This is a genomic window from Halobacillus sp. A5 (genome assembly GCF_024189315.1).
Lineage (GTDB): Bacteria > Bacillota > Bacilli > Bacillales > Halobacillaceae > Halobacillus_A.
In genome coordinates this window covers 979,875-1,037,545 of record NZ_JAIZEO010000001.1, presented here as the reverse complement: position 1 = coordinate 1,037,545, position 57,671 = coordinate 979,875, and the positions used below count along the sequence as shown (strand labels likewise).

The window sequence follows — 57,671 nt, the reverse complement described above, 5'->3', positions numbered from 1 at the left end:
TGTTATGTCTTGCTTCGGGGGGAGGGCAGCAAGGGCCGGTGCTTGCGGCGGCAGGAGCTGAAGTGACAGTAGTCGATATTTCAGAAAAACAGCTGGAGCAGGATGACTATGTAGCTGAACGGGATGGTTTGACTCTGGAGACTATTCGAGGAGACATGATGAACCTTTACTTTTTTGAAGATGAGTTCTTTGATATTATTGTCCATCCTGTCTCGAATTTATTTGTAGAAGACATTCAGTTCGTCTGGGAGGAAGCGGCTCGTGTATTGAAACCTAATGGTACGTTTATTTCCGGCTTTACAAATCCGCTTTTGTTTATCTTTGATGAAGAAGAGGAGCTGAAGGGAAATTTAGTGGTTACAAATGCGGTACCGTCCTCCACGTTAACAAATTTAACAGATGAAGAGATCCAAGCATACTTAAATACAGGGGAGACCGTTGAATTTGCCCATACTCTGGAGGCGCAGATCCAAGGTCAAATTAAAGCAGGGTTTGCCATTACTGGGTTTTATGAAGATAATTTCGGTGGAAATAGACCGATTGATAGGTATATTAACAGCTTCTGTGTTACTAAAGCTGTGAAACTAAGTGATTCATTAGGAGGCGTAAGGAATTATAGTTAAGGATAAAAAACTCCTTGCTTTCTCCTTGTTGCTGCTGAGCATTACCATAATTATTGATTTCCCTTTTCCTCATCAACGCTTTCCATCCTCAGACGGAATATCATTGTCAGCTCTCATTAAAGCGGTCTTATTTCTCGCAGGAATGATTACACTGGTAAAAGCAATGGAGAAATATAAAGCCCGAACCGTCATTTTAACGATCAGTTTACTTAGCATCATTCCTGGTATAGTGGGGGAAGCCTACCAAAACACTGCAGCAAGCGGTATTTATGCGGTTTCGTATGATAAAGAGCAGAGCAGGTGTGATTATGAAAAGATTGATGCTCATACACTGGAAGGCAGGTGTCAGTTAACTTTTAAAAATCACAGCCGTGAGAACGTGCGTTTTGGATTAGAATTTTCCGAACGAAATAAGATGCATAGTCTTTTAAACAAAACGGAGAATCATGACATTGCTCTGCCTGCAAAACAACGAATGAGTATAGAAATAATTAATCAGGTGGATGTGACAAGTGAAAGTGAACATATTGATAGAGGAACAGGTACGGAGGTTGACATTAATATTATCGATAACGGTCATCTAAGAAAACTGTAATATCATAAAAAACGAATCATTATCGCTTCACTTACGTAAATAAACAAGACATAGTACTTGAGAGGGGGAAGAACGTGAATAAAAATACAATTAATATGAAAAAGAAAACGAAGGGAAAGATGAAGAAGCTGGGTTCTATCGCTGGCAAGGTCTTAAGCGGTCTAATTCTACTCCTTCTGATCTGCTGGATTTCCGTTTACTGGATTACCGATTACATATGGATGGACACGCTGGGATTCAGCAATGTATATACAACAATTTTTGGGAGTAAAGTACTGCTTGGCATCATAGGATTTATATTGTTTTTCATTTCGGCTTATTTTACGTTGACATGGATCATAAGAACATACATGAATTACTTTGAGTCTTCTCAGCTCCCTGTCTTTATTCGTAACAAGAAGTGGAGCCGGATCGGTGCCGCAAGTACAGCTGTTATTCTGGGTGCTGCAGGAAGTGGGATTGTTCAAGGAGCGGGATGGGAATTATGGCTTAAATTCCTAAACCACGCTTCTTTTGGAGAAAAAGACCCTCATTTCTCAATGGATCTTTCCTTCTACATGTTCGAGCTCCCTTTTCTTCAGTTTGCAGTATTCACATTGCTAGGGCTCGCTTTCTTTTTGCTTCTTATTGAGATGGGATTTTACTCTTCATTTCGTATGTACCGCCAAAGCCGTTCAGCTCAGGTACACATGGGGGCGACACTGGGTGTAATAGGATTATTGCTGGCAGCCTGGCATGTGCTTGAACCCTACGAAACAATATTAACAAATCAGGTGAACATTTTTCAGGAGAGCGTTGTTCATGGTTTAAGCTATACAGATGAAGTCGTTAACATTCCTGCCTCCTACATAATGGCTGGAGCATCGATAATCGGTGCGGTATGGATGATTATTGCTCTAACCCGAAGAAACATAAAATCGATGCTTCTGCCTGTTATCATTTACGTCGGATTAGCGCTTCTTTCACAAGGGGCAGCAGTCATTGTACAAAATTACGTAGTATCGCCCAATGAATTCTCAAAAGAAAGTCCTTACCTGGAGCATAACCTTAATTTTACGAGAGCGGCATATGAACTGGATCGGATTGATGAAAGAGAGCATCCGGGCAGCGAATCACTTGATGAAGATATGGTTAATCGAAATGCTCTAACTATCAATAATGTAAGGATTAACGATGCACGTCCAATCCTTGATATTTATAACCAACTGCAGACATTCCGGACGTACTATGAATTTAATGATATTGATGTAGACCGATACGAAATAGACGGTGAATATCGGCAGGTATTTCTAGGTGCAAGAGAGCTTAATACATCTGATCTACCTTCCCAGTCCAAAAATTGGGAGAACCAGAACTTAAGGTATACTCATGGGTATGGAGTCGCAATGAGTGATGTAAATGAAATCACCTCGCAGGGCCAGCCTGAATATTTACTTCAAAACCTGCCGCCTGAAGGAGATATAAATATTGAAAGGCCACAAATTTATTTCGGAGAAGAGCAGGCACGAAACGTAATGGTGAACAGTAATGTTGATGAATTTGACTACCCGGCAGGCGACGAGAATATGTCCACTAGATATGAGGCAGATACAGGTATTCCTTTAACGGGATTGAACCGATTACTATTTTCAATAAATGAAGGCTCCCTGCGTATGCTCGTGTCCGACCAGCTTACAAGTGAAAGCCAGCTGCTTGATACACGCAATATCATGGATCGTGTCGAAAGGATTGCTCCATTTTTTGAATATGATGAGGACCCTTATATTTTTATTCGGGAAGATGGCAGTCTAGCCTGGATGATTGATGCTTATTTATCAGCAGAGCGGTACCCTTATTCTGAACCTCATCAAGACGATCAAAGTTATATTCGCAATTCTGTAAAAGTAGAAATCGATGCGTATACAGGCGAGGTTCACTTCTATGCAGTAGATGAGGATGAACCGTTATTACAAACCTATGACCGAATGTTCCCTGATTTGTTCACAAAGGAAGTGCCCGATGACGTCAGCTCCCATTTTCGTTATCCAATCGATTTGTTTAAAATCCAGGCAGAAATGTATGGGACCTATCATATGACGAACCTGGAAGTATTCTACAATAGAGAAGATCGCTGGGAGTTTCCTACTGAAAAATATTTCAATGAAGACATTGAGATGGAACCTTATTATGTAACCATGCAGCTTCCGGAATATGAGGAAGAGGAGTTTGTTCTGATGATGCCTTATACTCCAAGAAACCGACAGAATATGGTCGCGTGGATGGCCGTACGTAACGATGGTGAGAACTATGGGGAAACATTTGTTTATCAATTTCCTAAACAAAGAAATGTTTATGGCCCTCAGCAGATCGAGAATCGTATAAATCAAGACAGCACAATTTCACAGCAGCTTAACTTGTGGTCACAGGGAGGATCAGAAGTAATCCGTGGAAATCTTCTGGCCATTCCAATCGAAGATACTGTAATGTATGCCGAGCCTATATACATTGAGTCGTCAAACGAAACATCACTTCCTGAAGTGAAGCAGGTGATAGTTGCCTACGGGGATGAAATTGTGATGGAGCCTACGTTTGATCAAGCGGTTGAACGAATGCTTGGTATAATAGATCCAGAGGTTGAAGTAGATGAAGATGAAATGGAAGAATCGCCTCAGCCAGAGGGTGAAGATGCGCTCATCGAATCCGAAGAACTATTACAAGAAATTTCTTCATTATTTGATGAATACCAGAGTGCTCTTTCCAGCGGAAATTGGGAAGAGGCTGGAGCCATAATGGCTGATATTGAAGAAAGGTTAGCTGAAGACGAATAACGGGCAGTCGCAGCTTTTATGCTCAGCTGATGACTGCAGGAATAATAGAATCATTATGAGGGATCGGGTATGAAATCAAACAGGTTTTGTACTCGATTTTTTCTGGAGAGCTGCAACATGGGTTTTATATGAAGTGTAAGGGTGTTTTATTAAATGCAGGAAAAAGCACATTATTAACTAAAGAAAAATCTACAGCCTGGCGATCCCATATATGAGAAACAAGGAGGTATTTTATGAAATATTCACCCAGAGAGACTTTTGATAAATTAGCAAAGACTTATTTAAATGACATAGATCACGTGAGTCCTTATAATGCTTATTACGAACGACCCGCCATGATGAACGCACTCCCTGCCGATATGAATGGCAGGAACATACTTGATGCTGGCTGCTCTGCAGGATGGTACTCAGAGGAGTTCATAAAGCGGGGTGCTGACAAAGTGAAGGGATTTGACCTGAGTCCTTTAATGGTGGAAGCAGCAAATAGCAGAGAATTAGGGGAAAGAGCTGATTTTATTTGCCATGACCTTCAGGAGCCTCTGCCTGTTAGTGATCATTCTATAGATGTCGTAGTAAGCTCGCTTACCTTGCATTACTTAAAAGAGTGGGACTTTGTCTTTGAAGAATTCAACCGAGTCCTGAAACAAGGAGGGGTTTTCCTGTATTCCACCCACCACCCTTTCATGGATTACACACTTAACCAATGTGAAAGCTATTTCCAGTCAGAACTCTTAACTGACACCTGGGTAAAACCTAAAGTAACCATTGATGTAAGTTTTTATAGTAGGTCTATGCAGAATATTATTAATGTAACAAACAAACATTTTACTTTGGAGGAGGTCATAGAACCTCAGCCTGTTCCTAAAATGAAAGAAGAGTTTCCCTCCTCTTATCAAAAGCTTATGACTCAGCCTCATTTTCTTATAGTTAAGGCCGTAAAATGTTAATATCCAATGTGGAAAGACTTGGGACAAAGAGCTGAATTCAAGTGGATTCCCCAATAATGATGAAAAACGTTGCTATAAAGTAATCGAGAATTGTACTGGGGTACGCTGAGATTAGAACGGGCTGCACAGCACTTACCCGTAACTCACCTATAACCTTATTTCCACTGAGATTGAAGAGGGCGGCGAACAGTTTCTTATGCTGTCTTTGGTGCTGAGCAGAAACAACAGGTGGATGATTTAACACGAACTATGGATGGATGGAAACGCGAGTGCCTATAGGAATCATACTCGCTAATTCCTCTACATCCTGGTTATACATGCGGACGCACCCTTTAGAAACAGCCTTGCCTATCGAACTCGGATCATTAGTACCGTGGATGCCGTAATGCTGCTTTGACAAGCTCATCCACATCGTACCAAATGGACCGCCTGGATTTGGTGCCTTGTTAATAATTACGAAAACCCCTACAGGAGTACCATGAAGAATGCGGCCCACAGCAATCGGGTACTGCTTTGCTACGGCTCCCTGCCGTAATAATTTGAGCTGCCGATTGTTTACTGAGATGTCGATTTGATAGGGAAGAGTGTCAGGATCGGGAAGACCGGGGATGGTCATTTTCTGTCCAGGATAGATGAGGTCAGGATCCAGTGTAGGATTAGCTTGAATAAGGGCAGCTAGAGGCGTACGGTAATCTCTTGAAATCTGGGAGAGAGTCTCTCCGGTTTTTATTGTGTGAATCACTTACATACACCTCCTAAGAATTGACCCATGTTATTGTATGTTTGTGTGTGGGGTTGTGACCTAATTGGAAGGTGTGAAAGTCTCCTGTAGAAATTCAAGTGGTTCGTCATTTGCTCTGTTACGAATCAGTATGTGTATAAGTATTTTTCATATCGAACAAACTAGCAGCAAAACCTCTTAAGGGGGAAAGGTATGAAAATTAAATATTATTGCAGGCAGTGTAATCGTCAGGTTGGCGAGCTTGATGCGAAACAAACAGATGTCTCTCAGCTGGGTTCGGATGTGTTAAATGATGCAGACCAGGAACAAACCGTACAAATGGAGGGGGAAAATGGTTTAGCGATTCGAACAGTGTGTGATGATTGTCGGGAATCAGAGCATAAGTCCTCTGTACGCTATGATCCCAATATTTTTAGTTAAATCTGCGCCCTTACGCTCTGTACGTAAGGGTGTTATTCATTACTTCAATAAAATCTTTAAGAAAGAATTCCGGATCAAATTCGATAATAATCGTGTGCTCGGGATATTCCTTTTTTACATTAGGTACAGGGCGGAAGTCGGCGTGGGTTAAGCCTTTTGAATGCCCGGTTTCAACTACAAATATTTGACGCTTAATGTCATGGTAGCGTCCTGGATTCAATAAATAAGAAAATAGTGTTACATCGTGCAGTGGTGCTCCATTAATGTTAGGGATCATTTTTTCGTACTGCGTGCTGTAGTGGGACATGATGGGGTGTATAATTTTGGCGAAAGGGGAGGCGGAATTCTTTGAAAGGTGTGAAACGATATCGTTTGTGATAATGGCCCGGTTACTTACATTGAGCGGAATAAAGGTTAAATTGGTTCCGTGCGTGGTCACAATTTTTGCTGCAAGGGGATCACCATAAATATTGGCTTCAGCCAAGTGGGTTACATTGCCAGGGACATGAAACGCTCCGCCCATAACGAGTATTTCTTTGACCAGGTTGATATTGCTTTCTTGATGAAGGTACATAAGCGCCAGTGTGGTAAGTCTGGAAAGGTTAACGATTGTAAGTTCAGCACCATGTCTGGCTATTAATTCGTAAGCTTTTGAAAAAGGATAAACGGTAATATGACCAGGTGTATCCGGTGAAAGAGAGCCCAGCCCATCTTTGCCGTGAATATCGTAGAAATATTCAGGAGGGTCGCCGGTCAATGGCTTACTGGCGCCGAGAATGATCGGAATCTCGTCCTGACCCGCCAGCTTTAGCAGGTACCAAGTGTTTCGTACCGAGTGCTGCTGACTTACATTGCCATACCCATTGATTACTCCGACCACTTCAATCTCAGGGTGATGAAGAGCATACATTAGGGCAAAAGCATCATCGACGCCCGGGTCTGCAATAATTAACACCTTATTCAATGAAAAGCCTCCCAAATAAGCACCTCATTTTTTGTGAAACCATTTATTTTTTGCGAAAGCCGCCATCTCGAGCTCTTCAATAGTGGCACAATAATTTTTCTCAATCGTATCATCGAGAGGTACAGCTGGTTTCTTTATAAAATGGAGCATCTTATGGTTGTGACACCAATCCCCTGGTTCGGCCACACTATGCTTCCAATCGTTCCAGGATGATCGCAGCGATGGACTGTAAATTCTCTGCTTGCTGGTTTGAAGAGAACAAGGACTGCTTTGCAATTCATGAACTTGATCAGGAGCAGACTCTTTAATATCATTAAATAAGTCTGGCCAATAATCTTTCCTTGAGCCACTATGAGGCTGGTGGAGAGCCCAATCAATGGTCTGCTTAAGACGAGTTTGGACAGAAAACAACAGATCATATAGACTTTTTCCAAAATTAATTCGGTCTTCCACTGAGGAAAAGTGGTGTACTGTGCCGCCGACAAGCTTCATTTTCTTTTGGACGGTGGTTCGGTACGGGAATAAGATGTGATTAAAGCTTAAGAATTCCTGCAGCTTAAACAATGAAGTATTTAAGACAGAATGTTTATAGACAGGATTTTGAATGACACGATCCTCGATATAGTGTTGTTCATTAATAATCAAAGCTGTCGTCAATTCCTTATTTTGCTGCTCAGTCCACATATTTTCCCAGAACGGCTTCATAAATTTAGAAATTTTAAGCGGTGAGAGCAGGTGAAAGAGGGGGCTGTTCTGCTTTTTACTTTCCGCATACAGGAGGAGCTGTGGGTAGGCATCCTGAAAAATGAGCCAGTTGCCTCGTTCTAAGAAAGAGAAGAAGTCCACTTGCTCTTGATTTGTTAAAAGCTTTGGCAAATATTCTCCTTTTAAATCGGTCATATTCCAGCCTGCGTTACGGGAAACAAGATGAGCCAGTAAAGCCCAATGGATTTCAGGATGATCTTTATAAAAATCAAAATAAGCCTGGGTTCGAGTAATATTATTTAAATTTTTTGCCTCCGTTGTAATACGGATTTGTTCCACTATTTTTGTTTCTGCCTGCGTAAGATCCTGCTGATTGGTATGAACTGATGAGCCGGCAAGACTTCGTTTTAATTGTTTGAAGTGCTGTCTCGTTCGGTTAAACACGACGATCGCCCCCTTCCTCTATCGCCCCTATAAGTATATGGGTGAAATTCCCTTTTCATGATTTTTGGAAAAACAATGGAAGGCTTAGTTTTTGCACATCAACCTGTTGTTATGCAGTCTGTAAAGGGGCTTAACACGGATGGGAGGGGACGGAACTCTCAATTTGATTAAACGATTTGGGATCATCCAGGTGAAGGCTGGGAAATTCACTTTGCAATTTGATGTAAAAAGGACTGCTTCACGACGGAGACAGTCCTTTAACAAAATTACTGAAATACTTTAGTTGTCCAGCTTTCACAGTTCCACACATCTGTGACGATATCTTGATAAAAGTCAGGTTCGTGGGATATAAGAAGCACGCTTCCCCTGTATTCTTTTAGTGCACGCTTTAGTTCAGCTTTAGCATCTTTGTCTAAGTGATTTGTTGGTTCGTCGAGAACGAGCAAGTTGGTTTCTTTATTGATTAACTTGCAAAGGCGGACTTTTGCTTTTTCTCCTCCACTCAACACTTGGACTTTACTTTCAATATGTTTTTTCGTCAAACCACATTTTGCTAAGGAGCCCCGGACTTCCTGCTGAGTAAAATGGCGGAATTCCTCCCATATTTCTTCGATACATGTCTGGTTTGATTCTTCTTTCAGTTCTTGTTCAAAATAGCCGATGTGTAGATGTTCGCCTAATTCAACAGTGCCGGAGACAGGGACAATTTCTCCAAGAATACTTTTAAGCAGAGTGGTTTTACCAATGCCATTCGCACCAGATAAAGCTATCTTTTGACCTCGCTCCATCGATAAATGAAGCGGTTTTGATAATGGTTCATCGTAACCAATGACGAGATCTTGTGTTTCAAACAAGTATTTGCCGGGGGTTCTTGCCGTTTTAAACTGAAAAGAGGGCTTCGGCTTTTCAGAATCGAGTTCAATAATATCCATTTTATCCAGTTTCTTCTGTCTGGACATAGCCATCCGGCTCGTTGCAGCATTAGCTTTATTTCGGGCGACAAAGTCTTTCAAATTGGCGATTTCCTTCTGCTGTTTTTTAAAAGCTGCTTGTTTCTGCTGCTTTTTCATGTCATAAACACGCAGGAACTCTTCATAGTCACCGGGGTAACGGGTTAATTCCTGATTTTCGACATGGTATATCAAATTAACGACGCTGTTAAGAAACGGAATATCATGCGAGACCAGAATAAAAGCATGGTCATATGCAATCAAATAATTTCTCAGCCATTCTATATGTTCAACGTCTAAATAGTTTGTCGGCTCATCAAGCAGGAGAATATCCGGCTTCTCTAACAACAGTTTAGCTAATAGAACTTTAGTACGCTGTCCGCCGCTTAAGTCGTGAACGTCACGATCCAGTCCAATTTCATCGAGACCCAAACCATTTGCTACTTCTTCAACTTTTGCATCGATGGTATAGAAGTCATTGTTTGTTAACGCCTCCTGAAGTCTTCCTGTTTCTTCAAGGAGTTCTTCCAGCTCATCAGAATTTACTTCACCCATCCTGGCGAAAAGCTCGTTCATCTCTTGTTCCATATCAAATAAATATTGAAAGGCCGTCCGCAGCACGTCGCGCATGGTCATGCCCTGTTTTAAGCCGGCATGCTGATCTAAATAGCCTATTCTCAAACGCTTAGCCCACGAAACAGTACCAGCATCCGGCTCCAGCTGCCCTGTAATAATATTCATAAACGTGGACTTACCTTCACCATTCGCTCCGATTAGACCAATGTGCTCACCTTGAAGAAGGCGGAAAGAAACGTCATCAAAAATCGCACGATCACCGAAACCGTGGCTTAATTTATTTACTGTGAGTAAACTCATCGTATATACACCTTTTCCTTCGTTAAATTATACTTCTCCTATTATAAAGCTGAAAGACAGAACAATAAACCTTAAGTTTGGAAAAAAGCATATGGTACAATATAAGTAAATTTATTATAGTCGCCAATTTTTTAAATATAAATCCGTATCAATCCCTTACGACTGTGAAAAATAACAGTAAGGGAGGTGTGTGATTCCTATGGCTAAAGATGTCTTATGTGAAGTGAATAACTGCAAATACTGGAGTAATGGTAATAAATGTACTGCAGACGCAATCTATGTGGTTAGTCATGCTGGAGATCGAGCTACAAAACAAGAGGAAACAGATTGTAAAACGTTCGATCCAGAAATGTAAATTTTTGAAGGGCAGTCATCTTTTGACTGCCCTTTCACCAAAAAGAGGGTTTATGAGTTTATTAAAGTTTTCATGGGGGAGACTCTGGAAGTGACTTGAGGAAAGTGGTGTTTTCTTGTGATTAAAGCGGTACTTTTTGATTTGGATGGCACTCTGCTGAATAGGGACCAATCATTAGAACGATTCGCCCGTCGCCAATATAGCAGATTTCATACGCTCAGGGCTAAATTGACTGAATCTCATTACGTTGAACGGTTTATGAAGCTTGATGAAAAAGGATACGTCCCAAAGGAACTAGTTTACGCAAGCCTGGCTGAAGAGTTCAATATTACAGAAACCCTGACTGAAGAGCTTATCCATGATTATTTTGATGTTTTTCATCAATCCTGTATAGCTTTTCCGAAATTAACATGTATGTTAAACACGTTAAAGAATCAGGGGTACCAGTTAGGAATTATTACCAATGGAAGAGATCCTTTTCAAATGCAAAATATTAGAGCTCTTGAGATTGAGCATTATTTTGATGTAATTCTTATATCAGAGAAAGAAGGACTGAAAAAACCGGACCCCCGCATTTTTCATCGAGCGTTAAATAGGATTAACGTTATGGCGGAGGAAAGTGTTTTTGTAGGAGACCATCCTGAGAAAGATATTCAAGCTGCGCTCTCAGTGGGTATGCACAGCGTTCTAAAAAAAGACGATTACTGGTCTGCAGATAGTATTGAACACGTAATCAGTGAACTCGACGAGATTCCTGATATCATAAAGAAACTTTGTTCATAGGAAGAAAGAGAGGGGTACAGGTTTATGATTACATATATTCCTCCGAGACTTAAAGCTTCCACGAGAGAAATAGCGATCCAGAAAGGGAAATATATCGTTGGCTATATGACACCGTACTACTATGATGTGGAGGGGCCGTTATACAGGGAGGTGAATTTAGAAGTTCAGAGCGAGGAAACAAACTACGCTTATACCATTCACCAGAATAATGATTCTTTAAATAAGGGCCGGAAGTGGAGCATATTTAAAGAAGGAAAACAAATTGGTACGATTGATTCGCCCGAAAATTCCATGAAAAAGCACCGCATCGATGCGGCAATTTTTAATCATGACCCAATAAAAATTGAAGCTACATGGAAGAAAACAGGTCGTATAAATAGAAGTGGGGCAACTAAGGTTAAAGGAATGTTCAACCACAAAGTTCAAATTGAGGCTTCCGAAGAATTAATAAAAGTCGATACAGCTCTACTGGCAAGTCTAGTACATATTTTCTGGTGTTCTTTAAATCAAGCGGTCTTGAAAGAACAAGACCGCGGTTAAGAAATGTGAGCTTTTTGTTTTTTGATCGAGCTTTGAAGCATGGCTTGATCCATTTTCTCTACATAAGACATAAAGAAGTGAATGATGACTCCGCTGAATAATGTTATGATCACCGTTCCTACTCCAATAGGTCCATTAAAGATGAAGGCGGCAGCTGCTAGTACTAAGCTCACCAGGGCTCGTGATAACGACACATTTAGACCTGTCAGCTTTCTCACTACAAGCATCGTCCGGTCAAATGGGTTAGGTGCAAAGTCGGCCTGGAGGTTGATAGCAATACCCAGTCCCGCAAATAACAGTCCGGCTAGCAAGCAGACAAGCTGCATCCCAGCTGATTCAGGGGCGATCCATCCTTCTGTAGAAAAAACCCATACGTCAATAAAAAAGCCGGTTACGAGGGCCGTAATTATAGCGAAATACTCCGGCTTTTTCTTCTCCGCTAACGCATTAAATACGATTAAAGAAGAAGCTACAACGACTTCCCAGCTGCCAATGGTCAGGCCGAATGTCCGAAAGAGCCCGACTAGCAGTGCGTCAAAGGGCGAGGTCCCGAGCTTGGAATGAATAGTGAGTGCGATACCTAACGTCATAATAACTATTCCTGTCATGTAAAATATGATCCGTTGTTTTGAACGAAGCGTCATATAATCGCCCTCCTTTATATTTCTATTCAGCTCATTCTATCATAAAGGGATTACGAATTTTTTCCAATCCTAAACGGTTAAAAACATGGTTTGACTATCTTTTTTTAATTGGCTGAATAATGCTAATAATGGAACTAAGGATATTGGAGTATTTATCCCTTGTCATTACATTTCCTTTCTTGTACAGTAGGTCTAGATTTTTAAATGAATAATGCTTTTTTCTTATCAAGAGAAGTGGAGGAATCTGGTCCGTTGAAGCTTCAGCAACCTCTGGACAATCCAGTAAGGTGCTAATTCCGGCAAGTTTTTACTTGAAAGATGAGAGGGTCGTTAACAAAGCCTTCTCCTTAGTGAGAGGCTTTTTTTCATTTGGATAACTGTAAGACAAGGAGGATATAGAATGAGTGAAGAAATAAAAGCTAATCCACTTGCGCTGATCCCGTTTGGCGTATTTATCATATTATTTATTGGATCAGGAGTGATAACCGGAGATTTCTATCAAATGCCGGTATTAGTGGCAGTGTTTGCTGCGATTTTGACTGCACTATTTATGAATCGCAGTACAGATTTTAACACAAAGGTTAATCAGCTGACTGAAGGGGGAGGTCACCCCAATATCATCTTAATGGTAGTCATCTTCTTACTGGCTGGTGCCTTTGCTTCTATAGCTGAAGGCGTAGGTGCTGTAGACTCAACGGTTAACCTCGGATTAAGCATTCTGCCTGAAAATCTGCTGCTCATCGGTCTGTTCATTATCTGCTGTTTTATTTCGATTTCAATGGGTACTTCCACAGGAACGATTGCCGCGCTTGCGCCTATCGGACTTGGAGTTGCAGAGCAAACAGATATCGGACTGGCTTTAACCATGGGAGCTATTGTCAGCGGCTCTATGTTTGGTGACAACTTATCGATTATATCTGACACCACGATTGCTTCGGTACGGACACAAGGTACTAAGATGAAGGACAAGTTTAAAGCGAATTTCTTTATAGTTCTTCCGGCAGCGATTGTAACGGCTGTGATTTTTGGAGTCTTAACAGCAGACGCCTCTTCAGCAATTGATGAGGATACTGCCTATCAGTTTATAAAAGTTCTGCCGTATATAGGCGTTCTAGTATTCGCGGTCGCTGGCGTAAATGTTATCTTCGTACTTCTTGGTGGAATTATTTTTGCAGGAATTGTTGGTTTAATACTAGGAGACATTAATATATCTGACTTCGTTTCTTTAGTCGGAGAGGGTTTTGCCAATATGCAGGAGCTTGCGATGCTGGCTGTCCTGCTGGGAGGATTAGTTGAGTTAATTCGAAGAAACGGCGGCATTGCTTTTCTTCTTCAAATCATCAGTAAACGCATTTCATCTTATAAGGGTGGAGAATTCGGCATCGCCGGGCTGGTAAGCTTAGTCAACTTCTCCACTGCAAACAATACGATCTCAATTATTACAGCGGGACCATTAGCAAAACAAATGGCGGACCGTTTTGGCATTGATTCTCGACGGTCTGCAAGTCTGCTTGATATCTTTGCGAGTGCTGTGCAGGGAGTTATACCTTATGGGGCTCAGCTGCTTGCAGTGGCAGGAGTTGCAGGAATATCACCTGTCGAAATTGTACCGTATTGTTTTTATCCGATGCTGATCGCTGCAGCGGGTATAATAGCTATCGGTTTAGGACTTCCTAAGTTTACAATTAAAAATAGTTAACAAAAAACAGCCGCTGCATGCGGCTGTTCAGGCTGTCGAGAAAGTCTCGACAGCCTGATTTTTTTGATTTCTTTTATTTTTCACCGCGTTCATTTGTTAGCCTATAGATAAGAATCTGTTTAGGCGGTGATCTTTTGTTTCAGTCCAGAAAAGAACGACAAAATGAAATGGAAATCGTAACGATTGAAGAGCTTGTCCCGGAAAATCACTTACTCCGTAAGATTGACCAATACATAGATTTCTCCTTTATCCCCGAAAAAGTTCGAGAGCAGGCGTTACTGACGGCTGCCTGCCAGAACATGAAAAAGATTGCCCTTCACCTAACCAAGGTGAGTTAGGTGAAGGAGAGTCTTTTTTGGTGAAGGGCGGTCAAATACCAGGAGACTCCTGCGGAAAAACGGGCGATCCGAGACCCCGCAGTGGGGTTTTCACGAGGAGGCTCGGGCGTTCGTCCGCGGAAAGCGAATGGTATTTGTCCGCACGGACGCACAAAAAAAGCTTGTAGTAAAACACAGGGTTTCTCTACAAGCTGAACATCCGCTGCATGCGGCCGTTTTTTACTTTACTTCGGAAAGCTGTTCTGCGGCTTTTACATATTCTAAGCCATTTTCGAAGTCTTGTATTAGGTCCTCCGGATTTTCAAGCCCCACGGACAGTCGGAGCAGTCCCCCGGTGATGCCTCTCTTTAAACGTTCAGGTTCAGGCATTGCAGCGTGTGACATTTTTGCGGGGTAGGAAAGGATGGATTCGACAGCACCGAGACTAACCGCAAATACAGGCAGCTCAATATGCTGACTAAAGGTACGTACAGCTGCTTCATCCTTTAATTTAAACGATAAGACTGCACCGGCTCCACTTGATTGATAAGCATGAGTGGAAGAACCTGGGTGACAGTTAAACCCTGGATAGTAAACCTCTTCTATGAGCGGGTGGGCGGACAAGTACTCGGCAATTTTGTGCGCAGATTCTGAAGACTGCTTTAAGCGGCAATCCAGCGTTTTTAAGCCTCTTAAAACGAGCCAGCAGTCATGGGCTCCAAGAATAGAACCGAATGAATTTTGTAAAAAGCCTAATTGTTCTCCTATCTCAGGATCATTTGTGGCCGCCAGTCCGGCTACAACGTCACTATGCCCGGCAATAAATTTAGTAGCACTGTGAAGAACAAGGTCGGCACCCAGGTCAAGGGGCTGCTGAAGAGCAGGAGTCATGAACGTATTGTCTACAAACGTAAGACAGTTGTTCGCTTTTGCCAGCTTGCTCACGGCTTGAATATCGGTAATGTTTAATAAAGGGTTGGACGGAGTCTCAATATATAAGACTTTCGTGTTTGGTTTAATAGCTGTCGCTACTTCATGCAGATCGGTCATATTAACGAAAGTATGTTCAATCCCGAAACGTCCAAGCACATCGTTAATCATTCGGAAGGTGCCGCCATAAACATCTTCAGATATAACGATGTGATCCCCCTTCGACAGAAGCATAAATGCAGTAGAAATAGCTGCCATTCCTGAAGCAAAAGCAAATCCGTGCGTACCTTTCTCAAGACTTGCAATAGTTTCCTCTAATGCGTCCCGGGTTGGGTTTCCCGAACGACTGTAGTCGTAAATCCCGGGATTATCAAAATCAGCCTGGTGAAATGTAGAAGCCTGCTGAATCGGGACACTGACAGCACCTGTATTACGATCAAATTTGTGGTCGTTGTGGAGTAGACGTGTTTGAAAAGTATGCTTATTAGTCATGATATATTTCCTCCTTCGTTAAATTTGCCAGAGCTTGATCCAGATCATTTTTCAAATCCTCGACATGCTCTATTCCTACTGAAAAGCGCAGAAGCTTATTGCAGACTCCGTAGCGGTTTCTAGTTTCTTCAGGGATATCAGCATGTGTTTGAGTCGTTGGATACGTAATAAAGCTTTCCACTCCGCCGAGGCTTTCTGCAAAAGTGATGACCTCAAGGCTTCTTAGGAACGGGTCTACACAATATTCGGACTGCAGTCTAAATGAAAGCATTCCGCCGCGTCCGGGGTAGAAGACGTCCGTGATTCCCTCATGATTGTTCAAGTATTCAACTAAGGATAGCGCGTTACTTTCGTGTTTCTCCATTCGTAAGGATAAAGTTTTCATCCCTCTCATAAGCAGCCAAGAATCGAAAGGGGAGAGAACGGCGCCGGCTGTATTTTGAAAATAGCCTAACTTTTCACAGAGTTCTTCATTTTTTGCTACAAGAAGTCCAGCCAATACATCATTGTGACCGCCTAAATACTTTGTAGCACTGTGGATAACAATATCAGCTCCCTCTGTTAACGGCTGCTGCAGTAAAGGAGTATAAAGAGTGTTGTCGACCAGGAGCAGAGCCCCGTGCTTTTTAGCAATTTCCGAAATCGCCGGTATATCAGCGGTATGCATCAACGGATTAGTCGGCGATTCAATATACAATGCCTTCGTATCCTCCGTTATGTAGTTTTCGATTTGAGACAGCTTTCTGCTGTCACAATAAATAAATTTAATCCCGTAATGATTGGAAAGGTAGTCGAAGAAACGGTAGCTGCCTCCATAAACATCTTCAGATACGACGATTTCATCTCCGGTTTTAAATATTGATAATGCGCCTTGAATAGCGGCCATGCCAGAACTAAAAGCGAAAGCAGCTTTCCCTTTTTCAAGATCGGCGACAGATTGTTCAAGCAGAGTACGTGTAGGGTTACCTGTTCTTGTATAATCAAACCCTGTAGATTCTCCTAATCCCGGGTGTTCATACGCAGTAGAAAAGTGGACGGGGGCATTTACTGCGCCAGAAGCATCCCCGTTATTTTTTCCTGTATGAACTAGTTTTGTTTCCGTTTTTCTACAACACATGGTCATTCCCCTTTGTAAAATAAAATAAAAAAAGCCTTCTTATAAGAAGAAGACTTTGTTGTTTAAATTCTCCTTCTTATCTTTCAAGTTGAAAACAACTTGCTGGAGTTAGCACCTTACTGGTCGTACCAGTGGTTGCTGAGGCTTCGACGGGCCAGTCCCTCTGCCTCTCTAGATAAGAGCGTTATGATAATTATTTAATTCCTTCATCCTAGAGTACACTACTGATAAAAGTTTGACAAGGGGATAGAATGAATTTTGAGAATCTTTTAAAACAAACAGGATTCTCTGTCTTCTTAATAGAAAGAAGGTATGTAAGAGACGGTGAAGGGAGAAGTATTAATGAAAGCAGAATTATTTATTGATAGTCGATCACTTTTAGGTGAAGGACCGTGTTATGACGATGCTGATAAAAAGTTCTACTGGGTTGATATTCTCAAGAAAAAAATAGGAATATTCAATTTTAAAACCAACAATATTACATATATTCATCTGCATGCCTATCCAGGCGCTGTAGCTGTCAGAGATAGTGGAGGGTTAATAGCTGCCCTGCAGGATGGTTTATATTTTATCGATCCAGATAATGAGAAGGCGGAATTGATCGTAGATCCTGAAACGGATCAGCCAGCCAATCGATTTAATGATGGGAAATGTGATCCTCAAGGCCGTTTCTGGGCGGGTACGATGGACATGGAGGAAAGTAAAACAACAGGATCACTATACTGCCTGGATACAGATTTAAATTACGATTGTAAAATTAAAAATATCGGTATATCCAATGGGCTTGTCTGGACTGAGGAGTGGATGTATTTCATTGATACGCCGACAATGAAAGTTCTTCGTTACCATTTCGATCCAGAAACTTCTGCAATCTCTAATCCTGAGGTCGCCGTCGAATTTCCAGAGGGAGCCGGTTATCCTGACGGAATGACAATAGATCAGGAAGGGATGCTGTGGATTGCGCATTTTGCAGGGTTTGGTGTATCAAGGTGGAACCCGTTTACTAATGAACAACTTGACTTCGTAGAGGTACCTGCACCTAATGCTACTTCTTGCACATTTGGAGGTGAGGACTCTGCAGACTTATTCATTACTACTGCAAGAAAAGGGATGAGTGAAGAAGAATTAGATAAATACCCTTTAGCTGGCGGAGTTTTCAAAGTGAAAACAAGTGTGAGAGGAACGAATAATTATAAATTTAAAGGGTGAATATAAAACCACTTAAAAATGTTACACATATAATAGGAAGAAACTCGGTATATGAATCATTTAAAATGGCAAGCCTGCATCTTTTTGATGCAGGCTTTTTTCTAGTTTCTACTATATTAATACACCCTATATCCACTGATTTTAAAGAAGTGTGAATCTACGACAGTATGAAACGATCAATTAGATTCACTTCGTTTTAATTTTAGTTGCTGCAAACTTCTTACAAAAGAATTTCAGTTTAAGCGAGTTTATCGTTGCAGAGTGCTCAAAAATTTACTATGCAAATTATTGCATGGTTATTTGTCGAATGGGCTTCTCAACAGGTTAATTTCTTCGCTGTACCTTCATCCGGTAATCTGTCGAACGTATCGTCTGCCTTAATATTTTTATATGGTTTGAATTTATCAATCTTCCAGTTCATTTATGCTTTATTCCATTTCGGACGATATGGATGAAACCCGAATCCGATTGTATTTTCTTTATTATATCGACATTTTGTAAAAATAGGCTCAAAATAGGCATTTTTATCGGTTATTCATGGAGGGGAACCCTTCATTTTTCAGATAAAAAAGAAAAAAATAAATAGTACATTAATCCGTTTAACTCATGCGTAGCTTGAATGAAAACGCTTTCTAAATTAATTCAATAATCGAAGTAGTCAGAAAACTTACAGAAAACCTGTTGACCTTTTCCTGAATTGGCGTTAAAGTAGTCCTCAATCAACTATATCGCTACCGAAACCAGTGGCCGCGCAAGTTGATTCATGTGGAAGATTGACCTTTTGACCTGATCGTGCAGGAGTGCATGCCTGCACGGGGTCACCCTTAAACTAATATGTATGTTAAACAAAATTTAAAAAGAAAGGAGTGCTTTAAATGAGCAGCCAGTGGATTTACTTAAGCGGAGAATACGTTGATAAAAGTGAGGCCGTAGTAAGCGTCTATGACCATGGTTTCTTATATGGCGACGGGGTGTTCGAAGGCATTCGTGTCTACGAAGGCAACATCTTTAAACTAGACGAACACTTAAAACGCCTCTATGATTCAGCCAAATCAATCATGCTTCACATTCCATACGAAAAGGAGGAGTTGGAGCAGATTATTGCTGAAACCGTCCGCAAAAACCAGCTGGAAACGGCTTATATCCGCGTCGTTGTGTCAAGAGGCTCGGGCAACTTAGGTTTAGACCCGTCCAGCTGTGCAAATCCGCGCGTGGTTGTCATTGCTGAAGCACTTGCTTTATTTCCTAAAGAATTATATGAACGCGGCGTTCGTCTCGCTTCTGTATCGAGCAGAAGGAATCGACCAGACGTACTGCCACCACAAGTGAAATCTTTAAACTACCTCAATAATATCTTAGTGAAACTTGAAGCAAATCAGGCAGGCGTAGACGAAGCACTCATGCTGAATGATCAAGGCTATGTGACAGAAGGCTCAGCAGACAACATTTTTATTGTGAAAAACGGAACGATTTATACTCCTCCTGTTTATTTAGGAGCTTTAGAAGGAATTACACGTAACGCTATCATTGATCTTGCTGAAGAGCATGGTTATAAAGTAAAACAGGAACCATTTACAAGACATGATGTATATGTAGCTGATGAAGTATTCTTAACAGGCACAGCAGCTGAAGTAATTGCTGTTGTGGAAGTCGATCAGCGTAAAGTGGGCGAAGGAAGCCCCGGTGCAGTAACAAACCATTTATTATCGGAATTCAGAAAAATTACAACTACTGACGGCTATCAGGTTTATCCATCTAAAGATAAAGCACAGGTAAGCTGAAATCAGTGACACAATTGAATCTGTTAACTCGAAGACAGGAATAAAGGAATAAGTTCAGGCATTTACAGAGAGCCGGGGTTGCTGGAAGCCCGGAAATGCTCCTTATTCCGACATCATCCTTGAGTGTCCCGACTGAAAGACTAGTCTAGTAGGTGGGATCAGGTGTACCCAAGAACACACCTGTTATCAAAATGGAGCTTATGTTTGATGAAGCTCCCTGAGGCGTACAGTTATAGTGCGTAAATGAGGGTGGTACCGTGGAATAACCAAGACCTTTTCACCCCTCCGTTCTTTCTACAAGTGTCTATTTGTAGAGGAATTGAGGATGAAAAGGTCTTTTTATATGTAATTTAGGAGGGATGAAATAATGAAGGCTGAAGCAGCTCAGAAAGTTAAGACAGCGCCGCGTACAGGAGCCGATTTGTTGGTAGATTCATTGATCGAACAGGGTGTTGACACTTTATTCGGTTATCCAGGAGGGGCGGTACTCCCAATCTATGATGCGATCTACCGTGCTGAAGGCTCTTTTGACCATGTATTGCCCCGCCATGAGCAAGGGGCTATCCATGCAGCGGAAGGTTATGCAAGAGTTTCTGGACGGCCGGGAGTAGTAATAGGAACTTCCGGACCGGGGGCGACGAACTTAATCACAGGCATTGCAGATGCAATGATGGATTCACTCCCGGTTGTAATATTTACCGGGCAGGTAGCTAAAGGAGTCATTGGTACTGATGCTTTTCAGGAGTCTGATGTGATGGGAATTACTACCCCGATCACTAAGCATAATTATCAAGTTCAGCAAATTGAGGAGCTGCCGAGGGTTGTAAAGGAAGCTTTTCATATAGCGACTACTGGACGTCCCGGGCCTGTAGTGGTCGATATCCCTAAAGATATTTCTTCTAAGGTTCATGAAAAGGATGTAGAGTCCACCTTTCACCTGCCGGGATATCAGCCGACAGTACACCCGAATCCGCTGCAAATTAATAAACTTCACGATGCATTATTGCAGGCGAAGAAGCCGGTAATTCTGGCTGGAGCAGGAATAATTCATTCAAAAGGCTCTGAAGATCTGCAAAACTTCGCAAAGAATTACAGCATTCCAGTGGTAACCACGCTGCTCGGGCTTGGAAGCTTCCCGGGAAGCGATGAACTTTCTCTGGGAATGGGCGGTATGCACGGGACGTATTCAGCCAACAGGGCCCTGTACGAATGTGATCTGCTTATCAATATAGGAGCAAGGTTCGATGACCGGTTGACTGGAAATTTAGAGCACTTCGCTCCAAATGCTAAAGTAGCACACGTTGATATCGATCCTGCTGAAATTGGCAAGAACGTACCAACTACGATTCCTATTGTATCCGATGCGAAAGCAGCACTTGAAGCTTTAAACAAACGGGATGCTGCAAAGCTTGACCATCAAGAATGGTTGGACAAAACGAACAAAAATAAAGTTGAGTACCCGCTTTGGCACGATGATTATGAAGATCAAATTTCACCTCAATGGCTCATGAAAAAGGTGCATGCTTACACGCAGGGAAAATCAATAGTAACAACAGACGTAGGCCAGCACCAGATGTGGGCAGCCCAATATTACAGCTTCCATCAGCCGAACAAATGGGTAACATCCGGAGGCCTTGGGACAATGGGATTTGGCTTCCCTGCAGCAATCGGAGCTCAACTGGCATCACCTGAAGCCAGCGTTATATCCATTGTGGGCGACGGCGGCTTTCAAATGACCATGCAGGAACTTTCCCTGCTGCAGGAAAGAAAGATTCCTGTAAAAGTAGTGATTGTTAATAACCAGGCACTTGGAATGGTGAGACAGTGGCAGGAGAAATTCTATGAAGAGCGTTATTCTCATTCACTTGCTCAGTCACAGCCCGATTTTGTTAAGCTTGCCGAGAGTTATGAAATACCAGGCTACAAAATTGAAACGAAGGAAGACTTGGAAAGAGTACTTCCGGACGTACTCAACAATGACCAGCCGGCTGTCATTGACTGCCGCGTCATGCAGATGGAAAATGTGTATCCAATGATCGCTCCAGGTAAAGGACTTCATGAAATGATTGGGGTGACACGATGAAACGTATAGTTACTGCGATCGTTCACAACAGAAGCGGTGTATTAAACAGGGTAACCGGACTGCTGTCCAAGAGACAATTTAACATCGAAAGCATTTCAGTGGGCCGAACCGAAACCGAGGGCGTTTCTAAAATGACGTTCGTTGTGGAAGTTGAAGATGAGCGTAAATTAGAGCAGTTGACAAAACAGCTTAATAAACAAATTGATGTTCTAAAAGTATCTGATATAACAGATAAAGCGATTGTGGCAAGGGAGCTGGCAATGGTGAAAGTGATCAGCAACCCGCAGATCCGCAGTGAAATTCAAGGAATAATAGAGCCGTTTAGAGCTACAGTCATTGACGTAAGCCGCGAAAGCATGACGGTTCAAGTAACAGGAAATTCGGATAAAGTAGATGCTTTGATCGATCTGCTTAGACCATATGGCATTAAAGAGCTTGCAAGAACAGGATTGACGGCCTTTACAAGAGGTCATCAGCCGCAGGTAGCCGAAATTAAATCTTATTCACTACTAAAATAACTTACAAACGAAAGGGAGATTAACATGGCACAAGTTTACTATCACAACGACATTCAAGACGAGGTACTACAAAGCAAAAAGGTAGCAGTAATCGGATACGGATCTCAAGGTCATGCTCATGCACAAAACCTTAAGGAGAGCGGACACAATGTGGTCGTTGGACTTAGACAAGGCAAATCATGGGATAAAGCAGAGCAGGACGGTTTGGAAGTGAAAGAAGTAGCGGATGCTGTAGCAGAAGCGGATGTAGTTATGGTACTGCTTCCAGATGAATATCAGCCAAAAATCTATGAAGAACAAATCAAACCTAATTTAAAAGAAGGAGCAGCACTGGCATTTGCTCACGGATTTAACGTTCACTTTGACCAAGTGGTTCCTCCAAGTAATGTAGATGTCTTTCTAGTAGCTCCAAAAGGACCGGGACACCTTGTACGCCGTACTTTTGAAGAAGGAGCAGGTGTACCGGCACTATTCGGTGTTGAGCAAAACGTATCCGGCGAAGCCCGCGAAATCGCTCTTGCTTATGCAAAAGGCATCGGCGGAGGCCGCGCAGGTGTTTTGGAAACTTCTTTCCAGGAGGAAACTGAAACAGATCTATTCGGTGAGCAGGCTGTCCTTTGCGGTGGATTGTCCAGTCTGGTAAAAGCAGGTTTCGAAACTCTTACAGAAGCGGGCTATCAGCCGGAAGTTGCTTACTTCGAATGTATGCACGAGCTTAAACTGATCGTAGACCTTATGTATGAAGGCGGACTTGAAGGCATGCGTTACTCCATCTCCGATACTGCTCAGTGGGGCGACTTCGTATCCGGACCGCGTGTAATTAACGAAGATACAAAAGCCCGTATGAAGGATGTACTTTCCGATATTCAAACAGGTAAGTTTGCAAAAGGCTGGATCCTTGAGAACCAGGTGAACCGTGCAGAGTTTAACGCTATTAATAATTTAGAAAACAATCATCAAATCGAGAAGGTGGGTAGAGAGTTACGTGAGTTAATGCCTTTTGTTAAGAAATCTCAATCAAAAGAAAAGGAAGTGGTCAATAATGGCTCGCGTTAATGTCTTTGACACTACACTACGAGACGGAGAACAGTCAGCTGGTGTTAACTTAAATCGTCTTGAAAAGATTGAGATTGCAAAGCAATTAGAACGATTTGGTGTAGATATTATGGAAGCGGGTTTCCCCGCTTCCTCACAAGAAGACTTTGATGCAGTAAAAGAAATTGCAGATACTGTTCGTAACTGTTCGGTAACCGGCTTAGCCCGTTCCTTTAAAAGTGATATTGATGCAGCGTGGGACGCTTTAAAAGGCGGAGCACAGCCAAGGCTGCACGTTTTCTTAGCTACTTCACCAATTCACATGACTCACAAACTAAAGAAAACTCCTGAGGAAGTTGTAGAAATTGCTGTCGAATCTGTCGCCTATGCGAAAGAAAAAGGCTTTCCTAAAGTTCAGTGGTCAGCAGAAGATGCCACTCGCTCAGATTACGACTTTCTCGTTCACATTATTGAAAAGGTTATTGATGCGGGGGCAGATGTAATTAATCTTCCGGATACAGTTGGATATACGACGCCCGATGAATACGCTAAGCTTTTTAAATATGTGAGAGAGAACGTTCCAAATATTGAAGGAGTCATTCTATCCGCTCACTGCCACGATGACCTTGGGATGGCCGTCAGCAATTCGCTTTCTGCTATCGAAGCGGGAGCCGGTCAAATTGAAGGAACCATTAATGGAATCGGGGAACGTGCAGGAAATGCTGCCCTTGAGGAAGTATCAGTAGCGCTTGAAATTCGTAAAGATCGTTATGATTATCAGACAGGCCTGGTTCTAAAAGAAATTAAACGTACGAGTGACTTAGTTAGTAAGCTTACAGGTATGCAGGTGCCAGGCAACAAAGCAGTTGTCGGACGTAACGCTTTTGCACATGAATCTGGTATTCACCAGGATGGCGTGCTGAAAGAAGCAACTACGTACGAAATTATCACACCAAAAATGGTCGGTATAGATTCTAATAATCTTGTGCTCGGCAAACATTCCGGACGCCATGCCTTTAAACAGAAGGCTGAATCATTCGGTTTTGAATTATCAGAATCTAAGTTGAAAGAAGCGTTCCGCGCTTTTAAAGAGTTAACTGGTAAAAAGAAAGAAGTTACAGATGAAGATTTGTTTGCTATTTTAGCTGATAAGCAGACAGAGAACGAAGATGTACCAAAATATGATTTGAAGGCTTTTCAAGTTCAATATGGCAGCATCAATCGTCCGACTGCAACGATCCTGCTTACTCGTCCTGATGGAGAAGAAGTTGAGAAGGCCGGTACTGGAGAAGGAAGCGTAGAAGCCATCTACAATACACTCGATGAATTGTTAGATGAAGAAGTTCACCTTCAGGATTATCAATTAAGCTCTATTGGTAAAGGAAGAGACGCACTGGCTGAGGTTTATGTTCAATTAACGGTTAATGGTTACAAAGCATCCGGACGAGGCTCTGCTCAGGACGTGCTTGAAGCTTCAGCTCATGCATTCTTGAACGCTGTAAACCGCACATTGCACGCTAAACCATCTCACGTAGCAGAACAAGTCCAACTATAGGAGGGGAAAGGTATGGAAAAACATATCGTAATACTGCCTGGCGATGGCATTGGTCCAGAAGTAACAAAGGCAGCAAAAGGCGTGCTGGAAACCACAGCTGCTCAATTTAGTCACAGCTTTACTTTTGAAACTCAAGACATTGGTGGCTCTGCCATTGATAACCATGGCACCCCTCTACCGGAGAATACTGTAGCAGCCTGTAAAAAGGCAGACGGCATTTTACTAGGAGCTGTAGGAGGACCAAAATGGGATAATCTGCCCGGTCACATGCGTCCGGAAAAAGGATTGCTCGGCATTCGTAAACAGCTGGGGCTGTTTGCTAACCTTCGTCCAGTAAAAGGTTTTGACGCTTTACTGCATGCTTCTCCATTAAAGGCAGAGGTCGTAGCCGGAAGTGACCTATTAATTGTCCGGGAACTTACGGGCGGTCTGTATTTTGGTGAACCAAGAGAACGCCGTAACAACGGGCAGGACGTGGTGGATACCCTTGCTTACTCAAGACACGAAATGGAAAGAATTATAGATCAGGCGTTTCAAAGCGCTCAAGTACGCCGCAGTAAACTGACTTCAGTAGATAAAGCAAATGTACTTGAGTCAAGCCGGATGTGGCGTGAAGTAGTGGAGGAGAAGAAGGAGAATTATCCTGATGTAGAAGTAGAGCATATGCTTGTTGATGCAGCAGCTATGAAGCTCGTGACAAACCCTGGATATTTTGACGTTATTGTTACTGAAAATATGTTCGGAGATATTTTAAGTGATGAAGCATCTGTTCTTACTGGTTCACTAGGCATGCTGCCATCAGCCAGTATCCGCCAGGACGGTTTAGGCCTGTATGAGCCTGTTCATGGCTCCGCGCCTGATATCGCTGGTGAAGATAAAGCAAACCCGCTGGCTGCCATACTGTCAGCAGCAATGATGCTGCGCTATTCCTTTAACATGAATGTAGAAGCAGATGAAATTGAAGCAGCAGTTCATGCGGTTCTCAACGAAAAATACCACACAGCAGACTTGAAGGTTGAAGGTGGTACACAAGTAAGCGGAAGCGAACTTGCGAAGAAGGTATCAGAGCAGATGACTTCAAATGATACGACTGAAAATATTATGAGGTGTTACGCATAAACGAAGAAAGGAGAGACCATTATGGGGCGACCTAAAACGATCGTTGAAAAAATTTGGGATCAGCACGTCATTCATCAAGAAGAGGGAAAGCCTGAGTTAATTTATATCGATTTGCACCTGGTGCACGAAGTAACTTCCCCTCAAGCGTTTGAAGGACTGCGAATGAAAAATCGCAAAGTGCGTCGTCCTGATCGTACGTACGCAACAATGGATCACAATGTGCCGACATTGCACCGACACATCATTAAAGATCAAATCTCTAAAAAACAGATGGATACACTTAAGGAAAACTGCGATGAATTCGGCATTCGTTTAGCTGACATCAATCACCCAGACCAGGGGATCGTCCACATCATTGGACCTCAGCTTGGGCTTACTCAACCAGGAAAAACAATTGTCTGCGGCGACAGCCACACGTCCACTCACGGAGCATTCGGTGCGCTGGCCTTTGGAATTGGTACGAGTGAGGTCGAGCACGTACTTGCTACTCAGTCATTATGGCAGGCAACACCGAAAACTCTCAAGGTAAATGTGGATGGAGAGCTTGGAACTGGCGTCACTGCCAAAGACTTAATTTTGGCGATCATCGCTAAGTTTGGTGTTCGTTTTGGAACAGGCTATGTCGTGGAATATACTGGTGAGGCGATCCGCAAGCTTTCCATGGAAGAGCGTATGACTATATGTAATATGTCCATTGAAGCAGGAGCACGGGCCGGCCTGATCAGCCCGGACGAAACTACGGTGGAATATTTAAGAGGTAAACGTCACGTTCCTAAAGGTGAAGAATTTGAAGCTGTGGCTCAGGAATGGCTTTCTCTTGCCACTGATCCGGGTGCTGAATATGATGCTGCTGTTGAGATTAATGCTTCAGAAATAGAGCCACAAGTGACATGGGGTACAAATCCATCTCAATGTGTTCCAGTAGGTGCAGCTACTCCGGATCCATCAGTCCTTGAAGATGCGCAGGAGCAGGACAGCATCCAAAGGGCGCTTGATTATATGGGACTGGAGCCTAATCAAGATATTCAATCGATTCCAATTGAACATGTTTTTATCGGGTCTTGTACTAACTCAAGAATCAGTGACCTGCGCAAAGCGGCTGAGATAGTTAAAGGCGGTAAGGTTCACGAAGGAGTAAGAGCCATGGTAGTACCAGGTTCATTCTCCGTGAAACAGCAGGCAGAAGCTGAAGGTCTGGATACGATTTTCCTTACAGCAGGGTTCGAATGGAGAGAAGCAGGCTGCAGTATGTGTCTGGCCATGAACGATGACATTGTCCCACCAGGTGAACGTTGTGCTTCTACTTCCAACCGAAACTTTGAAGGCAGGCAGGGTAATGGAGCACGAACACATCTGGTGAGTCCTGAAATGGCGGCAGCAGCAGCGCTTGAAGGGTCCTTTGTAGATGTAAGAAAATTTGGCGCGACAGTAGGAGGGTAATCGATGGAACCTATTAAACAGCATACTGGGTTGATTTACCCGCTTGATCGATCAAATGTAGATACCGATCAAATTATACCAAAGCAATTTCTAAAACGAATTGAACGTCAGGGATTTGGCCAGTTTCTATTTTATAACTGGCGTTTTAACGATGATGGTTCAAAGCGGGATGATTTCTCCTTGAACAATCCGATGTATAAGGATGCAACTGTTCTGGTAGGTGGTGAGAATTTCGGGTGCGGATCTTCCAGGGAACACGCACCCTGGGCGATTCAGGATTTCGGATTTAAAGTTGTCATCGCAACCAGCTTTGCAGATATTTTTTATAATAACTGCTTTAAAAATGGTATTCTTCCGATTATGCTGCCTCGACATGAAGTAAATCATCTTCTGGAACGGGCAAAGGATGAAAAAGTAACTCTCAGTGTTGATCTCGTCAATCAACAAATAAAAAGTGATCATGGTTTAGTATCAGCATTTGATATTCAACCTTATCATAAAGATATGTTGTTAAATGGCTGGGACGAAATATCTGTTACGTTGAATTATGCTGACGCCATTGATCAGTATGAAACAGAGAAAGCCAAATAATTAAAACAAGGAGTGAAGACGTTGGGAATTTCTTAACGCTAGCTAAAGTCTTTGAAGCCAAAGAACAATTAAACGATGTGGTTCATCAAACACCGTTTAAAACCTCTGAAACATTTAATCAGTACACGGGTCAGCAGGTGTATCTGAAGATGGAGAATCAGCAGAAGACAGGTGCATTTAAAGTTAGAGGAGCTTCTTTTAAAGTCTCCCAGCTGACGAATGAAGAAGCCGAATGCGGAGTCATTGCTGCCTCGGCAGGAAACCATGCTCAAGGTGTAGCACTTGCTGCAGCAAAGCGGGGCATTCCTGCTCAAATCTTTATGCCGGAGGGGACCCCTCAAGCTAAAGTACATGCAACAGAAGCTTATGGAGCGAAAACGATCCTGACCGGAGAATCTTTTCAAGAAGCGTATGCCGCTGCGATGGAAGAGCAAAAACGCTGCGGCGCCACATTTATTCATCCATTTGATGATGTAGATGTCATGGCCGGGCAGGCTACTGTAGCGGTAGAAATGCTGCAGGAACAGCCCGATCTTGATACGTTGGTCGTCCCGATTGGCGGCGGAGGTCTCATTGCTGGTATTGCTTATGCAGCCAAGCAGTTAAAACCGGACATTAAAGTCGTAGGTGTACAATCAGAGAAAGCACCTTCCACTTATAACTCGTTTTATAAATGTGGTCCGAAGAAACTGACTTCTGTGTCAACGATTGCTGATGGAATTGCAGTTAAGCAGCATGGGACGAAGACTTTCCATTATATCCGGAAATACGTCGATGAAATTGTGACTGTGGAAGAGCAGCAAATTGCAAATTCGATCTTAAAGCTGCTCGAACGTGAGAAGACTCTCGTGGAAGGGGCAGGGGCTACTGCGCTTGCAGCTGTTTTAGCCCAGAAGCCAGCTTTAGCCGGGAAGAAATGCGGTGTTGTCGTTAGTGGAGGAAACATGGATGTTTCCAGACTGCCACACGTTCAACAGCTAGCATTAACAAAAAGAATGGTAATGGTATAAGAAATGAGGAATGGAACGTCAATCTGAAACGGTTGACGTTCTTTTTTTCAGTCCACCAGGTATTTATAAGCAGTGTACTGTGAATAAATTTGCTTTGAAAATGCGGCATCGCCCCTCACGTCTATGTGAAAGGGAACACATATTTTCTCAAGACATTTTGCTGCTTGTCAATCACAATGCTTACAACTTGGCTGCGGGTTATGAAGCAGCTTAATGGACATAAAGAAACTCCTCTTATCCATCAGCTAACTGGGGATAAGAGGAGTGCCGCCATTATTTCATTTTTTTATAGTCTACATTTTCTACGTCTAATCCGTTACCAAGTGAACCATATAAGTGACCTTGATTCGGATCAACCAGTTCCCGGTTGTCGAAATATACTCTAGGTGTTTTCCATAATGCAAGCAAAGCCTGACTCATAGGCATTTCATGATAACGTTCCGGCCAAAGTTCTTTAATTTTCTGTTTCACCAGGGGGTAGTGCTTGGAGCTCATTCCGGGAAAAAGGTGGTGCTCGGTATGGTGTGAAAAATTAAAGTGAATATAATCCACCCACTTAGGTACGGTGACAGTTAAACTATTTGCCAGTGGATCATTCACCGGAACCAGCGGGTTTAAACGGTGATTCGTCGATATATATCCCATGACAATTAAGTTCGCAATCAATAATGGAATAAAGAAGGCAAAAAGCCACTTCTCCCATCCAATGAGAAGTAAAAGTCCAATCCAGCTTGCCCATGGAAGAATCATCTGAAGCCAAACTTCAGGCTGCTTCTTCGGTTTGAAATCCTTTATATAGGCAAAAAACATTTTTAAGGAGTGGGCCGTGAACTGTACAGCAAGCGATGCAAACGCAAAAAAAGAGCGTATAAACATAGGCAGCCTGTAAACCCACCGGAAAAACCTGGACTTGGCTAATCGTTCAAGAGTCGGCCATGAATCAGGGTCATTCTCTTCATGCTGGGTGTGAATATGGTGGTTAAGGTTATGCCACTTCCGCCATAGTTTAGGGCCTGTACTAAGAGGCCAGAAAGCAACAGCGCCTAGCAGATCACGAATCCAAGCCTTCTTTACAACAGTACCGTGAAGAATTTCGTGCCCTAAGAAACCCATACCGGCAAAGCTCGCTCCGAGAACTATGGAAATTGGTAAATAAAATAAAGGGTGCCAGTCCAGCAGGCTGATTAACAGTAAACCAACTACTACTATAGTTAAGTAAGCAAGTCCGCCCCATAACCGTTTAGGAACGGGTTTAAAAACACCTTTGGGCATATATTTAGCCACACGCTTAGCGTACCAACCGTATGAATGTAAGTCTTCCATAATGATCTCCTTCCATTATATCCTAGAGCTTGCAAATGTCTTTCTATGTTCATGGTAGCAACCCCACATTAGTGAAGTCAATGGAGATTTATTACCAGGTATTAATATTAAGTAGTATACCATCTAATTGAGAAAAGTTTTCATTGACATTTGGTCGGTTGATAAGTATCATAAAAGTTACGAGTGAGAACCTTTATCATTTGAGTGGTTTGTTTCTTTATATAGTGTACATAATAAAACGAAATTATAAAGAATCCACAAATTAAAAGAAAGGGAGAGAATAGATGAAGAAGTTTTTCTTATTAGTACTTATTTTATTTACGGCGTTATTAGCAGCCTGCAGTGGTGAAAATGAAGAAGAATCCGGAGAGGGAGATTCTTCCGGTGAAGAATCGCGTTCTGTCACAGTTGAGGATGCAACCGGCGAAAAGACAATTGAGGGAACCCCGGAAAATGTAGTTGTCCTTGAATGGTCTTACGCTGAAGAGTTACAAGCACTAGGCATGGAGCCTTCAGGAGTTGCAGACCTGGATTCATATGGGGATTGGGTTGACGTAGGTCAGCCGTTTAGTGAAGAGGTTGAGGATGTAGGAACCCGTCAAGAACCAAGTCTGGAAGCTATTTCCCGACTGGAGCCAGATTTAATAATCGGTGTGGATTTCCGGCATGAAGAAATTGCTGAAGATCTAGAAGAAATTGCACCCACTTTAATGTTTGCACCTTATTCTGAGGAGAGTGCAGAGAACCAGTTTGACAGTATGCTTGATGAGTTTGATACAATTGCAGAAGCAGTAGATCGTGAAGAGGAAGCGGACGAGGCTGTAAACGACATGGAGCAGACTTTTGAAGATCAGAGAGCCCGTTTAGAAGAAGCTGGTCAAGAAGATATGAACTATGTAATGACTCAGGCTTTTACTGCTCAAAATACACCGACCCTCCGTTTATTTACCGATAATTCAATGGTAGCAAACGTCATGGATGAACTAGGTATGAATAATGATTATGAGTCTGAAGAACTGGAATTATATGGTTACACTGAAACAACTGTCGAATCTCTTCAAAACTATCAAGATTCTAACTTTTTCTATATAGTACAGGATGAAGATAATATCTTTAACGAAGAATTAGATGGAAATCCTGTCTGGGAAGATTTGGATTTTGTTCAGGAGGATCGTTTGTATCAAATGCCTGGAAGTACGTGGACATTTGGAGGACCTCTATCTGCAGAAGTTTTAGCTGAACAAGTTGTTGATTCGATTGTTGAAAAGGAAGATGAGGACGAGTAAAAGGTCGTGAAACGTGATGAATGCAGCTTTTAAAAAATTTCTAATAGGAGCTCTCACCTTTGGAGGTGGGAGCGTCTTATTATGTTTGTTGATTTTTATACATATTAATCAAGGGAATGTTTCGCTTCCCCTGTCAACAGTTGTCCAATCGATTATTAATCCGATGGATACGATAGAGCATCACACGGTACGCGTCATGCGTCTTCCCCGTGCTGTTATGGGGATTCTTGCCGGGGGAGGGCTGGCGGTCTCAGGGGTGATCCTGCAGACGGTTACAAGAAATCCGCTTTCTTCAGCAAGTACGCTTGGGATTCATTCAGGAACATACTTTGCCGTGATTGTAACCACTATATTCTTTCCTTTTGCGATGGCAGCCAATGGTGTTATTACTGCTTTTGCTGGAGGTTTACTAACATTTTTATTTGTATATGTTCTTTCCGGGGCTGGTGACGCCACGCCGGTTCGTATGGTACTCGCTGGGATGATTGTCACTTTCTTGTTTTCATCTCTTACATCTTTACTGCAGATTTTTTATGAAAATGAAACACAAGGTTTATTCTTATGGGGGTCAGGTACTCTTGTTCAAAATGACTGGGGTGGCGTGCAATTCTCACTCCCTTTCATAGCGGCGTCCTTCCTGATTCTGATGATTTATTCAAGGAAGCTGGATACTTTAACATTGGGGGATGAGGTAGCTTCTGCCCTTGGACAAAATGTACGGTCCGTTAAACTTATTACCCTCTTAGCTGCTGTTCTTTTAACATCTGTTACGGTCAGTGTTGTCGGACCGATTGGATTTGTAGGACTTGTCGCGCCTCATATTGTGAAGCTTATAGGATACCGCACACATAAACTTCTGATCACGGGTTCGTTTATATGGGGAGCGAATGTACTGTTATTTGCTGATGTTATGGCCAGAATCATTGATCCTTCATTCTCAGAGCTTCCAGTAGGGGCTATTACAGCGTTAGTCGGTTCGCCCTGGCTGATCTGGCTTGTATTACGTATGAAGCAGGAGGGGAACTCAAAGGAAACGGGATCGGTAATGGCGGGGAGATCAGCGTTAAATCTACCGTTGAAAAAATTTATCCCTATCATGCTGTTCGTCATTATAATTACCGTTGCTGTCAGTATGTCCTCTGGAAATTATGGATTCGAACCTATTGCTACGTATGAGGCATTAATGGGACTAACAAATGAGTTTATGCGTAACTATATTTTAGAGCTCCGTTTACCACGTTCTCTAGTAGCTCTTTTAGCTGGAGCGGTATTGGCTGTGAGCGGACTCATCTTTCAAGGTGTGCTTAGAAACCCATTAGCTGACCCGTCCGTTATAGGAATTACTTCTGGAGCCGGGGTCGGGGCATTAACGACCATTTACTTCTTTAGTGTCTCCACCTTCTGGGTGCCGATTGGTGCTATGATTGGAGCGTTCGTTTTCTTTATCATAATCATGGCGTTAGGGGCAAAAGCTGAATTCCATCCGACGACGTTAGCACTGCTTGGGATTGGGGTTTCTGCATTTGGATCTGCCTTTATTCAGATCATGGTGGTGCAGGCAGAACTAGGAGTGGCATCCGCACTTACGTGGCTGTCTGGCACCACTTATGCCAAAGGCTGGTCAGAAATTCTTAAATTCCTCCTTTGGCCAGTCTTGTTATTCATTCCTCTCCTGGCAGTGCATATTAAGAATTTAGATGTGCTTTCTTTAGGGGATGATGCAGCGAAAGGGTTAGGGCTCGGTGTGATTTCTGTACGGTTTCAGATGGCTCTATTAGCTACACTGCTTGCTGCCTGCAGCGTAGCAGCAGTGGGTTCAATTGGATTTGTCGGACTCATTGCTCCTCACTTTTCGAGACTGCTCGTTGGGAGCGCAAATCAGAAGCTGCTGCCTGTCACTATGCTTATTGGAGGTTTTCTATTAGTCGTAGCTGATTTGTTCAGTCGTACGCTGCTCGCTCCAAATGAAATTCCTTCAGGTATACTCGTAGCTCTCATCGGTGCGCCTTATTTTCTATGGCTGATGAAGCGGCGTTCTGTATAATTTTATAGAATATGCTATGATGGTGTTAAAAAAAACTGGGGGAGAAAGAAAACATGATCGAATTTATTAAATGTCATGGATCCGGAAATGATTTTATCTTAATTGATGAAATTAACAACAATTATAGCTTTTCCGAAGATGAACGAAGAGATCTATCAATATTATTATGTAATCGTGCAGAAGGAGTAGGATCAGACGGCATCCTGTTTGTGATGAAGAGTGAAGCCGCAAAGGCAAGAATGAGGATGTTTAATTCAGATGGTACAGAAGCAGAGATGTGCGGAAATGGGCTGCGCTGTGTGGCCCGTCACGTTATTGAACAAGTAGAAGAGTCTAAGGTGAACATTGAAACAGAGAAAGCTGTATTGGCAGTCGAACAGGTAGAAGAGATTCACTCGGGGATTGCAACCTTTTCAGTAGCCATTGAGCCTGTTTCATTTGAAGTAGAATCTCTGCCGATGAACTTTGAAAAAAGTGAAGCACTTGATGAAGTTATTCCTGAACTATCTAATAGTCTTACATTTACAGCCTTAAGCGTACCTAACCCGCATATTGTCACAATTGTTGACGAAGTGGATCAAGAACTGCTGGAGGCAGTTGGAAAGAAAGCTAACCAGCTCCCTGCTGTTTTTCCTAGAGGGGTAAACGTCAGCTTCGTCCAGATCCTTGAAAAAAATAAAATATTTGTGCAGACATATGAGCGGGGTGTCGGATTAACAAATGCCTGCGGTACAGCGATGTCAGCTTCCACCCTTGTCTCCACTATATTAGGACAGAATGAGATTGATGTTCCGATCGTTGTTATTAATAAAGGCGGACTTGTAAATTGTGTTGTAGAAAAAGCAGATCGACGTTATACGATTCAGCTGAGGGGGAATGCAACAAATGTATATACTGCATCCGTAGATATTGATCTTGATGAAAAACAATGGGAGTGGATTACGTCCACAACCCACCAGCATGAAATTGATGTTTATGAAAAGTTAAAAGACTATGCAGCTTCTCAAGTGTAACGACAAAGGAGATGACTTATGTTTACAACGTTACCCGTTAAGACGAACCATCATGACGAAATGATTGATGTTACAGATCAGATCATGAGCTGGATTAAAGAACAAGGAGTGAAGAACGGTGTTGTGGTCGTATCTTCAGCACATACGACAGCTGGGATTACGGTGAATGAGAATGCAGATCCTGATGTGAAAACAGATATGCTCCGCAGATTTCGTGAACTGTTTCCATGGGACCATCCGGAAGACCGCCACATGGAAGGCAATACAGCCGCTCACATGAAGACCAGCACCGTCGGTCATGCTCAAACGATAATTATTGAAGATGGTGAATTAGTACTTGGAACGTGGCAGGGCATATATTTCTGTGAGTTTGATGGCCCCCGTTCACGAAAGATTCATGTAAAAATGATCTAAACGAAAATAAGCGCCGGACACATTGTGCCCGGCGCTTATTTTCGTTTACTGAGGTATTTAAATAACCTGGTTCTAAACTTATACTTCTTAGCACATTGAATCTTTAGGATTTGGATTAGATAAACCAAATATTGGACGCATATATAAAGCGAGGAAGGACCCGCCGAGAGCCATGATCATCCATACCCAGCCATGAAGGCTGAAAGATGCAATGCCGCTGAAGTATGCTCCGATATTACAGCCATAAGCCAGTCGAGCACCGTATCCCATAAGAAGGCCGCCTATTACAGAAGCCGCTGCAATACCAGGTTTGATTCGACCTGGTTTAAAGTTACCCTGGAATGCTGCAGCAATAAATGCACCTAAAAGAATACCAAAGTTCATAACGCTGGTACCGTCAGCAAGTACAGTTTCAGTTAATGGAGCACTGTCGTCCTGCCAATACTGCCAGCTTGCTACATCAATTCCAAATAATTGAATAAATTTAGACCCCCATAATGCAAAAGCCGAGGTGATCCCCCACGGACTTCCTTTTACAGCTAATGTAATTGCATTAAGAACGGCTAACACTATGGCGGCAGTAATAAGCGGCCATGAACCCCGCCAGATTCTTTTCAGCCCTGTGGTAGTTTTTAATGGTGCCATTTGAGGCGGGTTCTTTTTACGGGCAAATTTGAGGGTGAGAGCATATATTCCTGCAAAGATAAAAAGCTGTACAATCAGGCCGCCAAAGTTGCCTAACCCAGTGGATTCTGTTAAGGAAATAGGCGGAAGCGCAGGAGTATCCTGCCAAAATCCGATGTGATACGCTCCAATAACAGAGCCTGCGATAAAGCTGATCAGTGTTATAATCATGGAAGATTTACCGCCGCCTACACTGTAAAGCGTTCCTGAAGCACAACCTGACCCCAGCTGCATACCGATACCGAACAAGAATGAACCTACCAGGATACTAATACCGACTGGAGATACATTTCCACTCGGGGCAGCCCCTGTAAAACTAAAGTCTGCTGCAAAAATCACGGCAAAAAGGACTGAAGCAACGGCCAGCATAATCATGTGAGCCTGCAGCCCTTGAACATTACCAACTGATAATAAGCGTCTGAAGGCAGAAGTAAAACCGAACCGGGCATGTAACAGGGCTAGTCCAAAGGCTATACCTATTATGAACAATATCCCTTGAGTAAAAGTAGTTGCACTTATAATGGATATAAATAATATGATTGAAGCTATAATTCCAAGCCAGACAAATGGCTTTTGTACTGGATCAAGCTTGCTTACAACAGTAGAAGCACGTTGGTTTAAATCTTTAATCTGAGCTGACTGTGCCATTTGATTCCCTCCTAATTCCTATGGGGTTACTAAGTTTTAGCTTTGTATATGATAAAGTATTTTTTAGAATTTGTAAATACATAGAGCTCATGATAAATGACAAACTATAAAAGTTGAAACAAATTTAAAATTGTAAGGTTAGTCCACAATTAAACAGGGAATTGAAAATTACGACTACATAAAGGAAGGTGATAATAATGGGAGCAAAGAAAAAGGAATGGCATGTCATTTTTTTACTCGACAGTAAACGTGTCGTAACTCATGATCTTGATTTAAGTGAAGAGATGGATGAGCGCGAAACAATGGAGTTTATTGTTAAACAGCTTGACCGGGGCGATTGGTGGTTCCTCGAGGAAGGTGTTGCCGTCCACACTTCAAGTGTAGAAAGCTTTTATCTGGATAAGCGGGCTTACCGCACCCGGTTTTCAAGAGAATAGAAAAAAGGTCAGTCCTTATCAACGGACTGACCTTTTCTTATGATTCTATAATTTCAACTTCGATTTGCTTCCTGCCGTAATCCATGGCATCTCCGTTTTCTTCCATAAATAGATCAATCCGGTGACCTTGAATCGCTCCTCCCGTATCTCCGGCAATGGCTTCCCCATACCCTGGCACACGAACTTTAGAGCCCAGCGGGATGACTTCTGGATCCACGGCAATTACTTTTTGTTCTGGATCCTCTCTTAAGTCGAGACCGGTTTTAGTAATTCCGCTGCACCCTTCACAAAACGCGGTGTAGGCAGTGGCTTCCACCTTCACTGTTTTTTCAATATCTTCCGATTTATTGTTTGTCTCTTCATCTTCCACATTTGCAAACCTTTTGTGGTCTGCTGTTTTCTCACCTAAAGTGATTGCTTTTACTGCTTCATTATTTTCGTCAGCTTGTGATGTATCGGGATTAAATCCAATAATGGCAAAAGTATATAAGGAAATAAATGATAAAAGGATAACTGCTTTTTTCAAGACTTTTGACCCCTTTCTTAATCTACTCTTAGGAGTATAACAGGGGAAACTGCAGTGAAACAAATACAAAAGCACTACAAAAGTGTTACATTTGCATGACGAAAAAATAATCAAAAAGTCTCTTCTATTATTTAAGCGTACTATTGGAAAAAATTTATTAATCAGTAAAGGGCTTTCATAAGAATTTTTCCTTCACAAAGCTGATAGGATGCGTTAATGTTGTTAAAGATTATTTCTGTATTACTTTAATTGATTAAACAGAACTGAGGAAGGAAGAGAGAAAATGAATCGAATACCTTTGCTTGTTAGAATTATTTCAGCTATTATTTTAGGTATTTTTGCGGGTTCTTTTGTTCCAGAAGGCGTCATTGAATTATTTGCTACCTTTACTGGAGTATTCGATAATTTCTTAAGCTTTGTGATTCCGCTGATTATTATTGGATTTATCGCTCCTGGTATAGCTTCAATTGGTAAAGGTGCAGGTAAAATGCTCGGGATGACGGCGGGGCTTGCTTATTTGTCAACTATATTGGCAGGAATTGCCGCTTACCTGGCGGCCCGTGGTTTATATCCAGTGATTTTGAGCCGGCAAAACGCTGGCGAATTGGAGAATCCTGAAGAGTCTTTAATAGAAGCTTCATTTACAGTAGATATGACACCGGTCATGGATGTTATGGCTGCATTAATTTTGTCTTTTTTATTAGGAGTAGGAATGACTTCCGTCAAAGGAGATACTTTATACTCTGTAATGTCGGAATTTCGTTCGATCATTCATAAGGTGATTGAGAACATCATTATTCCGCTGCTTCCATTTCATATTTTTGGGATTTTTGCCAACATGGCTTATGCTGGACAAGTTGCGACTATCCTTAATGTTTTTGCTAAAGTTTTTGTAATGATTATTATTCTGCATCTGCTTTATCTAGTCGCGGTATACTGCATCGCCGGCTCTCTTCACCAGGCTAATCCCTTGACGTTATTGAAAAAGCTGTCTCCGGCTTACTTTACTGCTCTCGGCACACAGTCGTCAGCGGCAACGATTCCTGTTACCCTTAAACAAACAAAATCCATTGGGGTAAAGGAAAAAGTGGCTGATTTCTCTGTACCTTTATTAGCGAATGTTCATCTGGCTGGGAGTACGATTACTATAACGAGCTGTGCCATGGCTGTGCTTTACATGCAGGGTCAGGTGAGCAGCTTCATGGATGTGTTTCCTTTTATTCTCATGCTGGGAGTCACGATGATTGCTGCTCCGGGAGTACCTGGCGGGGCTGTGATGGCGGCTGTTGGATTATTGGAAAGCATGCTTGGGTTCAGTTCTGTCATGGTTTCACTTATGATCGCATTATATTTAGCTCAGGATAGTTTTGGTACAGCGACAAATGTTACAGGAGATGGCGCCATTACTACCATTGCAAACCGGCTGATTGGAAAAGACAAAGAGCCGGACACAGTTAAAAGTAATCAAGCAGGATAAAATTACACACACGAGAAAGGCCGCACTCATAATAAGTGCGGCCTTTAAATTTGTATTAAGATCCTTTATTAGCTCGTTTTTTTCCACAGCAGGTTTTTCGTTTTGGACGCGAAGCATTTTGTTCCTTCTTATGATTTAATCGCTCTTTCATTTAGTGAACGCTCCTCTCCTCGTTTTTTACTATTTTATGCATCGTTCTTTCAACTGGCCGTGCGTTTACATAGGTAAAGGAAAAAATCATTCATTTCCAGTCTCTGTTCATTCATAAATCGTGATATAATGGAGGGCAGTTGTAAATCGATTTAATTAAATATTGAAGGAGGACGGGCCCTTGGTCGTTTGTCGTGAATGTGGAAGTGAAAATAATTCGGGCTCCCGTTTTTGCTCCCATTGTGGTGAAAAATTAATGGAAGAAGAACTAGATGAACTAGGAAGTGAAAATACTTCTTCTCTATATAATAGAAAGAAAAAATTAGTCTACATAATGCCCGCGACTGTGTTAATCATACTCACTGCGGTTTTAGTTCTATATTATAATCACTCTGTGCAGGTGAATCATTCAGTTTTAAAAGAAAAAGAAGAAGCTGAAAAAATGGCTTTAGAAGGACATTATAATGAAGCAGAGAAGCGTCTCGCTGAGGCAGCAGAACAACGGCCGGACTATCAGGGGCTGGAAAGAAGTCTATCCACCGTACACGATGTACAAAAAATGCAGGAGGATTTGGATAGTGTCGAATCTTCTATTGAAGAAAATGAGCTCGATAAGGCGCTCGAACAATTAGCAAAAGTTAACAAAGAAATGATAGATAATGAAAATCAACTTGTTGTAACGCTGACTCCCAAGCTAAATCAGCTGGATTCAAGGATTACGGTAGGGAAGATTAACAATGAAGTGAAAGAGTTAACGAAGGTGGATGAATTAGCTGATAAACTAAACACGCTCTCAGGCCTTGACTTAGAAGAAGCAGCCAGAGCGAGAGAGAAGATCACGGAAAAGATTGTATCCATAAGCACCAAGAAGGCTGAAGATAAAATTAATGAAAAACAATACAACGAGGCCATAGCAGCTGTTGATGAAGGGCTGCAGTATGTTATTAATCACGAGAAACTCCTGCAGTTAAAAGAACGTGTAGAGCAGGAGAAGCAGGCTTTTGAACAAGAAAAAAGAGAACGAATGGAACAAGCTATGGAACAACAGGCACTTGAAGAGATGAAAAATAGAAGAGAAGCAGTCAATGTTCTCGATATTGAAGCCTATAAAGATGAATTCGGGGACGTGACAATTGACGGAGAAGTACAAAGTGAAGCTACCAGTATCATCAGCTCGATAGAAGTAACCTACGATATCCTCGATAAAGATGATGAGGTGCTGGAAACAGACACTGCACAAGTATATCCAATGTATTTAAATCCGGAAGATAAAGGGAAATTCGAACAAATTTACTATGATTATGAAAAAGAAGAAGATATTTCAGTTGAGGTAACGAATGTTCAGTGGTTTGTAGAATAGGAGGAACACCATGAAGCGTGCATGGCTGACTAGTGCAATTTTAACTGTACTAGTCCTGGCAGTTGGGGTTTTAGCGTTTTATTTTATACAGCAAAAGGTCCCTTCTGAGCTTGAAGCAAGCTCGATTCTGGATAAGCCTGTGCCAGAGGAGGATGAAGGCAATGTTACGAAGAATACACAGGAAATTATTTATGAATCTCAGAAATCTGTGGTGCAGATTGAGCTCGACAATGGAACGATTGGATCAGGATTTCTTTATAACGATCAAGGCGATGTCATTACGAATGCTCATGTCGTAGCTAACACAGAAGATGTTAAAGTGATAAATGTTGACTCTAAAGAAATGGAGGGGCAGGTCATTGGAGCAAGTCGGAGCTCGGACGTTGCGTTAGTAAGAGTGCCGGATTTAGCTGAGGCGGAGCATGATTATCTGCCTGTTACTGAAGACGAAGATACCGAGCTTTTAACAGAGGTGCTGGCATTAGGAAGCCCTCTGGGCCTGCAGAACACGGTAACAAGGGGAGAAATCAGCGGTCTTGATCGTAACTTTGAACTGGATCCATTCACATACGAAAATGTATTTCAAATTTCAGCTCCCATTTCTCCCGGTAATAGCGGCGGTCCGCTTATTAATGGGGAAACAGGAGAGGTTATCGGGATTAATTCGGCCAAGCTGGGCGATGAATCGATTGGGTTCAGTATTCCTGTTCTTGATGTTATGCCTATGGTGCAGCAATGGTCTAAATCTCCGATGAAAGATCTTCCGGAATACCCAGAATTAACGGCAGGATCAGAAGCTTTAAATGAACAGACCGACGCTGATCAGGCGACGTATATTATTCAGTATTTCTATGACAGTGTAAATCAAGGAGATTTTGTGACAGCTTACTCATTACTTTCAAGCTCGTGGCAGGAAGAAAAAAGCTTTGAAGAATTCAGGGAAGGGTATTCTAATACGCTGTCTGTATCGGTGGATAACATAGTCGCTGACCCGGATGGAGAGGAAGTAAAAGTCAGCTGCGTCATAACTTCAGAAGAAACGGCAGAAGGGGAAGTTGAAATAAAAAAGTATAATTTGGATTATACGCTGGGCTATGAAAATGACCAGATGATGATTTTGTCAGGTGAAGGTGAGGAAGTAGACTAGCACCAAAGACTTTATGTTCGAATGTATTATTCGAACATAAAGTCTTTTTTTATGGGTCAAAACTTCCCTGTGCACATAAAATATAACTAAAACAAAAAAAGTTGCGTTAAGGAAAGATGTAAATTAGACTATGGTTAGACAGAGAAATGCGAGAAGGAGAGAGAAAGAATGGAAAATGTATTGTTGGCCTTTGGTTTAACGTTGATGGCCGGATTAGCTACAGGAATCGGAAGTGTCGTTGCCTTTTTCGCTTCTACGACGAATACAAGGTTTTTATCAGTTGCCTTAGGTTTCTCAGCTGGTGTAATGATTTATGTGTCAATGGTAGAAATCTTCTTCAAAGCACAGGAGTCACTGGTCAGCGCTTTAGGAGAAGGTTTAGGGAACTGGATCAATGTTGCCAGTTTTTTTGGGGGCATGCTCGTAATTGCACTTATCGATAAAGCAATACCTCAGCAGGGGAATCCACATGAACCGAAAAAAGTGGAAGAAATGTCTAAACCAGCTTCAGAAGTTAAAGACAAACAGTTATTGAAGATGGGAACATTTACGGCTTTAGCTATTGCAATTCACAACTTTCCTGAAGGGATTGCTACATTCACTTCAGCCCTTCAGGATCCATCGCTTGGAATTGCCATTGCTGTGGCTATAGCCATTCATAATATCCCTGAAGGAATTGCGGTATCTGTACCTATTTACTTTGCGACGGGAGACAAGAAGAAGGCTTTTAATTTATCCTTTTTATCCGGGTTATCGGAGCCTGTAGGAGCCGTAGTGGCCTATTTAATATTAATGCCTTTCCTAAACGATGTTATGTTCGGAGTTTTATTTGCTGGTGTTGCGGGGATCATGGTATTTATCTCACTTGATGAATTACTGCCGGCATCACGCAAATATGGAGAAGCTCATTTGTCTATATATGGAGTAGTCGCCGGAATGGCGGTCATGGCCATTAGTCTATTGTTGTTTATATAAGAGGAAAAAGTATTAGAAAACGTGTAGAGAAAATATACTCTACACGTTTTTTAATAAGTTTTTTCGTTTTTTAAATCATCGATAACAGTTTGTATATGTTTTTTTGATCTTTTAACCAGCCTCCAGTTTAAGTGAATGGATCCTCTGTCCTTCCTTCCAAGCCTGTAATCATCCGCTGAGCTGACAGCAGAAAGCTGCTTAAATCTTTGTTCAGACTTCTTTTTCAGCCATTCCGCCGTTTTTCTTTTATACAAATCTTCACGTTCATCAGCCTCCAGATGCTTTGAATAGGAAAAAATGAATTTTCCTTTACTGAATATAAATGAAGATGACGATTGGTCAGTAATTTCTAAAGGTATAACTTTGTATCTTCGACCTAAGTACATTATGCTGCTGAAACTTAACTGGTATAAATCATGATGAAGCTTGGTCCATTTTTCATTAATCCAGTCTGCTTTCTTCTTTAAAAAGAGTTCTGCATCATGCCGGGACTTGTTACAGGGTGCTGTGACAACGATACCGTTTAAATCATCTAAGTAAATTTTAATAAATTTAATATCGTTTTCTCTATTAAAATGGTAATACACAACATCATGGCCAATTTCTATTACGGGCATTGCGGTTCCCTCTTTCTCAATATCAATCTTTCTTATTGTAGTAAAAGGGAGATCAGCCGTCAAAGTGTAAATAAAAGACCAGGGGGTGAACTTGACCTGGTCTATAAGACAGAAGATTATTTATAAACCGAAGCACCAACAATGATCAGCAGAATGAACAATACGACGATAAGGGCGAAACCGCCGGCATTGCGTCTCCTTGGATACCCACATCCATATCCTCCATAATAGTTCACATCATTCACCACCTTTTCACTTATAACATTACTCTATGAGCGGGCGTTTGTTATGGAAGGGCATTCGTCTACAGGGCAAATGTAATTTTCATGGATTAGAAGCTTATAAAAAAAGGGTATGGACCTATGAACAGCGTAGTTATTTTTAAGAAACGGAGTGGGAGAAATGAAACCGACGGTCATTGTCACCGGAGCCTCCAGCGGCTTTGGCTACTATACGGCCATCAAATGTGCTCAAAAGAACATGAATGTCATTGCTGCAATACGCAATCCGAACAAAATGAATGTATTTAAACAAGCTGGTCTCAAAGAACAGACAGCTGAGAATATTGCTGTCTGGCCTTTAGACGTTACTAAAGAAGAATCTCTGTCTTTTTTTAGAGAGCAAGTAAACCAATTAAATCGAGTCGATGTACTTGTGAATAATGCTGGATATGCAGTCGGTGGGTTCTTTGAACAAGTACCGATAAAGGATTACCGGCGCCAGTTTGAAACCAATGTGTTTGGGGTGATACAGGTTACTCAGGCTGTGCTTCCTAAGATGAGAGAGCAGCGCCAGGGAAAAATTATAAATGTAAGCAGCGTCAGCGGACTCATTGGGTTTCCTGGTCTCTCTGCATATGTAAGCTCAAAGCATGCATTGGAAGGGCTGACAGAAAGTCTTAGATTTGAAGTGAAACCGTTTGGGATTGATGTGGCCCTGGTAGAGCCAGGCTCCTATGAGACAAATATTTGGTCCTCAGGTCTCGAACTGCCTCAAGCCGTATATGATCCTCATTCACCTTATCATGAATACACCAAGGGGCTATGGAAAGCGTTAAACCGTGAAGTGCATGAAGATCCAGGTAAAGTAGCTGAGCTAATGACAACCCTTGCCGGCCGTGATGAACTAAAAAGACTCAGATATCCAATTGGTCCAGGGGTAAGAGTGAATGTATGGCTTAAAAGACTGCTGCCATGGTCTATATTAGAACGTACAGTCCTTAAAAAAATAATTGGTACGAAGGAGCTGTAGCAATGGAAGAACACCAGGTGTTACGTGGAGCTGAACCTATATATATTGAAGGAAATGAAGTAGGCATTTTAGTGTTACACGGTTTTACGGGAACTACTCAAAGTATGAGAAAGCTGGCAGAAGCTTATGGTAAGGAGGGATACAGTATTGCATGTCCCAGATTAAAAGGGCATGGGACTGCTCCGGAGGATATGGAGGCAGCCACTGCAGAAGATTGGATTGAATCTGTTGAGGAAGCATACCAATGGTTAACACAAAGGTGTTCGAAAATTTTCACAGCAGGTTTATCAATGGGTGGTACTTTAGCTCTGCACTTTGCGGCAGCCCACGAAAATATAGCCGGGGTTATAGCTGTAAATGCTGCTGTAGACATACCAGCCATGGAGAATATTACAGAAACAACTGATGATCGCTTCATAGCCGCGATAGGTTCAGACATTAAGAAGGAAGGGGTTGTGGAGCTGGCGTATAGTAAAACGCCTGTAGCTTCTATTAAACATCTTATTAATCTGATGAGGGGAGTACATGACCGGCTGGCTCAAATCCACTGCCCGATTTTAATTTTTGTGTCAGAAGAGGATCATGTAGTACCGCCTGATAATTCAGAAATGATTTTTGATACAGTGTTATCAGAGCATAAAGAGCTCATTCACCTTGAAAACAGTTATCATGTAGCTACTCTTGATGAAGATGTTGATATTATAATAGAACGCAGTCTTGAGTTCTTTGTGATGTATTCAAATACAATGTAACCTTGTACTCTTACTAATAAGATTCACCACTTGAAAAGCTTGGATGGAAGTAGACATTGCAGCTCATAGTTCCTCCAACATTTGAAGTTAAAGAAATCATAGCTGCCGCCACTTAGGCAATTGCCCTTTCCTATTAATCATGCAAGGATTGGCTACGCTTTCGAGGTATACTATGGTTTCCAACAACAAGCTGGAAAGCATTGGTGAAGGTTTTAGACCAATCAAATTTTCATAATGATTGAAAATTCAGTATAATAGAAATAAGGAGGGGGTTACTATGAATAAGAGAATTCTCGTACCTTATGATGCATCACCCAGCTCAATACGAGCATTAGATTACGCTGTACAATTGGCAGAAGAGTCGAGCGGTCAGTTGATTATCTTAAATGTGCAGTTTGATTATAATACTAGAAACATACGCAAGTTCGCCGGTCAGAATCAGGTAAAGTATTATCAGGAGGAAGCGGCTCGACAATCTTTTGAATCTGCGAAGGAAATTCTGGAAGACAGCAAAGTGGAGCACACATTTCGAAAGAGATTAGGAATACCTGATCAAGTCATCCTGGAGGAAGCTGCTAACGAAGACATTGATTTAATCGTTATGGGCACAAGAGGGGTTGGCCGGGTAAAGGGAGCCATTCTCGGAAGTGTCAGTTATAACGTTCTGCAGTCGGCGGATCTGCCTGTAACGATCGTTCCTTAAAATGGAATTTGTCATAATTTTATTTATCCTTTATAATTAAAAAATAGCAAGAAAAGCAAACGTGAATATAAGCCTTCAAGGGGAGCCTTTGTGCTGAGAGTGAACATAATGTTCTTACCCTTCGAACCTGTCAGTTAGTACTGGCGCAGGGATGGTGGCTTTTTTGATGGCGATGCACGGGATTCCTCCATCAGGAAGCTTCCCTTTTGGCATTGCTTTTTTTGTGTCTTTTAATAAGGGGAGATGCAAATTGAGAAATAATAAAGTTTTGTTCTTAGTAGAAGCGGCGATTTTTTCTGCTTTAGCTATACTATTAGATGTGCTGCCGTTTTTATCTTTTAAACTGTGGGCTCAGGGTGGATCGGTTTCATTTGCTATGGTCCCTGTATTCATAATGGCTTTTCGCTGGGGAATAAAGGGAGGTATAACTACCGGTCTCCTGCTCGGCTTTTATCAATTATTATTAGGTGCTTACATTGTTACGCCTGTACAAACATTTCTCGATTATATTGTAGCCTTTGGAGTAATAGGATTATCTGGAATATTTGCACAGCAGGTGTGGAAAGCTGCGGCAGCCCGGGAAAATAAACAAATAGTTGGCTGGATCGTTGCCGGAGTGTTTATCGGGAGTGCGCTGCGCTTCATCAGTCATTTTGTCGCAGGGATCGCTTTCTATGGTTCTCTTGCTCCTGAAGGAACACCGGTATGGCTGTATTCATTGACCTACAATGGAGGCTATATGCTTCCAACCTTTATTCTTTGTTCAATTATATTAGGTCTGCTGTTTGTTCAGCGGCCGGCTTTGCTTACTCATAAAGCTGCATAATGGATAGAAATGATGTTCATGCGCCCGTGGCGTGAGCATCTTTTTTATTGATTTTGGTTTCATTGACCCCTTTTTAGTGAATCATATAGGATAGTGACGAGGGGGTAAGAGATGAAAAAGCTTAAAAAAATACATAAAAAGAAATGGTTCTGGATCTTTATTGCTATTATAATCCTTCTATCAATTGTGATTGCATATCATACATCCTGGAAAATCCCCCCTGAAGGGGTTGCTTATGAAGGAGAATTTCGTAATGTGGAGGATATCGAATTCTATAATGATTTGACTTATGAGAATGATGACAATGAAGTTATCCATGAGCTGGAGATCTTTGAAGAAATGTATGAAACTATTTCTGAAGCAGAAGATTTTATTGTTATTGATATGTTTTTATTTAATGGATACAGTGACGAAGAAGAAGATTTTCCAAACATAGCGGAGGAGCTGACGGACCGCCTGATTGAACAGAAAGAAAAGCATGAGGATTTAAAGGTTGTGTTTATTACAGATGAAATCAATACAGTTTATGGTTCATATGAATCTGAAGAGATTGACCGTTTAAGAGATCATGAAATTGATGTCGTTTTAACAGATTTAAATAGGCTGAGGGATTCCAATCCTGTTTACTCGAGTATCTGGAGAGTGATGTTCAGCTGGATGGGTACGGGCGGTACAGGGTGGATTGACAACCCATTTGCTAAAGAAGCTCCGGATGTAACGCTTCGTTCTTACTTAAAGCTGCTGAACGTAAAAGCCAACCATAGAAAAGTATTAATTACAGAGGATGCGGCCATGGTATCTACGGCAAATCCTCATGATGAAAGCGGTTTTCATGAGAATGTAGCCTTTAAAATGACGGGGCCGATTATCAAGGATTTGCTGGAAGCGGAAGAAGCGGTGGTGAATTTTTCAGGAGAAGCCGATTACCCCGACTATGAAGACCGTGATTTCGGAGAAGAAAGCGGTAACCTTGAAGTTCAATATATTACAGAACAAAAAATTAAAAATGCTGTAGTTGAAGAACTGAAAAAAGCGGAAGAAGGTGATCAAGTATGGCTCGGTATGTATTATTTAGCCGACCGTCATATTATAGATCAGCTTGATAAAGCAGCGGACAGAGGGGCTGTAGTCAACATTATTATGGACCCGAATAAACAATCATTTGGTCATGAGAAGTCAGGGCTGCCCAACCTGCCTGTAGCAGCAGAAATGAATCAGATGGGCAATGAGAACTTAAATCTTAGATGGTACGAAGTGAATATGGAACAGTTTCATCCTAAACTGCTTTATATTGACCGTAAAGAAGAAAACGTTATTGTCGGCGGATCAGGAAATTATACCCGGCGGAATCTGGCAAACTTGAATTTAGAAGCGGATGTTCGTATTAAGGGGGATCCGGATGAAGAAATATTTACAGAAGTCGATGATTTCTTTACGAGGATCTGGGAAAATGAAGATGGAAATTATACGGTGGAATATGAAGAGTATCAGGATGAGTTAACCACCTTTCGTTATATAACGTATCACCTGCAGAAATGGAGTTGGTTTACCTCATATTAATACAAGAGGCCGGGACATAAGTAAAGCAATGATGTCAAAAGTAAATTATAAATAATTGAATAGTATAAACGCAGGTTATTAGCGTAGACTTCTGTGGGAACAGCGTGAGTCAAAGATCCCGCAGCCTGATCATAAACAATCCGAACTGATTTTAATAGAATCGTTCGGATTGTTTTATGCTTAGTTCTGTCATCTCCCAGGCTCTTTTCTATTATTAGAGGTTTTTGCTAGTTTTTGTCGAAGTAAACGAATTAGGAGGGATGTATTTTGAACGAGATCATAGCAACATATTCTATAGCAGCTGTTGATCCGGAAACCGGAGAAGCAGGAGTAGCTGTTCAGTCAAAGTTTTTAGGTGTAGGGTCAGTCGTTCCGTGGGCAAAAGCTGGAGTCGGTGCCGTAGCTACGCAGGCTTTTGCAAATCCGTCGTACGGGCCGGATGGGTTAACTTATTTAAGAAATGGGAAGTCTGCTCAGCAGACGCTAGACGCCTTAATTGCTAATGACAAGGATGCATCGGAGCGTCAGGCAGGTGTAGTAGATGCCCTGGGGAATGCAGCTACTTTCACCGGTGAGAATTGCTATGATTGGGCAGGAGGAATAACCGGAACAAACTATGCGGCGCAAGGTAATATATTAGTCAATGAAGAAACAGTAACGGAGATGGGCAGGGTATTCGAGGGAAGTAATGGCACGCTGGCTGATCGACTGCTCGCCTCATTACAAGCTGCACAGGAAGCTGGAGGCGACAGCCGTGGCAAACAGTCTGCAGCCATTTACGTAGAGAAAGAAAATGGCGGGTATGGGGGATTAAGTGATGTGTATGTTGATTTGCGGGTAGATGATCATCCTGAACCAATTGAAGAATTATTTCGTATATATCACTTACACCAGCTCTACTTCGCTAAACCCAGGCCTGAAAACATTAAGCCAATAGAAGGTTCTTTAAAAGAAGACGTTGTTATGGGGCTTTATAGAGCTGGTTATTTGGAGTCAACACAAGTAAATGAAGAAAGTTTTTATAAAGGGCTGACAGCTTTTCTTCACACTGAAAATTTCGAAGAGCGAGAGCTGGAGAAAGGATTTATAGATGACGAGGTCGTTCAGTTTCTTAGAAAACTAAAGCGTTGATAACTGTCCGTAAAGGGCAGTTTTATTTTTGACATACATTATATTTTAGATTAATATCTAATTAGATACATATTAAATTTAAGTGAGGTTTTATTTATGCAATTAGACAAAATGGTTGGTTTTTATAAAGCGATTGGGGATCCGACACGGATCCGGATAGTTTCACTTCTAAAAAATGGGCCGCTTCACGGGCAGGCGATCGCCCATAAACTTGGCTTAAGAGCTCCGACCATTACTCATCACTTAAAAAAATTAAAAGAAACAGGTATGCTTTACTCGCGTAGAGACAAGAATACAATTTATTTTTATTTAGATGAAAAAAGGCTGGATTTTATGGCTACAGCTATTCTAAGACTGGGGGTTGATGAAGTGAAAGATAAAGAGTTTTATATGACTGAGACTGAGCAGATGAAAATTTTACGCAGTTTTATACGTAAAGATGGAACGCTTAGCCAGATGCCTGGTCAGTTAAAGAAGAAGCTTGTAATCTTGTCCTATTATGTGCAGGGGTTCGAAACAGGGAAAGTATATAGTGAAAAGGAAGTAAACAATTATGTGAAACAGTTCTATGATGATTTTGCCACAATGAGGCGGGAATGGATTATGCAGCAATTTATGTATAGAGAAAATAACCAGTATGAACTCAACCCTAAAGAAATGTGGCCCGTGGTTGTAAAACGGTAGTGCCTGGCGGATTGTCAGGTTATTTTTTTCTTTGTTAATTAGATACATATCTAAGTAGGTGTGTGAATGAACATTATTTCTACGCGGCACCCTTACCGTCATTTATTTAAAGCAGGTATTGTGAATGGGTTAGGAGATCGTTTTAGTCAGGTGGCCGTTCTGGCATTGCTATTAGAGTTAACAGGTTCAGGCTTACTGGTCGGGGCAGTAATGGGGCTCAGAGTCTTACCTTTCTTGATTTTCTCTCCTTTAAGCGGCAGGCTGGCTGATCATTACAACAAACGCACTTTAATGATAGCTGCAGATATACTTCGCTTTCCATTTGCAATGATGTTCTTATTGGTAGATTCAAAACAGGATTTGTGGATGATCTACGTTGGGGTTATGGGCCTGGCATGTGGGGAAGCTTTTTATCAGCCTTTACGGAAAAGTACCATTGGTGCAATTATAGCTCCGGAACAATTAGTCAAAGTTAATGCGTTAGAACAAGTGATCACAGGGATCGTTCTTATTTTAGGATCGATAACAGGAGGAGCTGCGGCTTACTTTCTAGGAGCTGAAATATCTTTTTTGATAAATGGTATAACCTTTCTAATATCCGCCTGGTTTATACGTCAGATGCCGGATCTGCGGGAAGAGCTTATCTCTGACACAGACCGTACTTCTCATAGCCGATGGCATCGGCAGCTTCCCTTGATTCTATGGATGGTCGTTATTCTTCAATGTTTGACAGCTGTAACTGATGGAGTATTTAACGTGTTGATCAGCTTCTACGGGGCGGAGGTATTTGATTATGGAGATATAGGCATCGGTTTCCTCTATGGGGCCCTTGGTACAGGACTTGTGGTCAGTTTCTTTGTCATTCATTTGTTTAAGAATAAGCTGATAATCAATGCACTTATTGCTCTATTCATTGAAGGGTCGATGCAGATAGCGGCAAGCCAGGCTGCGACCATTTGGCTGACAGTGGTAATCTTTACTTTAATAGCAGCGGCGGGAGGGATAAGTGCAGCATGTTTAGATACAGAAATAATGAAAAGCACGAAGCAAAGTCACCAGGGGCGAATATTTGGCTGGCTCGAATCTGTTACTAATATCCAACTAGGACTGTCGATGTTAGCCGGTGGACTGCTGCTCGAATATTATCCTGTGCAGTGGGTTGGACTTGCAGGAGGCGCAGTCAATTTAGCACTGGCTGTATTGTTTATTTCAATGACCATCATCTTACAGAAAAGAAGTTTTATAACAATACATTGAAAATTCTTTAAATAATAGATCGTTTCATCCGATAAAGAGAGAAGGAGAGACATTAAAGGGGGCATTAATTTGAAGAAAAGCAAAAAAGGCAGACGAGGTTTTTTAACAAAAGGAATACAGAGGCAATTTCTATTTCCATTTTTGTTATTTATTCTGTTGACAGGCGTAGTCGTAGCGGGTACGAGCTATTGGTTTAGTTTGAATAATACGACAGAAGCGATGACGGACAACGTCGAGCAGCAGATGGATACAATGAGTGATTCCTTTGACACGCTGTTTGACAGTATAAGTCATAATGCAAATAGATATGCAGAGGATGAAGCATTAACTGCACCAAATGAAAATAGAGAGGAAATATTGGACAAGTTTGGAGAAACTCAATTGTCCAACCCGTACATATTAAACATATATATGGGAGAAAAAGAAACCCAGGATATGTTTATATACCCAGAGGCGGACCTCGGTGAAGATTATGACCCGACGGACCGTCCTTGGTTTACGCAGGCTGAAGAAAGTCCAGGAGAGGTCATATGGACTGAGCCTTATGAAGATGCAGCAACAGGGGATACCATTGTAAGTGCTGCCCGGGCGATTGAGGATGGAAGTGAAGTGTCAGGAGTGTTTGCCATAGATTTCACCGTCAATACATTATTTGAAATGATTGATGAGGTGGAGGTCGGTGAAACGGGAAGTGCGATGCTCTTAAGTGAGTCCGGGGTTTATCTTGCCCACCCAAATGAAGAATTAATTGGAGAAAGCGCGGAAGATGAACCGTTTTATTCAGCGGTCATGAATGGGGAGTCCGGCTCTCAACAATATAATGACGGTGAAGAAAAAACGGTAGCCTTTTCTACTAACGAGAAGACAGGATGGAAAATGGCCGGCACGGTTCAGGTCTCCGATTTTGTCTCTCAGGCTAATACTATAATTTTACCTATTATCCTGGTGCTGACGGGAGTCATCCTTCTTTCTTTATTTAGTGCACTCTATTTAACACGCTATTTAACAAAGCCTATTAAACAGCTTCAGGCTGCGATGCACGAAGCCGGAAAAGGTAACTTTGCGATTGATGCAAAATTGGAACGAAATGATGAAATCGGTGAACTTTCTAGAGATTTTGATCAAATGATTCAGTCCATTCGATCGCTTATATCCCAGGTCAAGCATTCGGCTGGTCAGGTCAGCAGTTCAGCTGAAAACGTAGTGGCCACTTCGGAAGAAAACTCAGCTTCTTCCTATGAGATTTCGAAGGCTGTTCAAGAAATTGCGGAAGGGGCACAAAACCAATCACAACTTATGGATGAAAGTGTTCAATCCTCACAGACTCTTGCTGAAACCATTCAAGGAGTTGTGGGTCAAAGTGAAAACATTAAAGTAAAATCAGATGAGCTTTTGAATCAGTCTGAAGAGGCAAAGATTATAGTTGAGAAATTACGCAGTCATTCCAATCAAACAACGACTATGACCAGTGAAATGAAAGAATCGATAGAAGACCTGCAGCACAGTTCAGAGAATATAAATCAAGTGGTAAGCACAATTTCAGGAATTGCGGGCCAAACTAATTTATTAGCACTAAACGCAGCGATTGAGGCCGCCCGTGCAGGAGAAGCCGGAAAGGGATTTGCGGTAGTTGCTGAAGAAGTCCGAAAGCTTGCCGAACAGTCTGAAACGGCACTTACCGATGTTTCCTCTATGATTGAACATATGCAGGACCGGACAAAGAACATTGTGAAACTAATTGAAGATACAGGAGAGGTAGTTGTGCGGCAGGAAGAATCCGTGAATGAAACGGAGCAATCCTTTGACGGAGTCTTTCAAAACGTTGCTGACAATGTTGAGGCCATTAATCATATTATTTCTTCTATGCAGAATATGAATCATCAAAAGGATCAGCTCGTTCAAAATATAGACGGCATTAGTAACGTAACGGAAGAAACGGCTGCCTCAGCTCAGCAGGTCTCTGCTTCTGTACAGGAAAGCAATGCTGCCATGGAGCAGTTGAACCAGCTGGCAGAAGATCTTGAAAGTGTAGCAGCGTCCATGGAAAGTGAACTGCAAAACTTTCAATTGAATGAAGACACTTCTGATGAGGAACCAGTATCATTAAATTTGGATCATAAACATTATGAAAATCAAAAAGCGGGATGAGTGCTGCTCGCCTGGCAGGAACGGGTGAAGGCAGCTATTCAAAGCTAGTTTATCTACAGCTGGAAATAGATTATCTCCCTGACCACAAAAAACAGTCTGTTTAACAGGCTGTTTTTTGTATGGAGATATAGGCAGGAGGTTTGAACGTAAAGATTTAAGGTTAAACATTATTATATCTGTAAAACAAGGGGGAGGGCTGACATTTGTTTCAGCTTACATACATGAAACCCCTTACAATCACCGGTTTACAAGAGGAACAAACTTTTGCATAACAGAATCTTTTATAAAGAGCTTCTGCAATAAAGCTATTTTGATGAGTTTTATAATGGGAGGGGTATAAGGTGTTAGAGAGAGAACATACAGTTGTAACGATTAATGGAAAGGAATACTTGGCCGATCCGGGACAGAATTTAATTGATCTCATTAATTCGTCGGGAGAAAATGTACCTCAAATCTGTTATAACGAATCCTTAGGTCCTATACAGACGTGTGATACTTGCGTTGTCCAGGTCAATGGAGAAATGCAGCGTGCGTGCGGTCTAAAGGTAGAAGCAGGAATGAAGGTGCAGACTGAGCTTCCGCAAGTTCAAATGGCCCAAAAAGAAGCGCTGGACCGCATTTTAGAAAACCATGAGCTTTATTGTACGGTATGTGATTACAACAACGGTGATTGTGAGATTCATAATACAATGGCTGAATTTGGTTTGGAACACCAGTCACGACCGTTCCAGGAAAAACCTTACAACCGGGACGATTCAGGTTCGTTTTATCGGTACGATCCGGATCAATGTATATTATGCGGCCGCTGTGTAGAGGTTTGTCAGGACGTACAAGTGAATGAAACGTTAACTATCGATTGGGAGCTCCAGCAACCCAGAGTCATTTGGGATAATGATGTACCTATGGACCAATCATCCTGCGTTAATTGCGGACAGTGTTCCACCGTCTGTCCTTGTAATGCGATGATGGAGAAAGGGATGGAGGGAGAAGCAGGCTTTCTGACAGATCAGGAACCGGGGCTTTTAAAGTCCATGATTGAATTAACAAAGAAAGTTGAGACGGGCTATGGGCCGTTATTTGCCGTGTCAGATTCTGAAGCGGCAATGCGTGAAGAACGTATTAAGAAAACAAAAACAGTATGTACATACTGCGGTGTCGGCTGTTCATTTGATGTATGGACGAAAGACCGTCAAATTTTAAAGGTAGAGCCGAATGCAGAATCTCCAGCTAATGGAATTGCCACGTGTGTCAAAGGGAAGTTTGGATGGGATTATGTGAATAGTGAAAAACGTCTCACTAAACCTCTTATCCGCCGCGGAGAATCATTTGAAGAAGTTGAATGGGATGAGGCAATTTCATATGTGGCTGAGAGGTTAACTGAAATAAAAGAGACAAAAGGAGCAGACGATTTAGGCTTTATTTCATCTTCCAAAGCCACAAATGAAGAGTCTTATCTCATGCAGAAGCTGTCCCGCCAGATTATTGGCACAAATAATGTAGATAACTGTTCAAGGTACTGTCAGTCGCCTGCTACAAAAGGATTGTTTAGAACTGTAGGCCACGGAGGCGATTCAGGATCCATAGATGATATTGCCAAGGCGGATTTAGTGATTACAATTGGGTCTAACACTGCTGAATCCCATCCAGTGCTTGCATCAAGAATCAAGAGGTCCCAAAAACTGTTTGGTCAGAAGCTTTTTGTTTTTGATCTTCGTAAGCATGAAATGGCAACAAGAGCCGACCGTTTTTATCAGCCTAAATCAGGAACGGATTTAGTGTGGCTCTCAGCAGTATCCAAATATATTCTTGATCAAGGTCTGGAGGATCAGCAGTTTATAGAAGAATGGGTCAATGATTTTAACGCTTATCGTGAAAGCCTGGAACCGTATACTTTGGAATACGCTTCAGAACTAACCGGGATACCAAGAGAAGAGATCATTCAAGTAGCAGAGGAAATAGCAGGGACAGATAAGGTATCAATTTGCTGGGCTATGGGTGTAACTCAGCATATGAAAGGCAGTGACACGAGTACAGCCATTTCCAACCTTTTATTATTAACCGGTAATTACAGGCGGGAAGGCTGTGGGGCTTATCCATTACGGGGTCACAATAATGTGCAGGGATGCAGCGATTTCGGAAGTATGCCTAACTTTTTCCCCGGCTATGAAGAAACGACAGATGATCAAGTACGGTCCCGTTATGAAAAAGAATGGAACTGTACGATTCCTAAGGAGCCGGGGAAAGACAACCATCAAATGATAGAAGCAATTCATGATGGAAACTTAAGTGCTATGTATGTAATCGGAGAAGACACGGGAATTGTGGATGCGAACATTAACTACGTAACGTCAGCATTTGAGAAATTGGATCTATTTATTGTACAGGATTTGTTTTTTACTAAAACAGCTGAATATGCTGATGTGGTTCTTCCTGCAGTCCCAAGCTTGGAGAAGGAGGGGACGTTTACTAATACAGAGCGGAGAATTCAACGTTTGTATAAATCCCTGGACCCTCTGCCTGGTTCGAAGCCGGATTGGGAAATTCTCCAGTTAATTGCTAGAGAATTGGGAGGCAGCTGGAACTATCAGCACCCTTCAGAAATTATGGCTGAAGCAGCCGGACTGGCTCCGTTGTTTGCCGGAGTAACTTATGAACGTCTGGAAGGTTACAATTCTCTTCAATGGCCAGTTGCCGAAGACGGAACGGATGAGCCGCTGCTATTCCAGAATGGTTTCCCATTTGAAGATGGTAAAGCCCGGTTCTTTCCTCTGGAGTTTGAGTTAGAGTATGATACTACGGAAGAATATGATTTACATGTCAATAATGGCCGGCTGCTCGAACACTTTCACGAAGGAAATATGACGTATAAGGTTGAAGGTATTGCAAGAAAAACACCGAATCCTTTTGTCGAAGTGTCTCCAGAGCTGGCCAGAGAAAGAAGTCTGCGGGAAGGGGCTGAAATTAAGCTTATATCTCCAGCAGGTGAAGCCACTGGAACGGTAACCGTTACTGACCGTGTGAGAGGGAAAGAATTATTTATTCCGATGAGTGCGAACGGTAAATCGGCGGTTAATTTCCTGACGGATAACAGGGTAGACAAAGATACAAATACACCGGCCTATAAGGAAATAGCAGTCCGGATGGAAGTATTGAAAAAAGAAGGAAAGTCTCCTATTCCTTCCAATAATCACCGAAAAGGCAGCCCGGTACCTCAAATTAGTGTGAACGTGGAAAATAAGTGGGAACGAGCAGACTATGTGTTCCCAGGGGATCAGGTGAATAAAGATGGCTAAATCGATTACGAATATAAAACGGCTGGAAATTCCTAAGGAAGAACAACAGGCCCGCGACCTTGAAGAAGTAAAAGAGGCAGTTTCCGAGAATAAAGATGCCATTTTAAAAGGTATAAAGTTATTAAATGCCTTAAATGAAACAGGTACGTTAGATTCCGCTTATGCCCTCTCTCATTCCAAAGGAAAAGCATTAAAGTATATAGTGGAAGAAATAAGTAAGGATCATTATGCTCAAATGCTGGAAAATATTCCAGAGATCGTATTTATGCTCGGTGATTTAGATGTGAAAACCGTGCGGGAAACTACTGCACGGGTAAACGAAGGAATTAAAGAAATGAATGAAACTGGAGCGGAGCAGAAAACCAAAATTATTGATCTTGCAAAAGCTCTGAAGGATCCTGAAATAAATCGCAGTGTGACAATGTTAATGCAGTTTCTAAAAGGAATGGGACGTGAATAAGAGGAAGCAGCTTAGCTTGTAGAGAAACTTCTGGTTTCTCTACAAGCTATTTTTTATGAAAATCCGGAAGCGGTGACGCTCTCGGATTTCAACATATACTCTCAAATTTAAGATTTAGAAATGATCAGTTTCACATTCGTCTTAAAATAACCATATTTCAAAAAAGAACCATGCAATCATAAACAATTGAATTAAGATTTTTGCCAGACTGCCA

53 protein-coding genes, 1 pseudogene and 3 riboswitches (2 of these 57 cut by a window edge) are annotated in these 57,671 nt (G+C 42.0%); of the genes and pseudogenes, 41 read left to right on the top strand and 13 right to left on the bottom strand.

Translation table 11 applies throughout. The annotated features are described in order from the left end of the window. From LF822_RS05390 to LF822_RS05375, 4 genes are all read left to right on the top strand, one after another. Positions 1-623, top strand: partial view of a class I SAM-dependent methyltransferase gene (locus LF822_RS05390; protein ID WP_253922910.1) — the 3' portion only. Its footprint begins 184 nt before the window's first position; the window shows 623 of its 807 coding nt (coding positions 185-807); its start codon lies off the left edge, out of view; the stop codon is at positions 621-623. A gap of 103 nt (positions 624-726) precedes the next feature. Then, the gene (locus tag LF822_RS05385) at positions 727-1,218 is read left to right on the top strand and encodes a hypothetical protein (RefSeq protein ID WP_253922909.1); all 492 of its coding nucleotides are present in this window, start codon (positions 727-729) and stop codon (positions 1,216-1,218) included. A 74-nt stretch (positions 1,219-1,292) separates the two neighbouring features. Then, positions 1,293-4,025, top strand: coding sequence for a UPF0182 family membrane protein (locus LF822_RS05380; RefSeq protein ID WP_371925832.1), 2,733 nt, complete (start codon positions 1,293-1,295; stop codon positions 4,023-4,025). Between the two features lie 233 nt (positions 4,026-4,258). Further along, positions 4,259-4,972 carry a class I SAM-dependent methyltransferase gene (locus tag LF822_RS05375; RefSeq protein ID WP_253922908.1) on the top strand — a complete coding sequence of 238 codons (714 nt, stop codon included), beginning with the start codon at positions 4,259-4,261 and terminating at the stop codon, positions 4,970-4,972. Between the two features lie 247 nt (positions 4,973-5,219). Here LF822_RS05375 and LF822_RS05370 read toward each other — a convergent pair whose 3' ends face one another. Beyond that, positions 5,220-5,714 carry a L,D-transpeptidase family protein gene (locus LF822_RS05370; protein WP_253922907.1) on the bottom strand — a complete coding sequence of 165 codons (495 nt, stop codon included), beginning with the start codon at positions 5,712-5,714 and terminating at the stop codon, positions 5,220-5,222. 192 nt (positions 5,715-5,906) lie between these two features. On the opposite strand from LF822_RS05370, the gene LF822_RS05365 reads away from it, so the two are divergent. After that, positions 5,907-6,134, top strand: a complete 228-nt coding sequence (locus LF822_RS05365) for an anti-sigma-F factor Fin (protein ID WP_253922906.1) — start codon at positions 5,907-5,909, stop codon at positions 6,132-6,134. A 10-nt stretch (positions 6,135-6,144) separates the two neighbouring features. On the opposite strand, the gene LF822_RS05360 is transcribed toward LF822_RS05365, so the two are convergent. The 3 genes from LF822_RS05360 to LF822_RS05350 all read right to left on the bottom strand — a co-directional run bounded on the left by LF822_RS05360 (position 6,145) and on the right by LF822_RS05350 (position 10,073). Then, entirely contained in the window at positions 6,145-7,089 is a 945-nt protein-coding gene (locus tag LF822_RS05360) for a nucleoside hydrolase (RefSeq protein ID WP_253923475.1), read from the bottom strand. A 33-nt stretch (positions 7,090-7,122) separates the two neighbouring features. Further along, positions 7,123-8,247, bottom strand: coding sequence for a DUF2515 family protein (locus LF822_RS05355; RefSeq protein ID WP_253922905.1), 1,125 nt, complete (start codon positions 8,245-8,247; stop codon positions 7,123-7,125). A gap of 266 nt (positions 8,248-8,513) precedes the next feature. Beyond that, positions 8,514-10,073: an ABC-F family ATP-binding cassette domain-containing protein gene (locus LF822_RS05350; protein WP_253922904.1), complete on the bottom strand. Its 1,560-nt coding sequence runs from the start codon at positions 10,071-10,073 to the stop codon at positions 8,514-8,516. Between the two features lie 199 nt (positions 10,074-10,272). Between LF822_RS05350 and LF822_RS05345 the strand changes: the two genes are divergently transcribed. From LF822_RS05345 to LF822_RS05335, 3 genes are all read left to right on the top strand, one after another. Further along, a complete protein-coding gene (locus LF822_RS05345) occupies positions 10,273-10,428 on the top strand; it encodes a DUF1540 domain-containing protein (protein WP_253922903.1) in 156 nt (51 codons plus the stop codon). A 117-nt stretch (positions 10,429-10,545) separates the two neighbouring features. Continuing rightward, on the top strand, positions 10,546-11,211 hold the full coding sequence (locus tag LF822_RS05340; RefSeq protein WP_253922902.1) for an HAD family hydrolase: 666 nt from the start codon (positions 10,546-10,548) through the stop codon (positions 11,209-11,211). Between the two features lie 24 nt (positions 11,212-11,235). Then, positions 11,236-11,751, top strand: coding sequence for a hypothetical protein (locus LF822_RS05335; protein ID WP_253922901.1), 516 nt, complete (start codon positions 11,236-11,238; stop codon positions 11,749-11,751). On the opposite strand, the gene LF822_RS05330 is transcribed toward LF822_RS05335, so the two are convergent. Beyond that, positions 11,748-12,395 (bottom strand): YczE/YyaS/YitT family protein, encoded by a 648-nt coding sequence (locus tag LF822_RS05330; RefSeq protein WP_253922900.1) that lies wholly within the window; start codon positions 12,393-12,395, stop codon positions 11,748-11,750. The two genes, LF822_RS05335 and LF822_RS05330, sit on opposite strands and share 4 nt — an antisense overlap. Before the next feature lie 219 nt (positions 12,396-12,614). Beyond that, a riboswitch (SAM riboswitch) is annotated at positions 12,615-12,720 on the top strand. Positions 12,721-12,795: 75 nt separating this feature from the next. On the opposite strand from LF822_RS05330, the gene LF822_RS05325 reads away from it, so the two are divergent. Together LF822_RS05325 and LF822_RS05320 are read left to right on the top strand one after the other, a co-directional pair. Continuing rightward, positions 12,796-14,094, top strand: a complete 1,299-nt coding sequence (locus LF822_RS05325; protein ID WP_253922899.1) for a Na+/H+ antiporter NhaC family protein — start codon at positions 12,796-12,798, stop codon at positions 14,092-14,094. A 134-nt stretch (positions 14,095-14,228) separates the two neighbouring features. Continuing rightward, positions 14,229-14,432 carry a hypothetical protein gene (locus LF822_RS05320; protein ID WP_253923501.1) on the top strand — a complete coding sequence of 68 codons (204 nt, stop codon included), beginning with the start codon at positions 14,229-14,231 and terminating at the stop codon, positions 14,430-14,432. A gap of 219 nt (positions 14,433-14,651) precedes the next feature. On the opposite strand, the gene metC is transcribed toward LF822_RS05320, so the two are convergent. Both metC and LF822_RS05310 read right to left on the bottom strand, forming a co-directional pair. Next, a complete protein-coding gene (gene metC, locus LF822_RS05315) occupies positions 14,652-15,833 on the bottom strand; it encodes a cystathionine beta-lyase (RefSeq protein WP_253922898.1) in 1,182 nt (393 codons plus the stop codon). Beyond that, a complete protein-coding gene (locus tag LF822_RS05310) occupies positions 15,826-16,950 on the bottom strand; it encodes a methionine biosynthesis PLP-dependent protein (protein WP_253922897.1) in 1,125 nt (374 codons plus the stop codon). Before LF822_RS05310 ends, metC begins: the two co-directional genes overlap by 8 nt. A gap of 73 nt (positions 16,951-17,023) precedes the next feature. Beyond that, a riboswitch (SAM riboswitch) is annotated at positions 17,024-17,132 on the bottom strand. Positions 17,133-17,292: 160 nt separating this feature from the next. On the opposite strand from LF822_RS05310, the gene LF822_RS05305 reads away from it, so the two are divergent. The 10 genes from LF822_RS05305 (at position 17,293) to ilvA (ending at position 29,291) form a co-directional block, all read left to right on the top strand. Continuing rightward, positions 17,293-18,159 carry an SMP-30/gluconolactonase/LRE family protein gene (locus LF822_RS05305; protein WP_253922896.1) on the top strand — a complete coding sequence of 289 codons (867 nt, stop codon included), beginning with the start codon at positions 17,293-17,295 and terminating at the stop codon, positions 18,157-18,159. 875 nt (positions 18,160-19,034) lie between these two features. Further along, positions 19,035-19,940, top strand: coding sequence for a branched-chain-amino-acid transaminase (gene ilvE, locus LF822_RS05300; protein WP_253922895.1), 906 nt, complete (start codon positions 19,035-19,037; stop codon positions 19,938-19,940). A 367-nt stretch (positions 19,941-20,307) separates the two neighbouring features. After that, a complete protein-coding gene (gene ilvB, locus LF822_RS05295; RefSeq protein ID WP_253922894.1) occupies positions 20,308-22,023 on the top strand; it encodes a biosynthetic-type acetolactate synthase large subunit in 1,716 nt (571 codons plus the stop codon). After that, the gene (gene ilvN / locus LF822_RS05290; RefSeq protein WP_253922893.1) at positions 22,020-22,541 is read left to right on the top strand and encodes an acetolactate synthase small subunit; all 522 of its coding nucleotides are present in this window, start codon (positions 22,020-22,022) and stop codon (positions 22,539-22,541) included. The genes ilvB and ilvN overlap by 4 nt, the downstream gene beginning before the upstream one ends. A 24-nt stretch (positions 22,542-22,565) precedes the next feature. Continuing rightward, a complete protein-coding gene (gene ilvC / locus LF822_RS05285; protein WP_253922892.1) occupies positions 22,566-23,597 on the top strand; it encodes a ketol-acid reductoisomerase in 1,032 nt (343 codons plus the stop codon). Then, on the top strand, positions 23,584-25,131 hold the full coding sequence (locus LF822_RS05280; RefSeq protein WP_253922891.1) for a 2-isopropylmalate synthase: 1,548 nt from the start codon (positions 23,584-23,586) through the stop codon (positions 25,129-25,131). Before ilvC ends, LF822_RS05280 begins: the two co-directional genes overlap by 14 nt. 12 nt (positions 25,132-25,143) lie before the next feature. After that, entirely contained in the window at positions 25,144-26,250 is a 1,107-nt protein-coding gene (leuB, locus tag LF822_RS05275; protein WP_253922890.1) for a 3-isopropylmalate dehydrogenase, read from the top strand. 21 nt (positions 26,251-26,271) lie between these two features. Next, positions 26,272-27,690 (top strand): 3-isopropylmalate dehydratase large subunit, encoded by a 1,419-nt coding sequence (gene leuC / locus LF822_RS05270; protein ID WP_253922889.1) that lies wholly within the window; start codon positions 26,272-26,274, stop codon positions 27,688-27,690. 3 nt (positions 27,691-27,693) lie between these two features. Continuing rightward, on the top strand, positions 27,694-28,281 hold the full coding sequence (gene leuD / locus LF822_RS05265; RefSeq protein WP_253922888.1) for a 3-isopropylmalate dehydratase small subunit: 588 nt from the start codon (positions 27,694-27,696) through the stop codon (positions 28,279-28,281). After that, on the top strand, positions 28,278-29,291 hold the full coding sequence (ilvA, locus tag LF822_RS05260; RefSeq protein ID WP_253923474.1) for a threonine ammonia-lyase: 1,014 nt from the start codon (positions 28,278-28,280) through the stop codon (positions 29,289-29,291). Before leuD ends, ilvA begins: the two co-directional genes overlap by 4 nt. A gap of 273 nt (positions 29,292-29,564) precedes the next feature. On the opposite strand, the gene desB is transcribed toward ilvA, so the two are convergent. Next, a complete protein-coding gene (gene desB / locus LF822_RS05255) occupies positions 29,565-30,614 on the bottom strand; it encodes a Delta(10) desaturase DesB (protein WP_253922887.1) in 1,050 nt (349 codons plus the stop codon). Positions 30,615-30,898: 284 nt separating this feature from the next. On the opposite strand from desB, the gene LF822_RS05250 reads away from it, so the two are divergent. The 4 genes from LF822_RS05250 to LF822_RS05235 are packed head-to-tail and all read left to right on the top strand — an operon-like array spanning position 30,899 to position 35,371. Then, positions 30,899-31,900: an ABC transporter substrate-binding protein gene (locus LF822_RS05250; RefSeq protein WP_253922886.1), complete on the top strand. Its 1,002-nt coding sequence runs from the start codon at positions 30,899-30,901 to the stop codon at positions 31,898-31,900. A gap of 16 nt (positions 31,901-31,916) precedes the next feature. Further along, positions 31,917-33,944, top strand: coding sequence for an iron ABC transporter permease (locus tag LF822_RS05245; RefSeq protein WP_253923473.1), 2,028 nt, complete (start codon positions 31,917-31,919; stop codon positions 33,942-33,944). Positions 33,945-33,997: 53 nt separating this feature from the next. Continuing rightward, on the top strand, positions 33,998-34,957 hold the full coding sequence (gene dapF, locus LF822_RS05240; RefSeq protein ID WP_253922885.1) for a diaminopimelate epimerase: 960 nt from the start codon (positions 33,998-34,000) through the stop codon (positions 34,955-34,957). An 18-nt stretch (positions 34,958-34,975) separates the two neighbouring features. Then, positions 34,976-35,371, top strand: a complete 396-nt coding sequence (locus LF822_RS05235) for a secondary thiamine-phosphate synthase enzyme YjbQ (RefSeq protein ID WP_253922884.1) — start codon at positions 34,976-34,978, stop codon at positions 35,369-35,371. An 87-nt stretch (positions 35,372-35,458) separates the two neighbouring features. Here LF822_RS05235 and LF822_RS05230 read toward each other — a convergent pair whose 3' ends face one another. Continuing rightward, a complete protein-coding gene (locus tag LF822_RS05230) occupies positions 35,459-36,703 on the bottom strand; it encodes a YeeE/YedE family protein (protein WP_253922883.1) in 1,245 nt (414 codons plus the stop codon). Positions 36,704-36,900: 197 nt separating this feature from the next. Here LF822_RS05230 and LF822_RS05225 point away from each other — a divergent pair, with 197 nt between their 5' ends. Next, the gene (locus tag LF822_RS05225) at positions 36,901-37,140 is read left to right on the top strand and encodes a hypothetical protein (RefSeq protein ID WP_253922882.1); all 240 of its coding nucleotides are present in this window, start codon (positions 36,901-36,903) and stop codon (positions 37,138-37,140) included. Between the two features lie 37 nt (positions 37,141-37,177). Here the strand turns inward: LF822_RS05225 and LF822_RS23025 are convergent, their stop codons facing one another. Beyond that, positions 37,178-37,666, bottom strand: a complete 489-nt coding sequence (locus LF822_RS23025; RefSeq protein ID WP_371925831.1) for a 3D domain-containing protein — start codon at positions 37,664-37,666, stop codon at positions 37,178-37,180. 283 nt (positions 37,667-37,949) lie between these two features. On the opposite strand from LF822_RS23025, the gene LF822_RS05215 reads away from it, so the two are divergent. The 5 genes and pseudogenes from LF822_RS05215 (at position 37,950) to zupT (ending at position 42,775) form a co-directional block, all read left to right on the top strand. After that, positions 37,950-39,143, top strand: a complete 1,194-nt coding sequence (locus LF822_RS05215) for a dicarboxylate/amino acid:cation symporter (RefSeq protein WP_253922881.1) — start codon at positions 37,950-37,952, stop codon at positions 39,141-39,143. A gap of 313 nt (positions 39,144-39,456) precedes the next feature. Continuing rightward, positions 39,457-39,543 (top strand): annotated as a pseudogene (locus tag LF822_RS23020) (zinc-ribbon domain-containing protein); the annotation flags it as partial. A 6-nt stretch (positions 39,544-39,549) separates the two neighbouring features. Further along, on the top strand, positions 39,550-40,653 hold the full coding sequence (locus LF822_RS05210; RefSeq protein WP_253922880.1) for an FxLYD domain-containing protein: 1,104 nt from the start codon (positions 39,550-39,552) through the stop codon (positions 40,651-40,653). Positions 40,654-40,663: 10 nt separating this feature from the next. Continuing rightward, positions 40,664-41,800, top strand: coding sequence for a S1C family serine protease (locus LF822_RS05205; protein WP_253922879.1), 1,137 nt, complete (start codon positions 40,664-40,666; stop codon positions 41,798-41,800). A 168-nt stretch (positions 41,801-41,968) separates the two neighbouring features. Further along, entirely contained in the window at positions 41,969-42,775 is an 807-nt protein-coding gene (gene zupT / locus LF822_RS05200; RefSeq protein ID WP_253922878.1) for a zinc transporter ZupT, read from the top strand. Between the two features lie 50 nt (positions 42,776-42,825). On the opposite strand, the gene LF822_RS05195 is transcribed toward zupT, so the two are convergent. Continuing rightward, positions 42,826-43,392, bottom strand: a complete 567-nt coding sequence (locus tag LF822_RS05195; RefSeq protein WP_253922877.1) for a YgjP-like metallopeptidase domain-containing protein — start codon at positions 43,390-43,392, stop codon at positions 42,826-42,828. A 116-nt stretch (positions 43,393-43,508) separates the two neighbouring features. Beyond that, positions 43,509-43,628: a YjcZ family sporulation protein gene (locus LF822_RS05190; protein WP_188376296.1), complete on the bottom strand. Its 120-nt coding sequence runs from the start codon at positions 43,626-43,628 to the stop codon at positions 43,509-43,511. A gap of 166 nt (positions 43,629-43,794) precedes the next feature. Here LF822_RS05190 and LF822_RS05185 point away from each other — a divergent pair, with 166 nt between their 5' ends. From LF822_RS05185 to LF822_RS05135, 11 genes are all read left to right on the top strand, one after another. Then, positions 43,795-44,643: an SDR family oxidoreductase gene (locus LF822_RS05185; RefSeq protein WP_253922876.1), complete on the top strand. Its 849-nt coding sequence runs from the start codon at positions 43,795-43,797 to the stop codon at positions 44,641-44,643. Positions 44,644-44,645: 2 nt separating this feature from the next. Further along, a complete protein-coding gene (locus LF822_RS05180) occupies positions 44,646-45,395 on the top strand; it encodes an alpha/beta hydrolase (protein WP_253922875.1) in 750 nt (249 codons plus the stop codon). Positions 45,396-45,672: 277 nt separating this feature from the next. After that, positions 45,673-46,098 (top strand): universal stress protein, encoded by a 426-nt coding sequence (locus tag LF822_RS05175; RefSeq protein ID WP_253922874.1) that lies wholly within the window; start codon positions 45,673-45,675, stop codon positions 46,096-46,098. 68 nt (positions 46,099-46,166) lie between these two features. After that, positions 46,167-46,267, top strand: a riboswitch (TPP riboswitch). An 81-nt stretch (positions 46,268-46,348) separates the two neighbouring features. Beyond that, a complete protein-coding gene (thiT, locus tag LF822_RS05170) occupies positions 46,349-46,924 on the top strand; it encodes an energy-coupled thiamine transporter ThiT (RefSeq protein WP_253922873.1) in 576 nt (191 codons plus the stop codon). Positions 46,925-47,035: 111 nt separating this feature from the next. Further along, positions 47,036-48,484 (top strand): phospholipase D family protein, encoded by a 1,449-nt coding sequence (locus LF822_RS05165; RefSeq protein WP_253922872.1) that lies wholly within the window; start codon positions 47,036-47,038, stop codon positions 48,482-48,484. A 264-nt stretch (positions 48,485-48,748) separates the two neighbouring features. Continuing rightward, the gene (locus tag LF822_RS05160) at positions 48,749-49,615 is read left to right on the top strand and encodes a DUF1028 domain-containing protein (RefSeq protein ID WP_253923472.1); all 867 of its coding nucleotides are present in this window, start codon (positions 48,749-48,751) and stop codon (positions 49,613-49,615) included. Between the two features lie 96 nt (positions 49,616-49,711). After that, positions 49,712-50,299, top strand: a complete 588-nt coding sequence (locus LF822_RS05155) for a DUF2087 domain-containing protein (RefSeq protein WP_253922871.1) — start codon at positions 49,712-49,714, stop codon at positions 50,297-50,299. Between the two features lie 66 nt (positions 50,300-50,365). Further along, the gene (locus tag LF822_RS05150; RefSeq protein WP_253922870.1) at positions 50,366-51,556 is read left to right on the top strand and encodes an MFS transporter; all 1,191 of its coding nucleotides are present in this window, start codon (positions 50,366-50,368) and stop codon (positions 51,554-51,556) included. Positions 51,557-51,625: 69 nt separating this feature from the next. Next, on the top strand, positions 51,626-53,704 hold the full coding sequence (locus tag LF822_RS05145) for a methyl-accepting chemotaxis protein (RefSeq protein WP_253922869.1): 2,079 nt from the start codon (positions 51,626-51,628) through the stop codon (positions 53,702-53,704). Positions 53,705-54,045: 341 nt separating this feature from the next. Beyond that, positions 54,046-56,997 (top strand): formate dehydrogenase subunit alpha, encoded by a 2,952-nt coding sequence (gene fdhF / locus LF822_RS05140; protein WP_253922868.1) that lies wholly within the window; start codon positions 54,046-54,048, stop codon positions 56,995-56,997. After that, positions 56,990-57,457, top strand: coding sequence for a helical membrane plugin domain-containing protein (locus LF822_RS05135; protein WP_253922867.1), 468 nt, complete (start codon positions 56,990-56,992; stop codon positions 57,455-57,457). The genes fdhF and LF822_RS05135 overlap by 8 nt, the downstream gene beginning before the upstream one ends. A gap of 141 nt (positions 57,458-57,598) precedes the next feature. Here LF822_RS05135 and LF822_RS05130 read toward each other — a convergent pair whose 3' ends face one another. After that, on the bottom strand, positions 57,599-57,671 hold the 3' portion of the coding sequence (locus LF822_RS05130) for a DUF456 domain-containing protein (RefSeq protein WP_253922866.1). Its footprint extends 413 nt past the window's final position; only the last 73 of its 486 coding nucleotides appear in the window; its start codon lies beyond the right edge, outside the window; the stop codon is at positions 57,599-57,601.

Excerpts from the sequence above, each read along its gene's own strand:
- LF822_RS05225 (WP_253922882.1), top strand. The coding sequence starts at position 36,901 with ATGGGAGCAAAGAAAAAGGAATGGCATGTCATTTTTTTACTCGACAGT.
- LF822_RS05215 (WP_253922881.1), top strand. The coding sequence starts at position 37,950 with ATGAATCGAATACCTTTGCTTGTTAGAATTATTTCAGCTATTATTTTA.
- LF822_RS05310 (WP_253922897.1), bottom strand. The coding sequence starts at position 16,950 with ATGTGTTGTAGAAAAACGGAAACAAAACTAGTTCATACAGGAAAAAAT.
- ilvE (WP_253922895.1), top strand. The coding sequence starts at position 19,035 with ATGAGCAGCCAGTGGATTTACTTAAGCGGAGAATACGTTGATAAAAGT.
- LF822_RS05150 (WP_253922870.1), top strand. The coding sequence starts at position 50,366 with ATGAACATTATTTCTACGCGGCACCCTTACCGTCATTTATTTAAAGCA.
- LF822_RS05345 (WP_253922903.1), top strand. The coding sequence starts at position 10,273 with ATGGCTAAAGATGTCTTATGTGAAGTGAATAACTGCAAATACTGGAGT.
- LF822_RS05165 (WP_253922872.1), top strand. The coding sequence starts at position 47,036 with ATGAAAAAGCTTAAAAAAATACATAAAAAGAAATGGTTCTGGATCTTT.
- LF822_RS05135 (WP_253922867.1), top strand. The coding sequence starts at position 56,990 with ATGGCTAAATCGATTACGAATATAAAACGGCTGGAAATTCCTAAGGAA.
- ilvC (WP_253922892.1), top strand. The coding sequence starts at position 22,566 with ATGGCACAAGTTTACTATCACAACGACATTCAAGACGAGGTACTACAA.
- metC (WP_253922898.1), bottom strand. The coding sequence starts at position 15,833 with ATGACTAATAAGCATACTTTTCAAACACGTCTACTCCACAACGACCAC.
- LF822_RS05195 (WP_253922877.1), bottom strand. The coding sequence starts at position 43,392 with ATGCCCGTAATAGAAATTGGCCATGATGTTGTGTATTACCATTTTAAT.
- LF822_RS05210 (WP_253922880.1), top strand. The coding sequence starts at position 39,550 with ATGGAAGAAGAACTAGATGAACTAGGAAGTGAAAATACTTCTTCTCTA.
- LF822_RS05375 (WP_253922908.1), top strand. The coding sequence starts at position 4,259 with ATGAAATATTCACCCAGAGAGACTTTTGATAAATTAGCAAAGACTTAT.
- ilvB (WP_253922894.1), top strand. The coding sequence starts at position 20,308 with ATGAAGGCTGAAGCAGCTCAGAAAGTTAAGACAGCGCCGCGTACAGGA.
- dapF (WP_253922885.1), top strand. The coding sequence starts at position 33,998 with ATGATCGAATTTATTAAATGTCATGGATCCGGAAATGATTTTATCTTA.
- LF822_RS05305 (WP_253922896.1), top strand. The coding sequence starts at position 17,293 with ATGAAAGCAGAATTATTTATTGATAGTCGATCACTTTTAGGTGAAGGA.
- LF822_RS05280 (WP_253922891.1), top strand. The coding sequence starts at position 23,584 with ATGGCTCGCGTTAATGTCTTTGACACTACACTACGAGACGGAGAACAG.
- LF822_RS05155 (WP_253922871.1), top strand. The coding sequence starts at position 49,712 with ATGCAATTAGACAAAATGGTTGGTTTTTATAAAGCGATTGGGGATCCG.
- LF822_RS05330 (WP_253922900.1), bottom strand. The coding sequence starts at position 12,395 with ATGACGCTTCGTTCAAAACAACGGATCATATTTTACATGACAGGAATA.
- LF822_RS05350 (WP_253922904.1), bottom strand. The coding sequence starts at position 10,073 with ATGAGTTTACTCACAGTAAATAAATTAAGCCACGGTTTCGGTGATCGT.
- leuB (WP_253922890.1), top strand. The coding sequence starts at position 25,144 with ATGGAAAAACATATCGTAATACTGCCTGGCGATGGCATTGGTCCAGAA.
- LF822_RS05325 (WP_253922899.1), top strand. The coding sequence starts at position 12,796 with ATGAGTGAAGAAATAAAAGCTAATCCACTTGCGCTGATCCCGTTTGGC.
- LF822_RS05230 (WP_253922883.1), bottom strand. The coding sequence starts at position 36,703 with ATGGCACAGTCAGCTCAGATTAAAGATTTAAACCAACGTGCTTCTACT.
- LF822_RS05250 (WP_253922886.1), top strand. The coding sequence starts at position 30,899 with ATGAAGAAGTTTTTCTTATTAGTACTTATTTTATTTACGGCGTTATTA.
- ilvN (WP_253922893.1), top strand. The coding sequence starts at position 22,020 with ATGAAACGTATAGTTACTGCGATCGTTCACAACAGAAGCGGTGTATTA.
- leuC (WP_253922889.1), top strand. The coding sequence starts at position 26,272 with ATGGGGCGACCTAAAACGATCGTTGAAAAAATTTGGGATCAGCACGTC.
- desB (WP_253922887.1), bottom strand. The coding sequence starts at position 30,614 with ATGGAAGACTTACATTCATACGGTTGGTACGCTAAGCGTGTGGCTAAA.
- LF822_RS05185 (WP_253922876.1), top strand. The coding sequence starts at position 43,795 with ATGAAACCGACGGTCATTGTCACCGGAGCCTCCAGCGGCTTTGGCTAC.
- LF822_RS05245 (WP_253923473.1), top strand. The coding sequence starts at position 31,917 with ATGAATGCAGCTTTTAAAAAATTTCTAATAGGAGCTCTCACCTTTGGA.
- zupT (WP_253922878.1), top strand. The coding sequence starts at position 41,969 with ATGGAAAATGTATTGTTGGCCTTTGGTTTAACGTTGATGGCCGGATTA.
- LF822_RS05335 (WP_253922901.1), top strand. The coding sequence starts at position 11,236 with ATGATTACATATATTCCTCCGAGACTTAAAGCTTCCACGAGAGAAATA.
- leuD (WP_253922888.1), top strand. The coding sequence starts at position 27,694 with ATGGAACCTATTAAACAGCATACTGGGTTGATTTACCCGCTTGATCGA.
- LF822_RS05235 (WP_253922884.1), top strand. The coding sequence starts at position 34,976 with ATGTTTACAACGTTACCCGTTAAGACGAACCATCATGACGAAATGATT.
- LF822_RS05365 (WP_253922906.1), top strand. The coding sequence starts at position 5,907 with ATGAAAATTAAATATTATTGCAGGCAGTGTAATCGTCAGGTTGGCGAG.
- LF822_RS05205 (WP_253922879.1), top strand. The coding sequence starts at position 40,664 with ATGAAGCGTGCATGGCTGACTAGTGCAATTTTAACTGTACTAGTCCTG.
- LF822_RS05175 (WP_253922874.1), top strand. The coding sequence starts at position 45,673 with ATGAATAAGAGAATTCTCGTACCTTATGATGCATCACCCAGCTCAATA.
- LF822_RS05180 (WP_253922875.1), top strand. The coding sequence starts at position 44,646 with ATGGAAGAACACCAGGTGTTACGTGGAGCTGAACCTATATATATTGAA.